Source organism: Pseudarthrobacter sp. AL07, from assembly GCF_029960665.1.
Lineage (GTDB): Bacteria > Actinomycetota > Actinomycetes > Actinomycetales > Micrococcaceae > Arthrobacter.
The window spans coordinates 287,712-332,232 of record NZ_JASBRB010000003.1 but is presented as its reverse complement, the minus strand read 5'-3'; the positions used below and the strand labels follow the sequence as shown (position 1 = coordinate 332,232).

General features: G+C 66.5%; 45 protein-coding genes and 1 pseudogene (1 of these 46 running past the window's edge). 29 read left to right on the top strand and 17 right to left on the bottom strand.

Annotated elements, in window-relative coordinates; translation table 11 throughout:
* Positions 1-449: 449 nt before the first annotated feature.
* Positions 450-803: a metalloregulator ArsR/SmtB family transcription factor gene (locus tag QK290_RS05235; RefSeq protein WP_282329622.1), complete on the bottom strand. Its 354-nt coding sequence runs from the start codon at positions 801-803 to the stop codon at positions 450-452.
* A 224-nt stretch (positions 804-1,027) separates the two neighbouring features.
* Here QK290_RS05235 and QK290_RS05230 point away from each other — a divergent pair, with 224 nt between their 5' ends.
* The 4 genes from QK290_RS05230 to QK290_RS05215 all read left to right on the top strand — a co-directional run bounded on the left by QK290_RS05230 (position 1,028) and on the right by QK290_RS05215 (position 4,202).
* Complete coding sequence (locus QK290_RS05230; protein ID WP_348994431.1) at positions 1,028-1,411, top strand: DUF1508 domain-containing protein; 384 nt, start codon at positions 1,028-1,030, stop codon at positions 1,409-1,411.
* A 226-nt stretch (positions 1,412-1,637) separates the two neighbouring features.
* The gene (locus tag QK290_RS05225) at positions 1,638-2,288 is read left to right on the top strand and encodes a CHRD domain-containing protein (protein ID WP_282329621.1); all 651 of its coding nucleotides are present in this window, start codon (positions 1,638-1,640) and stop codon (positions 2,286-2,288) included.
* A 157-nt stretch (positions 2,289-2,445) separates the two neighbouring features.
* Positions 2,446-2,583 (top strand): hypothetical protein, encoded by a 138-nt coding sequence (locus tag QK290_RS05220; RefSeq protein ID WP_282329620.1) that lies wholly within the window; start codon positions 2,446-2,448, stop codon positions 2,581-2,583.
* 338 nt (positions 2,584-2,921) lie between these two features.
* Complete coding sequence (locus tag QK290_RS05215; protein WP_282329619.1) at positions 2,922-4,202, top strand: MinD/ParA family protein; 1,281 nt, start codon at positions 2,922-2,924, stop codon at positions 4,200-4,202.
* Between the two features lie 30 nt (positions 4,203-4,232).
* Here QK290_RS05215 and QK290_RS05210 read toward each other — a convergent pair whose 3' ends face one another.
* Entirely contained in the window at positions 4,233-4,550 is a 318-nt protein-coding gene (locus QK290_RS05210) for a DUF202 domain-containing protein (protein WP_348994432.1), read from the bottom strand.
* Positions 4,551-4,553: 3 nt separating this feature from the next.
* Positions 4,554-4,958, bottom strand: coding sequence for a DUF202 domain-containing protein (locus tag QK290_RS05205; RefSeq protein WP_282329618.1), 405 nt, complete (start codon positions 4,956-4,958; stop codon positions 4,554-4,556).
* A gap of 413 nt (positions 4,959-5,371) precedes the next feature.
* Here QK290_RS05205 and QK290_RS05200 point away from each other — a divergent pair, with 413 nt between their 5' ends.
* The gene (locus QK290_RS05200; protein ID WP_282329617.1) at positions 5,372-5,701 is read left to right on the top strand and encodes a hypothetical protein; all 330 of its coding nucleotides are present in this window, start codon (positions 5,372-5,374) and stop codon (positions 5,699-5,701) included.
* Between the two features lie 109 nt (positions 5,702-5,810).
* Here the strand turns inward: QK290_RS05200 and QK290_RS05195 are convergent, their stop codons facing one another.
* On the bottom strand, positions 5,811-6,152 hold the full coding sequence (locus tag QK290_RS05195; RefSeq protein ID WP_282329616.1) for a hypothetical protein: 342 nt from the start codon (positions 6,150-6,152) through the stop codon (positions 5,811-5,813).
* Positions 6,153-6,273: 121 nt separating this feature from the next.
* On the opposite strand from QK290_RS05195, the gene QK290_RS05190 reads away from it, so the two are divergent.
* Entirely contained in the window at positions 6,274-7,491 is a 1,218-nt protein-coding gene (locus tag QK290_RS05190; protein ID WP_282329615.1) for an MFS transporter, read from the top strand.
* 13 nt (positions 7,492-7,504) lie between these two features.
* Here QK290_RS05190 and QK290_RS05185 read toward each other — a convergent pair whose 3' ends face one another.
* The 4 genes from QK290_RS05185 to QK290_RS05170 form a co-directional block, all read right to left on the bottom strand.
* A complete protein-coding gene (locus QK290_RS05185) occupies positions 7,505-7,945 on the bottom strand; it encodes a hypothetical protein (protein WP_282329614.1) in 441 nt (146 codons plus the stop codon).
* Complete coding sequence (locus QK290_RS05180; RefSeq protein WP_282329613.1) at positions 7,938-8,591, bottom strand: signal peptidase I; 654 nt, start codon at positions 8,589-8,591, stop codon at positions 7,938-7,940. Before QK290_RS05180 ends, QK290_RS05185 begins: the two co-directional genes overlap by 8 nt.
* A gap of 87 nt (positions 8,592-8,678) precedes the next feature.
* Positions 8,679-9,281 carry a TasA family protein gene (locus tag QK290_RS05175; protein ID WP_282329612.1) on the bottom strand — a complete coding sequence of 201 codons (603 nt, stop codon included), beginning with the start codon at positions 9,279-9,281 and terminating at the stop codon, positions 8,679-8,681.
* Positions 9,282-9,542: 261 nt separating this feature from the next.
* Positions 9,543-10,451 (bottom strand): phosphatase PAP2 family protein, encoded by a 909-nt coding sequence (locus QK290_RS05170; protein WP_282329611.1) that lies wholly within the window; start codon positions 10,449-10,451, stop codon positions 9,543-9,545.
* A gap of 191 nt (positions 10,452-10,642) precedes the next feature.
* Between QK290_RS05170 and QK290_RS05165 the strand changes: the two genes are divergently transcribed.
* Genes QK290_RS05165 through QK290_RS05150 form a run of 4 tightly spaced genes read left to right on the top strand, consistent with a single transcriptional unit; the run spans position 10,643 to position 15,424 of the window.
* Positions 10,643-12,064 carry an extracellular solute-binding protein gene (locus QK290_RS05165; protein WP_282329610.1) on the top strand — a complete coding sequence of 474 codons (1,422 nt, stop codon included), beginning with the start codon at positions 10,643-10,645 and terminating at the stop codon, positions 12,062-12,064.
* The gene (locus tag QK290_RS05160) at positions 12,061-13,035 is read left to right on the top strand and encodes a sugar ABC transporter permease (RefSeq protein ID WP_282329609.1); all 975 of its coding nucleotides are present in this window, start codon (positions 12,061-12,063) and stop codon (positions 13,033-13,035) included. Before QK290_RS05165 ends, QK290_RS05160 begins: the two co-directional genes overlap by 4 nt.
* A gap of 8 nt (positions 13,036-13,043) precedes the next feature.
* The gene (locus tag QK290_RS05155; protein WP_282329608.1) at positions 13,044-13,925 is read left to right on the top strand and encodes a carbohydrate ABC transporter permease; all 882 of its coding nucleotides are present in this window, start codon (positions 13,044-13,046) and stop codon (positions 13,923-13,925) included.
* A 26-nt stretch (positions 13,926-13,951) separates the two neighbouring features.
* A complete protein-coding gene (locus tag QK290_RS05150) occupies positions 13,952-15,424 on the top strand; it encodes a glycoside hydrolase family 32 protein (protein ID WP_282329607.1) in 1,473 nt (490 codons plus the stop codon).
* A 136-nt stretch (positions 15,425-15,560) separates the two neighbouring features.
* On the opposite strand, the gene QK290_RS05145 is transcribed toward QK290_RS05150, so the two are convergent.
* Positions 15,561-16,652, bottom strand: coding sequence for a LacI family DNA-binding transcriptional regulator (locus tag QK290_RS05145; RefSeq protein ID WP_282329606.1), 1,092 nt, complete (start codon positions 16,650-16,652; stop codon positions 15,561-15,563).
* A 40-nt stretch (positions 16,653-16,692) separates the two neighbouring features.
* On the bottom strand, positions 16,693-17,889 hold the full coding sequence (locus tag QK290_RS05140; protein ID WP_282329605.1) for an MFS transporter: 1,197 nt from the start codon (positions 17,887-17,889) through the stop codon (positions 16,693-16,695).
* 219 nt (positions 17,890-18,108) lie between these two features.
* Here QK290_RS05140 and QK290_RS05135 point away from each other — a divergent pair, with 219 nt between their 5' ends.
* The 4 genes from QK290_RS05135 (at position 18,109) to menD (ending at position 23,648) form a co-directional block, all read left to right on the top strand.
* Positions 18,109-18,510 carry an Hpt domain-containing protein gene (locus QK290_RS05135; RefSeq protein WP_282329604.1) on the top strand — a complete coding sequence of 134 codons (402 nt, stop codon included), beginning with the start codon at positions 18,109-18,111 and terminating at the stop codon, positions 18,508-18,510.
* Between the two features lie 64 nt (positions 18,511-18,574).
* Positions 18,575-19,588, top strand: a complete 1,014-nt coding sequence (locus tag QK290_RS05130; RefSeq protein ID WP_282329603.1) for an o-succinylbenzoate synthase — start codon at positions 18,575-18,577, stop codon at positions 19,586-19,588.
* Between the two features lie 152 nt (positions 19,589-19,740).
* Positions 19,741-21,816, top strand: a complete 2,076-nt coding sequence (locus QK290_RS05125) for a PhoX family phosphatase (RefSeq protein ID WP_282329602.1) — start codon at positions 19,741-19,743, stop codon at positions 21,814-21,816.
* A gap of 134 nt (positions 21,817-21,950) precedes the next feature.
* On the top strand, positions 21,951-23,648 hold the full coding sequence (gene menD, locus QK290_RS05120) for a 2-succinyl-5-enolpyruvyl-6-hydroxy-3-cyclohexene-1-carboxylic-acid synthase (protein WP_282329601.1): 1,698 nt from the start codon (positions 21,951-21,953) through the stop codon (positions 23,646-23,648).
* Between the two features lie 130 nt (positions 23,649-23,778).
* Here the strand turns inward: menD and QK290_RS05115 are convergent, their stop codons facing one another.
* The 4 genes from QK290_RS05115 to QK290_RS05100 form a co-directional block, all read right to left on the bottom strand.
* Positions 23,779-24,582, bottom strand: a complete 804-nt coding sequence (locus QK290_RS05115; RefSeq protein ID WP_282329600.1) for an amino acid ABC transporter ATP-binding protein — start codon at positions 24,580-24,582, stop codon at positions 23,779-23,781.
* Between the two features lie 11 nt (positions 24,583-24,593).
* On the bottom strand, positions 24,594-25,385 hold the full coding sequence (locus QK290_RS05110) for an amino acid ABC transporter permease (RefSeq protein ID WP_282329599.1): 792 nt from the start codon (positions 25,383-25,385) through the stop codon (positions 24,594-24,596).
* A 123-nt stretch (positions 25,386-25,508) separates the two neighbouring features.
* Complete coding sequence (locus QK290_RS05105; RefSeq protein WP_282329598.1) at positions 25,509-26,309, bottom strand: ABC transporter substrate-binding protein; 801 nt, start codon at positions 26,307-26,309, stop codon at positions 25,509-25,511.
* A gap of 224 nt (positions 26,310-26,533) precedes the next feature.
* Complete coding sequence (locus QK290_RS05100) at positions 26,534-27,943, bottom strand: isochorismate synthase (protein WP_282329597.1); 1,410 nt, start codon at positions 27,941-27,943, stop codon at positions 26,534-26,536.
* Positions 27,944-28,065: 122 nt separating this feature from the next.
* Between QK290_RS05100 and QK290_RS05095 the strand changes: the two genes are divergently transcribed.
* The 4 genes from QK290_RS05095 (at position 28,066) to QK290_RS05080 (ending at position 32,526) form a co-directional block, all read left to right on the top strand.
* Entirely contained in the window at positions 28,066-28,842 is a 777-nt protein-coding gene (locus QK290_RS05095; RefSeq protein WP_282329596.1) for a demethylmenaquinone methyltransferase, read from the top strand.
* 5 nt (positions 28,843-28,847) lie between these two features.
* Positions 28,848-30,179, top strand: coding sequence for a geranylgeranyl reductase family protein (locus QK290_RS05090; RefSeq protein ID WP_282329595.1), 1,332 nt, complete (start codon positions 28,848-28,850; stop codon positions 30,177-30,179).
* Positions 30,176-31,276 (top strand): polyprenyl synthetase family protein, encoded by a 1,101-nt coding sequence (locus tag QK290_RS05085; RefSeq protein WP_282329594.1) that lies wholly within the window; start codon positions 30,176-30,178, stop codon positions 31,274-31,276. Before QK290_RS05090 ends, QK290_RS05085 begins: the two co-directional genes overlap by 4 nt.
* 428 nt (positions 31,277-31,704) lie before the next feature.
* On the top strand, positions 31,705-32,526 hold the full coding sequence (locus QK290_RS05080; protein WP_282329593.1) for a DUF559 domain-containing protein: 822 nt from the start codon (positions 31,705-31,707) through the stop codon (positions 32,524-32,526).
* 130 nt (positions 32,527-32,656) lie between these two features.
* Here the strand turns inward: QK290_RS05080 and QK290_RS05075 are convergent, their stop codons facing one another.
* Together QK290_RS05075 and QK290_RS05070 are read right to left on the bottom strand one after the other, a co-directional pair.
* Positions 32,657-33,085 (bottom strand): hypothetical protein, encoded by a 429-nt coding sequence (locus QK290_RS05075; protein WP_282329592.1) that lies wholly within the window; start codon positions 33,083-33,085, stop codon positions 32,657-32,659.
* A gap of 13 nt (positions 33,086-33,098) precedes the next feature.
* Positions 33,099-33,806: a TRIC cation channel family protein gene (locus QK290_RS05070; protein WP_282329591.1), complete on the bottom strand. Its 708-nt coding sequence runs from the start codon at positions 33,804-33,806 to the stop codon at positions 33,099-33,101.
* Between the two features lie 62 nt (positions 33,807-33,868).
* On the opposite strand from QK290_RS05070, the gene QK290_RS05065 reads away from it, so the two are divergent.
* The 9 genes and pseudogenes from QK290_RS05065 to QK290_RS05025 all read left to right on the top strand — a co-directional run.
* Positions 33,869-34,624 (top strand): CbiX/SirB N-terminal domain-containing protein, encoded by a 756-nt coding sequence (locus tag QK290_RS05065; RefSeq protein WP_282329590.1) that lies wholly within the window; start codon positions 33,869-33,871, stop codon positions 34,622-34,624.
* Positions 34,625-34,745: 121 nt separating this feature from the next.
* On the top strand, positions 34,746-36,491 hold the full coding sequence (locus QK290_RS05060) for a nitrite/sulfite reductase (RefSeq protein ID WP_282329589.1): 1,746 nt from the start codon (positions 34,746-34,748) through the stop codon (positions 36,489-36,491).
* The gene (locus QK290_RS05055) at positions 36,488-37,234 is read left to right on the top strand and encodes a phosphoadenylyl-sulfate reductase (protein WP_282329588.1); all 747 of its coding nucleotides are present in this window, start codon (positions 36,488-36,490) and stop codon (positions 37,232-37,234) included. The genes QK290_RS05060 and QK290_RS05055 overlap by 4 nt, the downstream gene beginning before the upstream one ends.
* Positions 37,231-38,211 (top strand): sulfate adenylyltransferase subunit CysD, encoded by a 981-nt coding sequence (gene cysD / locus QK290_RS05050; RefSeq protein WP_282329587.1) that lies wholly within the window; start codon positions 37,231-37,233, stop codon positions 38,209-38,211. The genes QK290_RS05055 and cysD overlap by 4 nt, the downstream gene beginning before the upstream one ends.
* Positions 38,212-39,633: a GTP-binding protein gene (locus QK290_RS05045; protein WP_282329586.1), complete on the top strand. Its 1,422-nt coding sequence runs from the start codon at positions 38,212-38,214 to the stop codon at positions 39,631-39,633.
* Between the two features lie 232 nt (positions 39,634-39,865).
* Positions 39,866-41,002 (top strand): ABC transporter substrate-binding protein, encoded by a 1,137-nt coding sequence (locus QK290_RS05040; protein WP_282329585.1) that lies wholly within the window; start codon positions 39,866-39,868, stop codon positions 41,000-41,002.
* Between the two features lie 38 nt (positions 41,003-41,040).
* Entirely contained in the window at positions 41,041-41,766 is a 726-nt protein-coding gene (locus QK290_RS05035; RefSeq protein WP_282329584.1) for an ABC transporter ATP-binding protein, read from the top strand.
* Positions 41,756-42,712 (top strand): ABC transporter permease, encoded by a 957-nt coding sequence (locus tag QK290_RS05030; protein ID WP_282329583.1) that lies wholly within the window; start codon positions 41,756-41,758, stop codon positions 42,710-42,712. Before QK290_RS05035 ends, QK290_RS05030 begins: the two co-directional genes overlap by 11 nt.
* Before the next feature lie 164 nt (positions 42,713-42,876).
* Positions 42,877-43,029: pseudogene (locus QK290_RS05025) on the top strand (cyclase); the annotation flags it as partial.
* Between the two features lie 10 nt (positions 43,030-43,039).
* On the opposite strand, the gene QK290_RS05020 reads toward QK290_RS05025, so the two are convergent.
* Complete coding sequence (locus QK290_RS05020; protein WP_282329582.1) at positions 43,040-43,534, bottom strand: cupin domain-containing protein; 495 nt, start codon at positions 43,532-43,534, stop codon at positions 43,040-43,042.
* 75 nt (positions 43,535-43,609) lie between these two features.
* Here QK290_RS05020 and QK290_RS05015 point away from each other — a divergent pair, with 75 nt between their 5' ends.
* Positions 43,610-44,224: a TetR/AcrR family transcriptional regulator gene (locus tag QK290_RS05015; protein WP_282329581.1), complete on the top strand. Its 615-nt coding sequence runs from the start codon at positions 43,610-43,612 to the stop codon at positions 44,222-44,224.
* Positions 44,225-44,334: 110 nt separating this feature from the next.
* Positions 44,335-44,521 carry the start of a cysteine synthase family protein gene (locus QK290_RS05010; RefSeq protein WP_282329580.1) on the top strand. 758 nt of this gene lie beyond the right edge of the window, so the window shows 187 of its 945 coding nt (coding positions 1-187); the start codon lies at positions 44,335-44,337; its stop codon lies off the right edge, out of view.

Genomic DNA, 44,521 nt, shown 5'->3' with positions numbered 1-44,521 from the left:
CGGCCTCGGAAGTCACGCGCGCCAACCCCGGCTACACCCTGCATTCGGAAGAGCCCCAAAATGCCTGCATTAGCCTCCCCCAAGAGGCAATACATGGAGGAATATATCACAACAATTACATCTCTAGAGTGAACAGGAAAATTGCGCGAAAAGGAGTTGATCTCGAGCCTTCGATGGACTATCACCGCAGGTCAAGCCGTAGGGCCGGTCGTAACCCTCTGGATTCTGCAGGCCGGGAATAAGACTTCAATCCTTCTCGTGGCCCCTCGCGCGGAAAAACTAATGCTGTTGTTCATTCCGCAAAGCGAGGTGAACTCACTAAGGCTGTTGTTCTGAAAGCCGAAGGCTTCCCCCGCGCTAAGTCTTGGGAGGATCCGGAATGGTAATCGCCCTGGCGATGAGGCCCGGCGTGGGGATGCGCAATCAGACGGGCCCGTGGCGGGCCGTCCCTACAGTTCTTGGTGAGGCGCCTCTGCGTCGGCCAGCTCAAGCCTGGTCGACTGGTGTGCGCTTCGCAGCAGCGCGCCGGCCATGGCAAGCAACGGCAACACCTCGCGGCTGCTGAGCCGGTAGTGGATCTGGCCGTCCGCGCGGCCGGAAATAATCAGCCGCTGCTTCCGCAGAACGCCGAGGTGCTGGGACAGGTTGGACGCTTCCAGATCGGTGGCTTGACGTAGCTCGCTCACTCTCACCGGACCGCCTGCCAGCAACTCCAACACCCGGATGCGGACAGGGTGGCCCAGGGATCGGAACAAGTCCGATTTCGCCTCAGCTAACGCTGGCCCGTCGGATATCTTGCTCACAGGGGCACCCTTCCGTTCCTCTTGGCCTAGTTGCTGTGGCCGGGCCTGTCGGACCGTGCGCAGCGCAGTGGGACAGACCTGTCTGTCCCACTGACAAAAAGCATACGCCTAGCTCGGAGGGTTCCCTTTTTCGGGGACCTGCGTCAGACTCTTTAGCATTTGATGAATTGATAAATTGCGATGCGCGCGACGCGCGCGATCAAATCAGCGGGGAGGGACGCAGGTTGCGTCTGTTGATGCTCAGCGGCAACGAGGCCGCCGAGGACCCGCCGACCGGGAGGATAGATATGGCCGGAATGTTTGTACTTTTTGTTGATGCCGAGTCGTATTTCAGGTTTCGGCTCACAGCGCCGGATGGAACCGTGATGGCAGTGTCCAAGGCCTTCGACGGCAAGGCTGCAGCTGTGGCCGGCATCGCCGCAGTGCGAGAGTACGCCGGCATGGGGCTGATCACCGATACTTCAGTGACGGCCAGCCCGGCAGCCCCGCCAGGAGCACATGAGGCTTCTCCTGCCCAGTTCCATGAACTCCGGCGCATTCCGGCGGCCGACCTGCACGCCCGTGCCCGCAGGCTCCGTGGGCGGCAAACGGTGCCCGGTGGAGCCTAAACCCGCCGGGCACCCCGGATGTCCTCATGCCGCGTGGTCAGCAGGCTAGCGTCTTTGCCATTGCCGGGCCGGGGCTATCGCCTTCGTCCCCCGCTGTATGGTATTTTCAGGCTACATGCCGGGGGGCGGTCGTCACCCCGCATGGGCCGGCGCCGTTCCTTGAGTGTAAGCCGGACCCGCCACTGGATGAGGCTATGGCGAGACGGTGATCCTTTGAGGAGACATCATGCGCAGATCAGCAGTATTGTGCGGGACAGTGACGGTGGGGCTTGTCCTTCTTACCGCGGCAGGGGCACCTGCGGCTTCCGGGCCAGGCACCAAGTCGGTGCCGAACAAGGAATTCGTAGCTCAATTGTCGCCGTTGAACGCGGGCGCGCACACTGTCGCCGGCACAACCTACACGATTCCGTCAGCGAGCGGGACCGCTGTCATCACAGTCAACGGTGACGATATAACCGTCACTGTGGACGTCCAAGGGGTCACCGCCGGAACGCTCCACCCGCAGCACATCCACGCCGGGACCACCTGCCCCAATGCCGGCGATGACGTGAATCACGACAGCTTCGTGGACGTTATCGAAGGTTTGCCCAAATATGGGCCGGTTCTGATCTCCCTGGACAGCGACCTGAACAGCTTCGCGCCCTCACTCGATTTCCCGGTGGCGGACGCGTCCGGCAGCTATCACTACAGTGAAGAGGCCTCCAAGTCCCACCTGCAATCAGAACTCAAGCAGGCACTGAAGCTGGGGGACCGGCACGTGGTCATCCACGGCATCAATCCGACCGATCCGCTGCCAACCACGGTTGCGTCCCTGCCCGGACTTCCTGCCTGGGCGACACTGCCGGTAGCCTGCGGCCAGCTGAGCCAAAGCCGGTAATCCACGCAATCTGTAACACATCCATCGACCACAGGCTGCGCGGCTGCCCCGGAGGAGCCGCGCAGCCTGGGGACGATGTGATTTGTCATCAACGTGACCAACGGATAACGTGACCTCTGATCGCATGGGGGATCACTGCTAACCGACGGAGACCGTTGTGGCTCTCATTGACTATGTCCTGGCGCTGTGTGCACTGTTGGGCACGCTGCTGATTCCTTTCTATGCGATGTACGAGGTGCTGCGCCGGAAGCGTCGCGCAGTGCGGGTGACCGCCACGAGGAGTAACCGCAGCTAGCCATGCCCTATATCGATATCAACCCGCACAAGGGCCGCCCCAAATGGCAGGCCTACGCCATACTTGCCGTCCTTCTGGCCCTCACCGCCAGCGTGGTAATGGCCGCGCTCACCCGCGGCTGACCTCACAATCCCGGCCCAGCGCCTAGACTTACAGACTGAATCAGTCCGTAACGTGCGGCAGAACCTTGTGCCGAAAGTCCTGGGGGGACAGACATGCCCGATCCGGCGGATCAGAACGCACGCCCCATCGCAGATGCAGGGCTACCGCAACCGCCCCGACGACGCCGTGACCTCCGTCGCGCCGACGGCGCCCTTTCGGATGCCCAGACAGGAACCATGCCAGCCGTAACGCCAGATCTTTCCAACACCCCCGACGCCGGCACCCCCGTACCGCGCCGCAGTTCCTGGGCCGAGGCGGCAGCCGCCGCCGACCAAGCCAGTCCCGCGCCTTCTGCCCCCATCACCTCTGTTCCCGCGCCCACCCGCCGGCCCGCGCGGCCGCCCGTGACCGCGCAGCCACAGGTACCGCAGGCCGGGCAGCCTGCCGGGCCGGACTCAGGCACCTCCGCAGTGGCGTACGACGGCGACGAAGCCGCGCCGCCGTCGTCGTACGTTCCTGAGGAAGCACCGACGCCGGCGTTCCGGCGCGTCCGCCCCACCGCGGCGGACGTCATCGCCGACAGCCCCATGCCTGACTTCATCAGCTCCCCGGGCCTGTTTGTGCGCGAACAGAAACCGCGGCCGGTGGGCGGTGTCCGCGGCGCCCTCTACGCGCTCACGGGCGGGGCCTGGAACCTGGGGCCCGGCGCCAAGCAGCGCGAGGAAGACGAACTGGGCCGCCGCATCTCCCGTCAGCTGCAGGGCAGTTTCAACACCGCGGTGCTGAGCCTCAAGGGCGGCATCGGCAAGACCTCCACCACGGTGGGCGTGGGCCTGACGCTGGCCGAATTCCGTGGCGACCCGCCCTGCGCCATCGACGCCAACCCGGACTCCGGCGACCTTGTGGAGCGCGCGCTCGGCGAAGGCATCTATCAGCAGGCCAGCCCGCGCACCATCACGGACCTGCTGGCGAATATCGAAGGTGTTGACTCCCTCACCGCACTGGCCCGGTACATGCACCACGCCGGCCGGCTGCACCTGATCGCGGGAGAGCAGGACCCGGAGGTCTCGGACTCACTCACGGCCGCCGAGTACCTGCGGATACGCAAGCTCATCTCCAACTACTACTCCGTGGCCCTGACCGACTGCGGCACCGGCGTGACCCACAATGCCATGAGCGGGATCCTGCAGTCGGCGGACAACATCATCATCGCCGCCGGGTATGCGGTGAGCGGGGCCAAACGTGCCCGCAGCACCCTGCACTGGCTGGCGAGCCACGGCTACGAGGACCTGGCCCGGAACGCGATTGTGGTCATCACGGACAAGGACGAGGTCTCCTCCCGCGTGGACAAGGACGCCATCGAGGAACACCTCGCCGGTATCTGCCGCCAGCTCATCGCCGTCCCGCACGATCGCGGAGTGGCCGACGGCGACCTGGTCACCCTGGACGTACTGAAGCCGGAGACGCGGCGGGCGTACAAGGAAATCGCGGCGTCGATCGTGGACGGGTACCGGTAGGTTCGTTCCCGCCTCCTTTTGGTGGGCGGGCTAGAACGTCAGCGCAACGATGATGCTGACGGCACCGAGCAGGACAACTCCTGCGGACAAGGCGAAGACGCCGCCCGCATCGGCGTGGAGATTTTCGGCGTTAATGCCCCGGGAGCTTCGCCGGTACCGGATCCGTTGGGTGGCGAAGATGCCACCGGCCGTGACCACTGCCGCGGCTACGAGGGCTAGAACCAGTGGCCCGTGAGTGGGCAACCAGCGCAGGAAAATGGCGCTGACGGTGAGCAAGGCCAGCAGTGTGCGGCCCCAGGCCATGACGGTTCGTTCGGGCTGGAGCCCCGGGTCCATATGCACGGACACTGGTCAGCCTGCCAGGATCAGGAAAATGATGAGGCCAGCGGCTACCGCTCCGCCCAGGGCCAGCAGCGGAACCAGCAGCGGCAACGGCAGCGGCGTTCCGGCCCGCATGCTTCGCTCCACCGAGAGCCACCGGGCGGCGGCGCCCGCGCTGATCAGCATGCCCAGGACAAGCAACAGGACGGACAGCCCCTCCCGGACGGGTCCGCTGAACAGCCCGCCGGTAAACGCCTCGATCGCGATACCACCGGCCAGGAACGCCAGTGACGTCCTGATCCAGGCCAGGAACGTGCGTTCGTTGGCCAGGGTGAAGCGGGGGTCCGGTTCGGTACCACCCGGCAAGAGCTTCCGGGCCAGCCAGCCGCGCGGTATCGGAGTGGCATCGGATGAGGGCTCGGGGAGTGGGGGCACGTTCCTATTCTAGGGATAGTGCGGGACGGTTTCGGTCAGAACCGGCCGGTGGCTCAGGGCGGAACCTTGCAGGGATACACCCTGCCATCTTTGGCTGACCCTGAGCATCAATAACTAGCGTCAACGCATCAGCCATATGAAAGGTGCGTCAACGATGACCATTCTTGAATACCTCACAGGCCTGCAGCCATTCGTGGAACGCTGGCGTCCGACGGCGGCGTCCGCCGCCGCCGGGACCAGGTCACCACGGCGCATGACCAGACACGGGTGCCTCCGACACAATGAAACCAGGTGTTGCGCAGATCACATTCGTTGCCTACGCTGAGTGAGGCTGCAGAGGCGCGGCCATTGGCCGCAGCGTCGCGGCCTCCCCGGCTGCAGCGTCGCAGCCACGCAAGGAAGGCTTGATTATCTTGTCCGAAAAGCTCAGTATTCTTGTCCGTGTAGATCTCGACCACGCGAAGGCCCAAGTTCTCGCCAAGGGCCATGTCACCATTCACAGCATCCAGGCCCTCTACGTTGTGGTGAAGCGCGCCAACGCCTTAAAGCACAACCTCGATCTGGAATTGGACGTGCGGGAGGCCCGCGTCGACCCCGAAGCCCTGCGGCAGCTGCAGGCCTGCTCCGAGACCCATCACCTGCCCGCCAGGATTGACCCGCAGCAGACCCACTGCACGCTCAGCATCCTGGCACCCCGGCGCGTCACCGCGAAGGCAACCGAGTTCAGCCACGCCGCAGCCTGACCCGCTCACCCTTTAGGCGCTAACACCTTTTAGCGCGAACGGACACTTGACGCCCCGTTTTGGAGGGGCTTAACTGTCCGTTCGCGCTTTGGTGGAGGGCCGCCGGGGGTTATCCGACGGCGGGGAGGCCGCCGGCCAGTTCCGCCGCCGCGGCGAGGGCCCAGCGGTCGCTCTCCGGAGCGAAGAAGACCACCGTGGATGCCTCGGCTTCGCGGGCCTCGTCGAGGGCGAACAGCAGCGCATCCTCCAGATGCTGGGCATGCTCCAGTCGTTCGGGGAGCGTGCCCGGAAGATCGCCGTCGTCAATGACCACGTGGGCCTTGCCGTCCACAATGACCTTCAGCGCAAAACCCTGGTCCTCATGAAGGGACCCCCGGGTGGACGCGATTTCCGTGACTTTGTCGGCCCGGACCAATCCGTTGTTGATGGTGCGGATCCACACTTCACTCATGAGACCTCCTTGGCTGTGAGGGGCAGGCGGGAGCGCCCCACAAGGCAAACGTTAGTCCTCGCGGGGCCGCTTGTGCACCCCTGAAAGCTGAGGAATTTCCGGTGGACATAGGATAAATCTGATGACTTTGTCAGGGACCCCGCAGCCGTTCAACTTCCGAAGCATCGCGCTACCCGCCTTCGGGCCGGCGCTGCTGTTCTGCATCGGCGAAGGCGCGGTCCTCCCGGTTGTGGTCCTCTCCGCCCGCGACCTCGGTGCCTCAGTGGCAGTCTCCGCGCTGATCGTCACGCTGATCGGGTTCGGTTCGTGGTTCTTCAACCTGCCGGCATCGCTTATCACGCTCAAGTTCGGCGAACGCTGGTCCATCGTCGGCGCCGCCGCAGTGGGCGCACTGGCGCTTGCGGCCGCTGCGATGTCCTCCCTGATCCCCAGCGGACTGTGGCTGCTCGCAGTGGCGATGATCGTCGTCGGAATGGCTGCGTCCGTCTTCAGCCTGGCGCGGCAGAAGTACCTCACCGAGGCCGTGCCCATCCAGTTCCGGGCACGGGCGCTCTCCACGCTGGGCGGGGTGACCAGGATCGGCGTCTTTGCGGGGCCCTTCCTTGGCGCGGGCGTGATGCAGTTCGCCGGGATAGCCGGTGCGTACTGGGTGGGGGTGGTGGGCATGGCCGCGGCAGCCGTTATGGCGGTTACCATCCCGGACCTGGTGGTCCCGCCAGCGCCCGACGGCGGACACAAGGGTCCGGAGCCGACGCTGCGGAATGTGGCGGTTTCGCATGCCGGGGTCTTCCTGACGCTGGGGATGGGGATACTGCTGCTGAGTGCGCTGCGCGCGTCCCGCCAGGTGGTCATCCCGCTGTGGGCCGACCACCTGGGGATGGATGCGGCCCAGGCTTCGGTGATCTACGGGCTGTCCGGGGCGATCGACATGCTGGTGTTCTACCCGGCCGGCAAGGTGATGGACCGCCGCGGCAGGCTGTTTGTGGCCATCCCGTCCACGGCCATCATGGGAATCGCGATGCTGCTGATTCCCCTCACTGCCTCGTTCACCGCGCTGATGCTGGCCTCGCTGCTGATCGGGTTCGGCAATGGCATCAGCTCCGGCCTGATCATGACGCTCGGCGCCGACTTCTCGCCCGACCGCGGCCGCGGCCAGTTCCTGGGTTTGTGGCGGTTCATCGCCGATGCGGGATCCACGGGCGGGCCCGTCCTCCTCTCCGGAGTGACGGCGCTTTTTACGCTGGGTGCGGGGGTCTCAGCCACCGGCATTCTGGGATTCGCCGCGGCAACCGTGTTCGCCGTCGTACTCCCGCGCTTGAAGCACCGCCGGAACTACTGACCCCGCTTCATCCCTAATTGCAGATGAAGGTGCCTTGCACGCGCGGACCGTTCCAGACGGTGGCTGAGCCCGGCGCCCGATACTGCGCTTGGACTTCGTAGGTCCAGGCGCCTTTCCCATCGTTGATTTTGGGCGTCGCGGTGTACGTCCCCCCGGGGAGGCTGCTGAGGTCACCCCAGAACACCACAGCCCCGCTCGGATTGGTGACCTTGAGGTCAACATAGTTGGCGTATGCCACTGCCTCGGGTCCAAGGCTGATCGCCACGGAGTAGTAACTGGGGTTCCTGGTGCAGCCTGCGGACGTACTGGGGATACCCAAAGTGGCTGTTGAGATGCTCGCGGCCGCCGACGTGCTGCCGGAAAAAGCTGCGTTGGCGGCCGGGGCCAGGATGAGGCCAACGAGCAGGCAGAAGAGAACGCCGAGGATGCCCGGGCGGGTTGCGTGCTTATTCACTGGCGTGGGGGTCAGGGTCCTTGCGCCAGATCGACGCCAGCAATCCGACCACCAGGACAGCGGGTGCCCCGTACATGAGCGTGTTGAGGATGACCGGCTGACGCAGGGCGCGGATGGCCTGGCCCGCGAACGGAACGGTGAGGACGTGACGGTCAACGGTGGCTCCCTGGAGTGTGGCCGTCCAGGGGTCCACGCCGTTGTTGGCGTCACCCTTGGTGCGCACCGCCGTCGTGCCGTCCGCATTGGTGAGGACCTCGGTGACGCGGTGGGTTTCCACCCGGTGGTCTTCCACGGGAATGAGATACGTAATGACGTCGCCCACCTTGATATCACTGGCAGGCACTGGCGCGGTGACCACCACGTCGCCAGGGTTGATCAGCGGGGCCATGGACCCGGTGAGCATGGTGGATGTGTGGTAGCCGAAAACGCGAGGGCCAACAGCGAGGAAGAGGAACGCTGCCAGCGCGATGACGAGCATTGCGGTGGTCAGGGCACTTCCCGTTTTGCGGGCGGCGGCTTTGAATCGGCTGGCTTTTGGGGCTCCGGTGGAAGCCCCGGCGCCCCAGCCGGGGGGCATGCGGCGACGGGACGCGGGAGAGGTGTGTGCTACGCCGGGCCCTCCGAGAAGGTCAGTTGCGGTGCTCATTGCTGGACCCTTCCTGGTGGCGGGGTGGTGACGGGACTACTTAGCTTGTCGGCGCCGGCTTCATGACGCCGTCAGGAGCTTGTGCGGCTACTTGACCTCGCCGGTGCGCTGCGTTCCGGTGAAGTCGAACGCGATGGTGCTGGCGGCGCCCTGGAAAGTGTTGCCTGCAGTGGTGGGCAGCGTGGTGGTGACCTTCAGGTAGTCGGCGGAGCCGGAAGCCAGGGCAGCGAGGCCTGCCAGGGGCCTGTTAGCTCCGACGACGGGGCTTGTGGCCAGAACCGTGGTTGTGGTGCCTGAGCAGGTGTCCACACCGGCGGCAACGGTCCAGGCGACGCTGCATGACTCGACGGTCAGCTGCAGACCGTCCGTCGTGTTGGTTGTCAGCAGCGACGGTGTGGTGGTGCTGGTCGTGAGCGTGATGTTGTTCAGAGCCGAGTTGCCGGTGTTGGACAGCGTGGCGATTTTCTCCACTGAGTCGCCGGGCAGGAGGCCGGTCACCGGGACGCTCAGCGTGTTGGACGCGCCGTTGTTGAGAGCAATGACCACGGTGCCTGACGTGACCGAGTGGCTGGCGTTGGTGGTACTGGTGAACGCACCGTAAGTACCCATGCCTGCAACAGCGGCGGCAGTGCCCACCAGCGCGACGGAAGCAAGAATCTTGCCGGACGTGGTTTTCATGCTGAGACCCATGAGATTTTCCTTTGGCGTCAAGAAGCCCGCCCCCCCCGGTGGGCCGGCTGGCCCCCAGTGGGCCAGCCGTTGTGCCTGCCCCCAGGGCTGGCAAGAACCACTCTTCACGGACTCACTCAACAAAACGGCAGGTATTGGCTCAAGCTTCGCTCAAGATTCATGGACGTTTTCGCAGGTCAGACGCCCATACTGCCCTATTCGGTGGATTAACCCGGGTGCGGCGGCACTTGGTGCCCGACGGCGGTGCCGCGTGTGGTGCCGTCACCGCCCTGGCGGATCCCGCCGTCGTGCGGAGTAGGCGAACAGCGACGTGGTGGCCACGGTGGCCAGGTATCCGGCAATCACAATGAGTGAGATGCCGGCCCAGAAGTAGTTGGTGGTGCTGTCCTCCTGGAGCGGACCCGGGGCGATCCTGGCCAACGAATACACGGCCACCCCTGCCGACACGAGCCCGATCACCACCGGCAGTGTGAGCCAGATCTTGGCCGACCCCACGTGCGTGCCAAGGCCGTCCCACACGTTCCACGCCGAGCCATTCCGGATGATCAGCCAGCCTGCGGGGATCATAAAGGCGCCCACCAGGAGGAACGCTGCGACGACGTCGGCCGGGCGGTGCCACTGGTTGATCAGCGTGGAGACACCGGAGGCGATGGCGAACGTGCCGCCCACAAAACCGGCCATTGGGCGCCACCGCGGCGAGGCCATCAGGAACACCGCCGCCGCAGCCGACGCCGCCAGCGTGGTGTGCCCGGACGGCAGGGAGTTCAGCTCCAGCGTCACCACGCCCTTGTCCGGACGCGCGGGCAGTACTTCCTTCAGGACCTGCGTGGCAATATTCGCCCCGATGCACGCGGTGACTGCAATCCCGGCAGCCGACCACCGCCGTCGGATCACCGTGACAAACAGGACCACGACGGCGGCCACCACCAGTGAGATGGTGGGCAGCCAGTCCAGGAACCCGGTGGCCGCCTTGCCCGCGGGTCCGTGGATGTCCACGGCCTCAACCAGTGCGGATTCATCGATGAACTGGCCCGTGCTGGTCTGGACGAAGTAGTAGTACGTGGCGATCAGGCCCACAATGCAGGCGAGCCAGGCGAACGCGAACATAAAGCCGGAGCCCGGGGTGGGGCGGGCAGGGGTCCGCGGTGGTGCCTGGCGTGGAATGGTCATCAGTTAAGGGTGTCACAGAAAACTGGGAGGACCCGCACCGTTGTTTCGGGCCCCAGGCTGGCCGAATTGCGTAACTTTTTGGGTGTGCGCCGCAGGCCGGACCGCGAGCGCGCCAGCAACCAGATGTGACACTTGACACGTGTTAGGTCAGCGTCGTAAGCTACCTGACACGTGTTAGGAAGGAAGTTGACATGACCGGTGCCACAACTGGCCGCCTGCGCGAACTCTCGCGCCGGACCGCCCTGGGTGCCTTGGGAGCAGGAATTGTGGGAGCAACCGTGGCATCGTGGCCCCGGCTCTCCGGATCTGACATTCCCGGGCGGGGGGACAACAGCCTCAGCATTGCCATCATGGGGACCTCCGCCGATGCCGCCGCGCGCCAGCGCGCCATCGACGCGTTCACCCGCCTCCACCCGGACATCCGGGTCAAGGTCCAGGCCATCCAGGCCGTGGACTGGAAAGACTTCTTCACCAAGATCCTCACCATGGTGGCCGCCGGCACCCCGCCCGACGTCGTCTACGTTGCCACCGAAGGCGCGCAGCTCTTCGCGGACAAATTGGCGCACCCGCTGGACGAATACCTGCGCCGGGACGCCGCGGACATGGCCGAGTTCTTCGACGACGTCCACCCCAGCCTGGTGGAGGCCTTCATGTACAAGGGCAGCCTCTTCCAGCTCCCCATGGACTGGAACGCCGCCAACATGTACTACAACACCACCGCCTTCGGGCAGGCAGGGCTGGAGCGCCCGGCGGACGACTGGACCAACGTGGACTTCCGCAACAACCTCGCCGCGATGCGCAAGGCCCGCCCCTCCGACTTCACCCCGTACTACTGGACCAACCGGCTCTTCGGCGGCGTGGTGCCCTGGCTCTACGCCAACGACACCAGCTTCCTGAAGGAGACCCGGTCCGCCGGCGGGGATTGGCTCTGGGACTCCTTCTACGCCAACGATCCCTCCCGCAACCTGCGCTCCGGCGGCTACCAGTGGCTCGAACCCAACGCCGACGACCCCCGTGTGTTCGAGACCTTCGACTACCTCCGCGGCCTGGTCAAGGACGGCCTCGGCGTCCGGCCCGAAGAAGGCGGCGGCAGTTCCCTGGTGGGGCTCTTCGCCTCCAACCGGATCGGCACCACCCCGGCCGGCGGCTACTGGGTCCAGGGTCTGCACGAGGCCGGCATGAAGGAGAACGACTACGACGTCGCGTTCTTCCCCAAGTGGCGGAGCCAGCGGCACCAGTTCGGCACGGCCGGCTACGCCATCATGAAGACCGCCAAGGACAAGGACGCCGCCTGGGAATGGATCAAGTTCAGTGCCAGCCGCGAGGCCATGGAACTGATCTTTCCCAACCCGGTCACCACCCCGGCCCGCCGCTCCATGGTCAACGAAGCCCTGTACGCGGGCAAAGGCCCGGCGCACTGGAAGGTCTTCTACGACACGCTGGACAAGTACCCCACCACCGGCCCCATCCCGGCGCCGCCCCAGCAGGCCGCCGTCGAAACGGCCCTGATGAAGAACGTCTCGCTGGCCGTCAGCGGCGATGAGCGTCAGCTCAAGCAGGCCCTCGAGTCCATGCAGCGCGATCTTGAACTGGCCCTGAGGAGGCAGTCATGAGCACCACCATCCCTCGCCGGGACCGGCCGAAGCAGGCCGCCAAGGCCGTCAAGGCCGTCAAGCCCGGAACGCCCGCTACTTCGCAGACCGCGTCCGGCCGGCACAGCCAGCGCTGGCTCGCCTGGATCTTCCTGGCCCCCACCATCCTGGGCATGGGCCTGTTCACCCTGGTGCCCATTGCGGCGTCGGTGGTCCTGGCGTTCTTCCGCTGGGACATCATCTCCGCCCCGACGTTTGTGGGCTTCGACAACTTCGCCGAAGTGGTCCAGGACCCGACGGTCCGGGTGTCCTTCCTGAACACCATTGCGTTTGTGATTGTGGCGGTGGCCCTCCAGCTTGGCCTGGCCCTGGCGCTCGCCGTGATGGTGCAGGAGAAGATGCCGGCCTGGCTGCGGACCTTCTTCCGCTCGGCCTTCTTCTTCCCGCTGATCCTCTCCGCTGCCTCGGTGTCCATTTTCATGCGGTACCTCTTCAACGAGCAGTTCGGCGTGGTCAACTGGTTCCTCTCCCTCGCCGGCATTCCCGCGGTGCCGTGGCTGACCACCCCGGGCGGGTCGGCCGCCGTCGTCATCCTTGTCTACGTGTGGCAGAACTTCGGGTTCTCCTTCCTGCTGTTCATCGGCGGTCTGGCATCGATCCCCATGGAAACCTATGAGGCCGCCTCGCTGGACGGCGCCACCGGCTGGCGCAAACACGTCTACGTCACCCTGCCGCTGCTCAGCCCCACCACCCTGCTGGCGTCCGTGATGGCCATCATCAGCGCGCTCCAGGTGTTCGACCAGCCATACGTCCTGACCCGCGGCGGGCCCGGAGACTCCACCCGCACCGCCGTGATGGTGATCTTCGAATCCGCGTTCCAGCGCCTCGAATTCGGTGAGGCCTCCGCCATTGGCGTGATCCTGACCCTGATCATCATGGCCATCACCGCCGCGCAGTTCCGGCTCAGCAAACGATTCGTCTTCTACCAGTAAGGCCGGCCATGACTACCACTACAGAGCGTGTCTCCACCCGCACCCCTGCGGTGCCTGCCCGGTCCCGGCGGAGGCCGAACTGGAACCTGGTCCTCCGAATTGTCCTGCTGATGATCGCGGCCGTCCTGACCCTGGGCCCGGTGATGTGGACCCTGTCCACCTCGCTGCGGTCGCCGTCGGAATCGTTCAAGCTGCCGCCGTCGTTCTTCCCCTGGAATCCGGACTTCACGTCCTACGCGCAGGTCTTCCGGCAGCTGGACATCGTCCTCCTGGTGCTGAACAGCGCGCTGGTCACCGGGCTCATCGCCGTGGGCCAGATGGTCACCGCCGCGATGGCCGGCTACGCCTTCGCCAACCTGAAGTTCCGCGGCCGCGGGGCCCTGTTCTCCATCGTCCTGGCCACCATGATGGTGCCGGTGCAGGTGACAATCGTTCCCGTGTTTATGCTGATCCGAGGCATGGGGCTTTCGGACACCCTCCTGGCACTGATCCTGCCCGCCATCCCGACGGCGTTCGGCACCTTCCTGATGCGGCAGTACTTCCTGGGACTGCCCACCGACCTCGCGGAAGCGGCGTCGATCGACGGCGCCTCACCCTGGCGGACCTTCCGCTCGGTCTACGCCCCGCTGGCGGTCCCGGGGATGGCGATCGTGGGCATCCTCGCCTTCAATTTCCACTGGAACGAGTTTTTCCGGCCGCTCATCATGACCATCTCGGAACAGAACTTCACCCTGCCGCTGGGCCTCGTCTCGCTGCAGGGCAACCTGGGCACGGGCAGCATCTCCGTGGTACTGGCCGGCGTGGTCCTGTCCATGATCCCCGCCCTGGTGGGCTTCATCTTCGGCCAGCGCGCGCTGCAGGACGGCCTCACCGCCGGCAGCGGCAAATAACCCCTGCTTCTGAGAGGCTTACTTCCATGTCATCCCCGGACCTCGCCGCCGCCGACTTCGCCCGTGTGGCCGCCGCCCATCCCGACGCCGCGTTCCCGCACTTCCACCCCCGCCCCGCGCAAGGCTGGATCAACGATCCCAACGGCATCAGCCACCTCAACGGCCGCTACCACGTCTTCTTCCAGTACAACCCCGGGTCCGCCCGGCACCACAGGATCGCCTGGGGCCACATCAGCTCCGCGGACCTGGTCCGCTGGGAAGAACACCCCGTGGCGTTGAGGCCGCAGGACGGCGGGCCGGACGCGTACGGCTGCTGGACCGGTGTGGTGACGGACGACGGCGGCGTCCCCACCGCCGTGTATTCGGGCGTCCGCGGCGACGGCGGCCACTCCCAGGTGGTCATCTCGCGCGGTTCCGCGGACCTCGTGTCGTGGACACAGGACGGGCACGTTGCGGCGTCCATGCCGGCCGACCCCATGGTCACGGCAGTCCGCGATCCGTTCATCTTCCGCTTCAACGGAAAGCGCTATGCCATGCAGGGCGCCGGGCTGGCCTCGGGCCACGCCGCGCTCCTGCTGTACACGGTGGAGGACCTCTCCGACTGGAAGTACCAGGGCATCTGGCTTACCACCGAGAACCCGGTCGCTTCCACCCACACGCCGGCCGAGATCTGGGAATGCCCGCAGCTGGTGCGGGTGCCGTCCGGGGACGACGGCGACGCGTGGGTCATGATGTTCTCCCTCTGGCTCTCCGGCGACGATCACGAGCACGCCAACGGCGTGGGCCACCTCATCGGCAACCTCGCGGAGAACCCCGCCACCGGGCTGCCGGTGTTCTCCCCGGAGACCGGCGGAAAGTCGGATCTGGGCCGGGACTTCTACGCGCCCCAGATCGTGCAGCTGCAGGACGGGGCCGGTGCCGGTACTCCTGGTGTTCCTGCTTCTTCGTCAGCTTTTGCCGCCCTCGCGGAGCCGAAAGCACTGCTGTGGGGCTGGGCCAATGAAGGACCTGGGCGGGACGGCCGCCGGGGCCGCAGCCAGGAACAGATCGACGCCGCGGGCTGGGCCGGCGTTCTCACCCACCCGCGACTTCTGTCCGTGGTGGACGGTTCCCTGGCCGTGGCACCCGCTCCGGAGGTGGATGCCTACCGGGGCACGCAACTGGCGTCGCAGGGTGCCGGGAGCGTTGAGCTGCCGGCGTATGCCGAGGCCGTTGTGACCGCCCGCTCCGGTGGGCCGGCGACGCTGGCCGCGGACGCCGTCGTCGAACTTTCCCTGGTGGGTGAAGCCTCAGTGGACGCGGGGCAAGTGGTGTTCAGCGGGCCTCTGGCGGCGGGGGAGGAGCTGCGGGTGTTTGTGGACGCGTCGCTGGTGGAGGTGTACCGGAGCGGTTCCGTGGCCACCACGCTGCGCGCCTATTCGGCGCCCGGCGAGCGGTGGGTTCTGCGGCTTCCCGAGGGTGCCGCCGCTGACGTCTGGCAGCTGGAACAGCCCCAGTAGCCTGAATAGTGCCGGGCTCGCAAGGACTCCGGCCAAGCGCGAACGGACACTTGAGGCCCCACTGGCCGGGCCTCAAGTGTCCGTTCGCGCTGTTTGTCCGTTCGCGCTGTTCGCCGGGCCGGGGTCAGATCCGGGTTCAGGCCCGGCCCGCGGGGACCGCTCCGGTTGACTCGCGCACTACGAGCCGGCACGGAACCATTGTCTGGCCGGGGCTGCTGTGTCCGGCGGGTGCGCCGCCGTCGTCGTGATCTTCCGGCTCTTCCGGCTCCTCCGACAGTTCCCGGAGGAGCCCGGTCATGGCTGCGGCACCCATCTCCCGCAACGGGAGAGCCATCGTGGTAAGCGCGGGGACCATGGTGGCGGCGATGCGGAATTCGTCGTCGTATCCCATGATGGAGAGGTCCTGCGGGATGGCCAGGCCCAGGCGATTGGCCGCGAGCACCACGCCGATGGCCAGGCGGTCGTTCGCGCACATGATTGCGGTGGGGCGGTCCGGCGCCGCAACGCCGTCCAGGAGTTTCATGGCACCGTGGAACCCGGCATCGATGTCCCAGCCGGCCTCCAGGATACGGCCCGGCCGCACCGGCAAACCGGCCGCCTCGAAGGCGTCCCGGTGGCCCTGGATGCGGCGCGGCGCGGCGGGTCTGATGCTGTCACCGGCGAGGAATGCGATGTCCCGGTGGCCCAGCCCCAGAAGGTGCGTTGCCGCCTCGCGGCCGCCGCGGACCTCATCCGGAATGACGGCAGGAACGCCTGCCCCGGGACGGTCATCGAAGCAGTTGGCGAGCACCGACGGCACGCGCAGCATGTTGAGCGGAACGTGCAGGGGACGCAGGCCCACGGTGACGTACATCAGCCCGTCCACCTGGCGGTCCAGCAGCGTGGCCACCGCGCTTTCGTCACGGGCCTCGTCCAGCTCCGTATCCATCACCACGGTGACAAAGCCCTGGGACCTGGCCACGGCGTCCGCGCCGGCGATGATGTTGCCGTCGAACGGGCTGGTGACCACCTGGTCCGAGACGATCCCGATGATCCGCGACCGGCGGTTGCGCAGGCTCACGGCGATGGCGTTGGGCGTGTAGTTCAGCGTGGCCGCCGCTTCACGGATCCGGACCTGGCTTTCCTTGGCCACGTTCCCGTCGCCGTGCCCGTTCAGGACCAGCGATACCGCGCTGCGGGACACCCCGGCGAGCTTGGCGACGTCGAGTGCTGTGGCTTTGCGGTTCATGCTGGGTTTCCTCCCGCGGGCGGTATTTCCAGCAGTCTACCTAACGCGTGTGAGGTGCGCTCGGACCCGGGGTAGCGGCGTTCGGGAGACGCGGGATGCTGGCCGCCGCGACCAGCAGTGCCAGGGCCCCGAGACCGAACGGCAGGGCGGTGAGGGTGGCGATGCCGCCCACCAGCAGCGGCCCGCCGGCGTCGCCGAGTTCACGGCCGAGCTCCGCCGAACCCATGGTCCGGCCCATGCGCTCCGGCGGCGTGGTGTCGGCCAGATGCGCGAACCCGAGCGGCGTGGCCAGGCCGACGCCCGCGCCAATGGCCGCCGCGGCAATGAACAGCGTGACCGGACCCGGGGTGAGGGCGATGAGGGTGACGCCCGCGGCGGTAAGGAGGAGCCCCGCCGTCGTCCCTTTGTTGTCGCTGATGCGGTGCGCGTCGCGCAGCCTGCCGATCCAGGGCTGGGTGAGCACAGAGGCGATGGCCAGGACGGTGACCGCGGCGGTGCCGGCAACCGGGCCAAGGCCGTGCCGGGTGGCGAGGGCGGGGATGAACCCGATCGCCGCACCAAGCGCTCCCGTCGAGGCCGCCAGCACCAGCGTCGGCACGAGGAAGCGCCGCTCCGTGACCTGGCGGGCAAGGTCCAGAACGGTGTAGCGCTGCCGGGGGAGCGGCGGCAGGTGGGGAACGGACACCAGCACCCACACGGCGGTGCCCGCCGCCAGCACCGAGAGGGCCCCGAACAGCAGGGCAAACCCGCCCGCGAGGATCAGTCCGGCACCCAGCAGGGGGCCGATGACGTAGCCCAGGCTCTTCCAGGAACCGTACCGGCCGAAGTAGGTCCCGGCTTTCTTACCCGCCGCCAGCCGCGCAACCATCGCGGACGATGCCGGCGAGAAGGCCGAAGCCGCAGCGCCCTGCCCTAGCCGCGCCAGTCCAAGCATCAGGGGATCCGCCGCCCAGAGGCCGATCAGCGACAGCACCGCGAAGGCCAGGAGGCCGCCGACTATGACGGGTTTGGTTCCGATCCGGTCGCTCAGGGCGCCGAAGACCGGCTTGAGGAAGACCTCGGAAACGTCGTACAGGGCCAGCAGGATACCCAGGTTGAGCAGCGTCAGGCCGATGTTCTCGCTTTGCGCGCCCATGCCGGCGGCGATGCTGTGGGCGCCGAACGCTGTGACGAACCCGGCCGCGTACAGGGGGAGGGTTGACGCCCGGGCGTTGACCACCGGTGCCGGGGCGCTCACGCGTGCACTTCGAGACAGGGCGCCTGTTTTAGGTGAATCACACCGCAAAGCGTAACAACCGCCGATAAGGGTCGGATAGCTCGTCTGCACCCAGTGCCACTCAGATGAAAGTCGAGTACCGACTACTGATGCTTTCGGCCTCCACGTGCGAATAGCTTCGAGTGGGGGACTCACGGGACGTCCATCGGTATACCGCTTCTTGGGGCAGGAAGGACAGTCATGGCGCCGGACGACGGCAACGCCCTGCCCCTCCTGGATCCGGCAGTGCTGGACAGGCTGCGCACCGAGCTCGATGACGATGACGGCGTGTGGAAGGTGTTCGTGCAGAATTTCATCGAGCACCTGCCCCACCGGACCGAAAAGCTGCGGCTGACCCTTACCACCGGTGACCTGGCCGGCGCGATGGACGCGGTCCTGAGCCTCAAGACTTCCAGCCAGATGGTGGGCGCGGAACGCCTGGCCGGACTCGCCATGGACCTTGAACGGTCCCTTCGCGAAGAGAGCGTCGATGCTGAGCCTGCCAGGGTCCTGCCCCGGCTGGCAGCGGACCGCCTTCGGCAGATCATTCGCTGCGCCCGGCAGACCACCCATGTCGTGCAGAGATGCCTGCACGCCGCGTGAAGCCGGGTGCAGCCAACGCAGCAGAGACCAACGCGGACCTTTCCGCGCTTGTACAGTGAAGGGCATGCCCGCCGATGCCGCCCTGCTGCCTGCCGCCTTCCCCGCCCTGGACGAGCTGCTCGCCACTGCCCGCGTGGTGAGCCTGCCCATGCGGGTGAAGTTCCGCGGCATCATGGAGCGCGAAACGCTGCTGCTGCGCGGCCCGCACGGCTGGGGCGAGTTTTGCCCGTTCCCCGAATACGCCGACGCCGAGGCTTCCCGCTGGCTCGCCGCCAGCATCGAGGCCGGCTGGGCCGGCTTCCCGTCACCCGTCCGTTCGGTGATCCCCGTCAACGCCACCGTGCCCGCCGTTTCCGCGGACCGCGTGCCCGAGGTCTTGGCCCGCTTCGGCCGGGTGGATGCCGTCAAGATCAAGGTGGCCGAACGCGGGCAGACACTCGATGACGACGCCGCCCGGGTCGCCGCCGTCCGGGCCGCCCTGCCCGACGCCGCCATCCGCGTCGACGCCAACGGTGGCTGGGACGTGCCTACCGCCGTGGCGGCACTCACCCTGCTCGCCGCCGTCGGGCTTGAATACGCCGAGCAGCCGGTGCCCACCATCGAGGGGCTCGCCGAGGTGCGCCGCCGGCTGCGCGCCGCCGGAACGCCGGTGCTGATCGCGGCCGACGAAAGCGTGCGCAAGGAATCCGATCCGCTTAAGGTGGCGCGGGCTGGCGCGGCGGATCTGCTGGTTGTTAAGGTCGCGCCGCTCGGGGGAGTGCGGCGCGCGCTGGACATCGTGGCGCAGGCCGGGCTCCCCGCCGTCGTCAGTTCTGCGCTGGACACCTCCGTGGGGATCCGCGCCGGGCTGGCGTTGGCGGCTGCCCTGCCCGAGCTGCCGTACGCGTGCGGGCTGGGGACGGTGTCGCTGTTCGCCTCGGATATCACGCTGGATCCGTTAGTGGCCGACGACGGCGCCATCCGCCTCCGCGACGTGACCGCCGACGCCGGGCTGCTGGAGCGGTTTGCGGCTTCCGCCGAGCGTCGCGACTGGTGGCTGGCCCGACTCGGCCGCGTCCACGCCCTCCTGGCCCCCTGACGCTCTCTCACTTAACGTGGGCTTTTTACGAACGCTCTCGCACATCCCTGCAGGTCATCGCCGGTTCACCGGAACTTCACCCGGCGGACGGCTGGGCGTCGGAACCGGCTGACAGGGTGGCCGGGACCCGATCGTAAATTTGGAGGCACCCCTTGTCTGAAACGACAGCCCGCAAGTTCACCCTGCTGCCCATGCTCGGCCACACCAAGGGCAAGCGTAGCGCCGTCACCTGCGCCTTGAAGTGCGACAACGCCTGTTCCGGCGATGTCTGCAACACCAGCGCCAACAGCTATTTCCGCGACATCGCGTCCGCCAGCATGTCCCGCCGCGCCGCCCTGGGCTTCGGCGCCGCCGGTGCGCTCGCCGTCGTACTCGGCAGTGCCATTACCTCCGCGGAACCGGCCGTTGCCGGCGGTCCCGGACTGGCGCCCGCCGCCAAGGAGGGCTTCGCGAAGTCGAAGCTGAAGTTCACGCCGATCGCTCCGGTGGACGCCGCCGTCGACGCTTTCACGGTGCCGGAAGGCTTCACCTGGCAGCCCGTGATCCGCTGGGGTGACCCGATCTTCAACGGCACGCCGGACTTCGATCTGAACAACCAGACGGCCGCCGCGCAGGAGAAGCAGTTCGGCTACAACAACGACTACACGGACATCCTGGAGATCCCGAACAGCAAGGGCCGCCGTGCCGTGCTGTTCGCCAACCACGAATACACGAACGAGAACATCATGTTCCCGGCCACCATGCCTGCCGCCGACGTCCGCGCGGTGGGGGCCGCAGCGCACGGGCTGAGCGTCGTCGAGCTGGAGCGCAAGAACACCACCAAGCCGTGGACCTACGTCAAGGGCGCGCCGCTGAACCGCCGGTACCTGAACAATACGGTCTACGAACTGACCGGTCCGGCCGCGGGTTCCCCGCTGGTCCAGACCGCCGCGGACCCGAGCGGCCGCTTCATCAAGGGCACCCTGGGCAATTGCGCCGGCGGCACCACGCCGTGGGGCACCATCCTCTCCGGCGAGGAGAACTTCCAGGGCTACTTTGTCTCCCCGGGCACGTCCGTTTCTGACAAGCGGTACGGCCTCACTTCCAAATCCACGGCCCGTAAGTGGGAACTGGACGACCCTCGCTTCGACACCCGTAACGCCGGCTACGAGAACGAGGCAAACCGCTTCGGCTGGATCGTGGAAGTTGACCCGTTCGATCCCACGTCCACCCCGAAGAAGCACTCCTCGCTGGGCCGTTTTAAGCACGAAGGCGCCAACGTCATCATCGCCGAGTCGGGGCATGTTGTGGCGTACTCCGGCGACGACGAGCGCTTCGACTACCTGTACAAGTTCGTCTCCGCCGGGAAGTACCGAGAGGGCGACCGGGCGCACAACATGACGCTGCTCTCGGCGGGCAACCTCTACGTCGCCAAGTTCACGGGCAACTCACCGTTGGAGGAGATTACCGGAGCCGGCAACGTGCCCGCCGACGGTTCCTTCGACGGCACCGGCGAATGGCTGCCCCTGGTGGTGGACGGCGCCTCCGCCGTGCCGGGCATGACCGTGGAAGAGGTCCTGGTCTACACCCGTCTGGCTGCCGACAAGGTTGGTCCCACCAAGATGGACCGCGCCGAGGACGTCCAGCCCAGCCTGCACACCGGCAAGGTCTACGTGGCCTGCACCAACAACTCGGACCGCGGCAAAACCGGCAAGGAAGGCGCCACCGAGGTCAACCCGCGCAACCTGAACCGTGACGGCCACATCGTGGAAATCACTGAGACCGGCGACCAGACCTCCACAGGGTTCACCTGGAACCTGCTGATGGTCTGCGGCGATCCCGCCACCGGTGACGTGACCTACTTCTCCGGCTTCCCGGTGGACCAGGTCTCGCCGATCTCCTGCCCGGACAACCTCGCGTTCGACTCCGTTGGCAACCTGTGGATCTCCACGGACGGCGCCCCCTCCGGCATCGGCAAGGCCGACGGGCTGTTCAAGGTCACGCTCGACGGCGCCGAACGCGGCAAGGTGGAGCAGTTCCTGGCCGTGCCGCGTGACGCCGAAACCTGCGGCCCCATCATCCACGACGACGAGCGCACCGTCTTCGTCTCCGTGCAGCACCCCGGCGAGGACGGCACGTTCGAGGAGCAGTTCTCCTTCTTCCCGGACTACGTTGCAGAAGGCACGACGCCGGCCCGCGGCCAGGTGCGTGCCCCGCGTCCGTCAGTGGTCCAGGTGTTCCGCGGCTGAGCCCGATCCCCTCCCGTTGCTCTATCACTTTTGGTCCCTTTGCCGGCCTTGTAGGGACTGTAAGTGATAGAGCAACGGGTGGGAGACGGGAGTCCCGGGTCATGCAGGCTTCCGCAGGATGGCAAACTGGTTCGGTGACTTCCCTGAACTCCCTCGCCGCCGCGCGGATCGCCGTCGACGCTCTGATCGACGGCGGTGTCCAGTTCGTGGTGGTCTCGCCCGGATCGCGCTCCGCCCCCATGGCCTACGCCCTGGCGGAGGCAGAAACGGCCGGCCGCGTGGACCTCCTGGTCCGGATCGACGAACGTTCCGCCGGCTTTACGGCCCTGGGCCTGGCCCTGTCCACCGGCTCCCCGGCGGCCGTCCTCACCACCTCAGGCACCGCCGTCGGGAATCTTATGCCCGCCGTGATGGAGGCCAACCACGCGGCCGTCCCGCTGGTAGTGGTGTCCGCGGACCGGCCCGAGGAACTGCAGGGGACCGGCGCCAACCAGACCACCATCCAGCTGGATCTGTTCGGCGAGCACGTGCGCTTCGCCGCCGACGTCCCGGCCGGCAGCAGCCCGCAGCGCGCCGTGGAAACGGCACTCGCCGCGGCGACGGGTGCGTTTTCCGAGTTCGCGCCAGGGCCCGTCCAGCTGAACCTGGCGTTCCGCGACCCGCTGGTCCCAGCACCGGAAGAGGAACTTGCGACGGCGGCCGGGCACTCCAGGTTCCGGATCGGCACCGACCCGCTCACCATGAACCTCCCGCCCGCGCCGGCCTCGCTGGAGGAACGGCGCACCGTGGTGCTGGCAGGGCACGACGCCGGGCCCGTCGCCGAGGCGTTCGCCCGCGCCCACGGCCTGCCGCTGCTCGCGGAGCCGTCCTCCAACGCCCGGTTCGGCCCCAACGCCGTGGGCCCGTACCGGCTGCTGCTGGAACACTTCGGACCGTCCGCGGCACAGCCCATCGAACGGGTGGTGATGTTCGGCCGGCCCACCTTATCTCGCCCGGTAGCTGCGTTGCTGGAGCGGGCCGACGTGCCGTCCGCGCTGTACCAGCCTGTCCCTGTGGCTTGGTACCAGCCGGGCCGACGCACGGAACTTCCGCTGGAGAACCTGGCCGACCTCGCGGATTTCGCCGGCCGCGGCCCGTCCGACTGGCTCGATACCTGGCTGCTGGCCGGGGCCGGAGCGCAGCACGCGCTCGACGGCGTCTTGGCCGCCGAGCCCGCCGCCACCGGACCGTCGGTGGGCGCCCAGGTCTGGCGGCACGCCCGCGGCCAGTTGATGCTGGGCTCCTCCAACGGCATCCGCGACGTTGACCTTGCCGGCCTGCCCGCCGCAGAGCCTGCCGCGACCGTCTACGCCAACCGCGGCCTCGCCGGGATCGACGGCACCATCTCCACCGCCACCGGTGTTGCCCTCGGCGGCCGCCAGGACACCACGCTGCTGTTGGGTGACGTCACCTTCCTGCACGACGCCGGCGGCCTGCTCCTCGGTTCGGGCGAATCCGAACCCGGGCTGCGGATCGTCGTGCTGAACGACGCCGGCGGTGCCATCTTTGATCTGCTGGAGCACGGGGCCGTGCGTGAATCCGGACGCTACTCCGACGCCGTCGAACGGCTCTTCGGCACCCCCCACACCGTGGACATCGCGGCGCTCGCCGCAGCGTACGGCGTCGGGCATTGCGCGGTAAGTACGACGGCGGGACTCGCCGAGGCGCTCGCGGCACCGCTGAAGGGCCGCAGCATCATCGAGGTCCGCACAGACCGGGTTGGCCTCCGCGCCCTGCACGCCCGCATCAAGGCCGCCGTGGCCGCCGCTGTTGAGGGAGTCCTCGCGCGGTAGTTCCGGACGCGCAAGATAGGCCGTGACGCGCAGATGCCCTGTCGCTACCCGTATTTGGGTAGCGACAGGGCATCTGCGGGTCAGCACGTAATCCGCGCGTCGAAAAGGCTGCTCGTCGGGAAGGGAGGTCCTACTCTTCGATCTCGATGTGCGTCGGGTCCAGGACGCGGCGCAGGAACTCCTTGGTGCGGGCCTGGGTGGGTGCGGAAATGACCTGCTCGGCCACGCCCTCCTCCACCACCACGCCGCCGTCCATGAATACCACGCGGTCTGCCACCTCGCGGGCAAAGCCCATTTCGTGGGTTACCACCAGCATGGTCATGCCCTCCTTGGCCAGGTTCCTCATGACGGAGAGGACATCGCCTACGGTCTCGGGGTCCAGCGCGGATGTTGGCTCGTCAAAGAGCATCAGTTCGGGGTCCATGCTCAGCGCCCGGGCAATGGCCACGCGCTGCTGCTGGCCGCCGGAAAGCTGGTCCGGGAAACGGTCGGACAGGTGCCCCAAACCGACGCGCTCAAGGTTGTGCTGGGCCACCTTGTCGGCTTCTTCCTGGGAACGCTTCAGGACCTTCGTCTGGGCGATGGTGCAGTTCCGCTTGGCGTCAAGGTGCGGGAACAGGTTGAACTGCTGGAACACCATGCCCACTGTGCGGCGCATCTTATCGATGTCCACGTCAGGGTGGGTCGCTTCGAAGCCGCCCACGTGGATGGCACCCTCGTTGGGCTGCTCGAGGAGGTTGACGCAGCGCAGGAGGGTGGACTTGCCGGAGCCGGACGGACCGATCAGGCACACCACTTCGCCGGGCGCCACGTCCAGGCTGATGCCCTTGAGGACCTCGTTGCTGCCGTAGGACTTGCGGAGGTCCTTGATGGAAACCCCGGCCGCATTGATGGTGCCGGTGTTGCCGGCGGAGGAATTTACGACGTCGTTCATGGCTTCCCTGCCTATCGCTTGGTCCGCGCGGAGCGGCTTTCGAACTTCCGGGCCAGGAGGCTCAGCGGGATGGTGATGACCAGGTAAAAGGCGCCGGCCACAAGGAGCGGCGTCAGGCCTGCGCCGAGGCTGGAAATGCCGTCGCGGCCGAACTTGGTGAGATCGTACTGCGAGGCAGTGAGGCCCAGGACGTAGATCAGCGAGGAGTCCTTGGTGAGCAGGATGACCTCGTTGGTCAGTGGGGGGAGCACAATTTTGAACGCCTGCGGAATCACGATGGACACCATGGCCCGCCACTGCGGCATGCCCAGCGAACGTGCGGCTTCAAGCTGTCCCTTAGGCACAGCCTGCAGGCCGGCGCGGAGGGTTTCGGCGATATATGCCGAGGCCACCATGCCCAGCGAAATCATGACGATCAGGGTGACGTTCCACTGAACCCCAAAAGCAAGCGGGACACCGTAGCCGAAGGCGATGAACACCAGCAGCGCCGGCACACCGCGGAAGAATTCGATGTAGCCCGTGGCGATCCAGCGGTACAGCGGAAAGCTGGAGAGCTTCATCAGGGCCAGTAGGAGGCCGCCGGACAGGCCCACCACGAAGCCGAGGAACGTGTAGATCAGGGTGTTCTTGAGGCCCACCAGGAAGATGTCCGGGAACATCGGGCCGATCTTGCCGAAGTTGAAGACGCTGTTGCCGACGGTCTTCCAATCGGTGGCCAGGACCAGCGCGGCCACGGCCACAACGAAGATGCCGATCTGGACGTACAGGCTCACTCTGGCCCGTTGACGTGCTGTCATTGCCATGGGGTGCTCACATTCATTTGCGTGGCTGGGGCCCCGGACGGACTGCGGTGCAGTTAGTCAGGGGCCCCAGCGGCGTAGTTCTCAGGGCTGCGTCAGGCTCCCTAGCTGGAGCCGAAGCGCTGGCTACTTGGCGACCTCGCCGAACCATGTGGTTTGGAACTTCTTCAGGGTGCCGTCGTCGGTCAGACGCTTCAGGGTTCCGTTGACCTTTTCGGCCATGGCGGTGTTGCCCTTCTTGATGGAGATGCCAAGCTTCTCGCCGGTGGCGTAGTCATCCACGCGCTCGTACCTGGGGTCATCCTTGATGGCGTAGGCCAGGATTGACTGGTTGCCGAGGGCGGCGTCGATGGTGCCGGCCTGGAGGGCCTGGACCAGGAGGCCGCTGTCCTCGAACTGCTGGGCGTCGATGCCTTTTTCCGCCGCGTACTTTGCGCCCGTTGTGGCCTGCTGGACGCCGACCTTTTTGCCCTTGGCGCTGTTGATGTCCTTGATCCCGGATGCGGTGGTGGCCACGAGGGTGAGGTCGTCATCCATGTACGGGGTGGAGAAGTCCATTACGGACTTGCGGACGTCAGTGATGGAAACCGAGGAGATGGAGAGGTCGCAGCCGGTGAGGGCGGTTCCGGTTTCGATGGCCTCGAAGGAGCTGTCCACGATGCTGAGTTCCGCGCCGAGGTCCTTGGCTACTTCATTGGCGATGTCGATGTCGAAGCCAACGATCTTGCCGTCCTTCTGGAATTCGAACGGCTCGTAGGGGACGTCGGAGCAAACGGTGAGCTTCCCGGCGTTAATCAGCTGGATGCCACCCTCGGACGCGGCCGGGGTGGTGCTGCCGCCGCACGCAGTGAGGGTGAGAGCGCCGACGGCCAGGATTACTGCTGCCTTGGCGGCGATCTTGGCCTGGGCCAGGGACTTGAGCTGCATATTTTTTACCTTTTGTTGCAGGGGTATGCGGTACTAAATCGGTTCATAGTGTAGCGCCGAATGAGAGATGTGCATCACATGAAACTTAGTTTTACTATTTGATAACTAAATCACAACCAAAATCAAGACCCGGGAGGCGACCCATGTCTGGAATTCCGGACACGGTGCGCAGCTAGGCAGCAGCAGATGTCGTTCTGGGTGATGAAAACGACATCTGCTGCTACCTAGTTGGTAATCCCCAGCGACTCCAGCATCGGACGGAACTTTGCCCACGTCTCCGCCAACTCGGCCTCTGGCTGAGAGCCATCCACAATGCCGCAGCCGGCATATAACCGCACGGTATGGGGATCCTCAATCACGGCGCCACGCAGCGCGATGCCCCATTCGCCATTGCCGGCAGCGTCGAGCCAGCCCACCGGACCCGCATACGGGCCGCGGTCCAGGTGTTCCAGCTTCCGGACCAGGGCGCCGGCCACCAGCGTGGGCGTGCCGCAAACCGCAGCGGTGGGGTGCAGCGCGTTGATCAGCGCCAGGCACGTGGGCACGTGGCCCTCCACCTCGGCGAGCTCCGCCTTTACATCAGATGCCAGGTGCCACACGTTCGGCAGCTCCAAAATGAAAGGTTCGTCGTGAGCGTTCATGGCCTCGGAAAACGGCGCAAGCTGCGACGTCAACGACTGGATTGCGATCTCGTGCTCATGCCGCTGCTTCTCGGACCCGGCCAGCACGCGCTCGGCATACTCCATCGGAATACCGGCTTCGCCGTGCGCATCGCGACGGTCCAGCGTCCCGGCCAGCACGCGCGCCTGGGCAGTGCGGCCCTCCACCTGGATCAGCATCTCCGGGGTGGCGCCCACCAGCCCGTCCACGCCATAGGTCCAGCATTCGCGGTATCGCACGGCCAGTTCGCGCAGCACCTGAGCGGCATTCACGCCCGAGGGCACCGTGGCCACGATGTCCCGTGCCAGCACCAGTTTCTCCAGCGCGCCGGTCCGGATCTCCGCCACACCCGCGGCGACGGCGGCCATCCAGTCTTCCTCGCTGAGCGAGCCGGTGTGCAGGGTGGCCCCGTGGGCGGAAGGCAAAGGACGCCCGACGGAGCCGTCCTCCTTCGAAGTTAGGTCGCCGGATGTGCCGTCTCCGGCAGCGCCTGACTCACCAACGGCGCCGGCCTCACCAACGGCGCCGGTCTCACCAACGCTGCCACCACTCAGCCAGCCGTCCAGCGCGGCGAGGGCTCCCGCTTCGGTGAGTTCGCCGTCGTCGAATGTTAACTGGGTGAGCCAGTACTGGCCGTCCCGGACGCCCACTACGATCTCGGGCACGATCAGCCGCGATACATGGGTGGACTTCTTGGAGAATGCGAAGGAGCCGAACGCCACCGGGCCGGTGCCGGGCAGCTCCACGGAGTCTGTGATGTCCGCTTCGAGGACTTGGTGGCGCCACCAGATGTCGGCCTCGAGGAAACGCTCAGGGCCGGTGGCTGTGAAGCGGGCGATCTCGCCGAAGCCCACCAGTCCGGCTTCGCGGCGGGTCCAGCAGAGGACGTCGTCCCGGACCAGGAACTGCGGCAGTCCGCCGTCAGATGCGTTGCCATCCAGGGGGACTGTGAGGGTGCGGAACGTGCTCGTCATGATGAGACAACATTACTCCCGCGTATGCGTGCGGCCGTGTTGGGCCGTGCCGGTGCCTTGCTTCGGACCGCCGTACGGGCTCGCCGAAAGACCTTCTCAAGTTTGTCTGAGACAATTGCATGGTGAACCGAGCATCCTTGGAAAAGCGTCCGGACGAAGTAGCCACGATGTTTGACGACGTCGCACCTAAGTACGACGTCGTCAACGATGTCCTCTCCATGGGGCAGACCCGCCGTTGGCGCAGGATCGTGGTGGACGCCATGGACATGAAGATCGGCCAGCTGGTCCTGGACCTGGCCGCTGGAACCGGCACCTCCAGCGAGCCATATGCCGATGCAGGCATAGACGTCATCGCCTGCGATTTCTCCCTCGGCATGCTCAAAGTCGGCAAGCGCCGCCGCCCGGACATCGACTTCATTGCCGGTGACGCCACCAACCTGCCCTTCGCGGACAACAGCTTCGACGCCTGCACCATCTCGTTCGGGCTGCGCAACGTCAACGAGCCCAAGAAGGCGCTGGCCGAGATGCTCCGCGTCACCAAGCCCGGCGGCAAGCTGGTCATTGCCGAATTCTCGGCGCCGGTGGTTCCGCTGTGGCGCACCATGTATACCGAATACCTCATGCGTGCCCTGCCGGCCATCGCCGTCAAGGTGGCCTCCAACCCGGACGCCTACGTATACCTCGCCGAATCCATCCGCGCCTGGCCGGACCAGGACCACCTGGCCGCCTGGCTGCAGGAATCCGGCTGGGAAAAGGTCACGTATCGCAACCTGACTGGCGGGATCGTGGCCGTACACCGTGCCACCAAACCGCTGGAATCCACGCCGGAGGGTGCCGCGGAAGCCATCGCCGCGCACAAGGGCCCTGTGGCCAGGCTTCGCCGCAACATCGTCCGCTGAACGGCATGAATGTTCTCATTGTCGGCGCGGGGCCAGCCGGTTCAACCGCCGCGTACTACCTTGCCAAGGCCGGCATCAACGTGACCGTCCTGGAAAAAACCAGCTTCCCGCGCGAGAAGGTCTGCGGCGACGGCCTCACCCCGCGGGCGGTCCGCGAAATCCAGAAGCTGGGCTTGCCGCACCCCGAAGCGGACGGCTGGCGCCGGAACAAGGGCCTCCGCCTCATTGCCGGCGGCCGCACCATCGAACTGCCCTGGCCCGAGGTGTCCGACTTCCCGCAGTACGGCCTGATCCGCACGCGCCTGGGCTTCGACGAGGAACTGGCCCGCCACGCCCAGGCTGCCGGCGCCCGAATCCTCGAGCGGCACAGCGTCACCGAAGCACTGCGGTCTGAAGACGGCCGCGTGACCGGTGTCCGCGCAGCGCGCCTGGACGAGTCCGGGCGCAAGACGGGTCAGACGCGCGACTTCAGCGCCGACGTCGTACTCGCCGCAGACGGCAACTCCACCCGAACCGCCGTGTCACTAGGCATTCACAAGCGCGACGACCGCCCCCTCGGCGTCGCCGTCCGCACGTACTTCACGTCACCCCGGCACGATGACGACTGGATGGAAGGCTGGCTGGAACTCCCCGGCCGCGGCGGAAAACTGCTCCCCGGTTACGGCTGGGTGTTCGGCGTGGGCGACGGAACCTCCAACGTGGGCCTCGGCATCCTGAATTCGTCCCGAGAATTCGGCAAGCTCGACTACAAGCAGGTCCTGCGTGAATGGACTGGCGCCATGCCCGCAGAGTGGGGCTTCACCCCGGACAACCAGGTGGGCGAAATCCGCGGCGCCGCGCTGCCCATGGGCTTCAACCGCACCCCGCACTACTCGCCCGGCCTCCTGCTGCTGGGCGACGCCGGGGGCATGGTCTCGCCATTCAACGGCGAGGGCATCTCCTACGCGATGGAATCGGCACGGTTTGCGGCGGAGTTCATCATTGACGCGTCCGCTCGCTCCTCTGCTGCAGGGGCAACCTACGACGCCGACGCGCACCTGGCGGGGTACGCGGACTATGTGCGGGGCCAGTGGGGATCGCACTTCACGCTGGGCCGGGCATTTGCCGCGCTAATCGGAAAACCCGCCGTCATGAAGCTCGCGCTGCGGACGGGGATGCCCATTCCCGTGCTGATGCGCTTTGTGGTGCGGCTGCTCGCAAACCTGACCGACCCGGCCGCGAAAGGCTTCGAGGACAGGGCCATCCGCGTCCTGGAGTCACTGGTTCCGGCCACATCCAATACAGCGTCGGCCTCGAATCAGCGGTATCCGCAACAAAAAGTTAGGGTTAACCAGTGACTAACTCCGCAGACCACAGCTGGACGCACGCCGGGCACGGCCTGCCGGACTCCGAACCCAGCCTCAATACCACCGCCATTGCCACGGGATTGCAGCTGCCCGCCGGCTTTGCGGCCATCGCGGAGGACGCCGAACTGGGCCCCGCCATCACCAATAACCTGGCCCGCGTGGAGAAGAAGCTCCGCGAGGCCATTGCCAACTCAGACCCGCTGGCTGATGCAACGTCGCGTCACCTCGTGGAGGCCGGCGGCAAGCGCATTAGGCCGCTGCTGACGCTGCTGTGCGCCCACCTTGGCGACGCCTCACTGCCTGCCGTAGTGCAGGCGGCCGTGGTGGTGGAGCTGACCCACCTGGCAACGCTGTACCACGACGACGTCATGGACTCGGCCCCGTTCCGCCGCGGCGCCCCCACGGCCCACGAGGTCTGGGGAAACTCCGTGGCAGTCCTCACCGGCGACCTCATCTTTGCCCGCGCCTCCATCCTGGTGTCCGAGCTGGGCTCACGCGCTCTGGGAATCCAGGCCCGGACGTTCGAACGCCTGTGCCTGGGCCAGCTGCACGAAACGGTAGGCCCGCGCCCGGACGAGGATCCCGTGGAGCATTACCTGTCCGTCATCGCAGACAAGACCGGTTCCCTCGTTGCCGCCTCCGGCCAGCTCGGTGCCATCTTCGCCGGTGCCGACGAGGCCTACGAGGAGCTCCTGGTGGAATACGGTGAAAAGGTGGGTGTGGCCTTCCAGTTGGCGGACGACGTTATTGACGTCACCGGCGTCAAGGTGAAGTCCGGCAAGTCACCGGGCACGGACCTTCGCGAAGGTGTGCCCACCCTGCCTGTCCTGTTCCTGCGGCGCGATGCCGCGGCCGGTGACCAGTCCGCCGTCGACCTTTTGAAGCTCATTGATGGGGACCTGACCTCCGATGCTGCCCTGGCTGCCGCCGTTGCCGGGCTGCGCGAGCACCCCGTGACAGCCGAGTCCTGGGTGATCGCCCGCCGCTGGGCCGACGAAGCCATTGCCGCGCTGGCGCCGCTTCCCGAAGGTGTTGTGAAGTCTTCGCTGGCCAACTTCGCCCTGGCTGTGGTGGACCGCGCGAGCTGATTCCCTTGTTGTACAGCGGGGCCTCGGCGGGGTTGAACCTGGCCGGGGCCCTCGCTGTTTGCTTGGCAAACTTCGTTAAATGCAATAGCCCCGGTTCTCAGCAACGAAACGAATCACACGTTGCGCCGAACCGGGGCTATATCTCCGTTCGCATCAGACCCGCCGGAGGCGTTTAGCGGATCCGTGAACAGTGTATGACAGATTTGTCACAGGACGCAATCCTGCTGTTACTGCGCGCGTCACAGGCTTTTCTGCTTGCGGCCCTGCTGGATTTCCCCACGTTTGCCTGGAGATGCCGCTGGCAGCCCGGTGAGTCCTGCCGCCACGCCGGCACGGGCGCCCAAACCAGGGGAGACTCAGCGGCCTGGTTTTGCACATGGCTGATTTGGATACTGCCGGCGGGGGCAATGGTCGGCTCTGCTGGGAGCATGGACGTCACTTCTTACCTCAAGTACGCCGGCTCCGTCGCCAGGACAGCGACATTGCGCAAGGCCGGATTCTCGGATCGGAACATCCGCGTGGCCATTGGCGCAGGCCAGATGCGGCGGCTCCGGCACGGAGTGGTGGCACTGCCGGGTGCCGCTCCCGATCTCGTGGGTGCGGTCCTGGCCAACGGTCTGCTCAGTTGCGGCTCGGCCAGCACACACCACCGGCTGTGGCGGCTGCACCAACCCACGGCCCTTCACCTGCTCTGCCGGCACGGGGCCGCCAAGGATGTTGTGGTTCATCGTGAGACTGTGGTGCCCCAGGATGTGCCCTGGCCCGTGGCCGGCCTGACTGATGTGCTGCTTCATGGCCTGCGGTGTTTACCAGAGGTGGAGGCTGCCATCATGGTGGAGAGCGCGCTGCTGCAAGGCAGGACCACCCTGGATTATCTGCGCGGACACCTGCCGGGTAACCGAAACGGAGCCGCCCGCAGGGTCCTGGACCTGGTGGATGGCACGGCCGGTTCGCCCATCGAAGTGGTGGCCCGGCTCCTTTTCCGCAGTGAGGGCATGTTCGTCCAGACCCAGGTGGACCTGCCCGGGATCGGAATCGTGGACTTCCTATTGGAGGGCTTCCTCATTGTGGAGCTCGACGGCGAAACGCATCTCCAGCCCAGACAGGTCAAGAAGGACCGGCTACGCAACAATGCGAGCACCCTGGATGGCTACGCTGTGCTCAGATACGGCTACGCGCAGGTGGTCTACAACCCGCAGAAGGTCGTGGACGAGGTGTGGCAGGTCCTACGCGGCCGCGTAGTGCGCTGAGATTCCCCTGCTTCGCTTCGAGAACCCGCCGACACTCCGGCAGATCGAGGAGGCTCGCCGGGCGGACCAGCCAAACCTGGGGAATTCCAGCGGCGGACAGGCGCCGAAAGAGGGCCGCGCGGGGAGGAGCCTAGTTTTCTTCCTCGTCGTTGAAGGCCCACTCGAACATGTCGAAGACGAATTCGGAGAACGTGCCTTCTTCGCTCTTCCACTGGCCGCGGGCGTTGTTGCGGCGGTACACGATGGGGTCCGGGATGCCGAGGTCGCCAACGCGGAAGCCCCAGGTGAACTGTTCTTCCTCATCCTCGAGGAACATCAGGAAGCCTTCGTCATCCACTTCCAGCTCTTCGGGATCCCAGAAGTAGTGGTACGCCTCCATAATGTCCTCGCAGCCGCCCACCGCCAGGTAGAACTCGCGGAGGACCAGGGGAACCTGGAACTGGTGTTCGGCGAGGGCCGCGTCCAGTTCGTCCGCAGGCAGGCCGTCTTCTTCCTGCCATTCGTCCTCGAGATGGGTCGGAACAAGCGCGCGGAACTTCTCGAGGAACATGTCAGTCATGCTCATATCCTAGCTAACTGCGGCCCGCTCCCGAGCCGCTGCCAGCCCCATCAGCCCCGCCTCCGCCGGAGCCCCGCCGGTGTAAGCCACGTACAGCGAGCGGGACATACCAGGACCGGCGCCAGGCAACCACGCGGAAAGCGAACACCACGGCCGCCACCGCGCACGCCGTCAATGCGTTGAAGGCCCCTGTTACCCAGAGCAGCGCGGTCAAAGCCGCCCCACTGAAGGCCGGCAGCGCGTAAAGGTCCCGGGGGTTGAACAGCTGCGGCACCTCGTTGGCGGTGATGTCCCGCAGCAGGCCGCCGCCCACCGCCGTGGTCACGCCGAGCAGCACGGCAGCCACCGGATTCATCCCCAGCACCAGGGCCTTCAGCGTTCCGCTGATGCAGAACAGGGCCAGCCCGCCGGCGTCGAACAGCACCAGCAGCGAGGTGTACCGCTGCACGCTGGAGTACAGGAAATACACCAGGACAGTGGCCAGGACCGGGGGAACCAGATACGCGGGGTTGGTGAAGGCTGCCGGCGTGGTGTTGAGGATGATGTCGCGGATGACGCCGCCGCCGAGGGAAACCAGAGACGCCAGCAGCAGCGACCCCACCAGGTCGAACTGCTTCCGCGCCGCCAAGAGGGACCCGGAAACGGCGAAGAAGAAGACGCCGGCCAGGTCAAGCCATACAAGGTCGATGCCGAACGGCAATGTGTCGAACGGCAATATCATGAGGGCGTCCCGGCGGTTTCATGGTGGGCGGACAGGGCGGCTCCAACGTTACGCTAGCCCCTATGAACAACCCGATCATGATCGCCTGCGCCCATGGGACATCCAGCACGCAGGGTGCCGCGGAGGTTAACGCGCTGCGCGCTGACATCGCCGCCTTACGCCCTGGCCTGGACGTGCGGGAAGCCTACGTGGACGTCCAGCAGCCGGACCTCGTGGACGTGGTGGCGGGCCTCCCCGAAGAACAACAGGCCGTCGTTGTGCCGCTGCTACTGAGCGTGGGCTACCACGTCAAGGTGGACATCGCCCGGGCCGTGAAAAGCCGTCCGGGCAGCCTGGCTGCAGCCCCGCTCGGCCCGGACCCGCGGCTCGCGGCCCTGCTGGACCAGCGCCTCCGCGAGGCCGGCGTCACGGACCGCGACGCGATCGTCCTCGCCGCCGCCGGGTCCTCCAATCCCAACGCCGCTGTCAGCGTGGAAGAGCTCGCCGACCAGCTCAGGGCGCTGCGGCGCAACCGGATTCTGCCCGCGTATGGTGCCTCTGCCCAGCCGTCGGTGCTCGACGCCGTCGCCATCCTGCGCCAGGAACTGGCCGGAGGTGCCGGGGCGGGGGAGTCCGCTGGGGCCGTGGACGACGGCGGCCGCGTGGTGATTGCCTCCTACCTCCTCGCGCCGGGGTTCTTCCACGACCAGCTGGCCAAAGCCGGTGCCGACCTCGTGACGGAACCACTGCTGCCCTCGCCGGTGCTAGCCGAGATCGCGCTGGAACGGTTCGACGCCGCCGTCGTACACGGTCAACAGGCGCCCGCACGGGAACCGTAACGAAGCACAGCGGGCGGGCTTCTTCAAGGCTCTCCGGCGGTTCGTGACGAATTGTTTCCCTAGGTGACCTCGCGTTTCCGGGCCTTTGTGACGCACTTAGGCGGGCCCCTACAGTCGATGCATGACTGATACAGCTCTAGCCGGAGCGTCCGTGGACCCCGCCGCCGCCAAGCGCCCCGCGCGCGCCTCCCGCCCCGCTGCAAAGCCGCACGGGCAGTGGAAAGTGGACGGCAAAACCCCGCTGAACGCCAACGAAACCTGGAAACAGGAAGACGACGGCCTCAACGTGCGCGAGCGTATCGAGACCATCTACTCCAAGGACGGCTTCGACGCCATCCCCAGCCAGGACCTCCACGGCCGCTTCCGCTGGTGGGGCCTGTACACCCAGCGCAAGCCCGGGATCGACGGCGGCAAGACCGCCACGCTCGAGCCGCACGAGCTGGAAGACAAGTACTTCATGCTCCGGGTCAGGATCGACGGCGGTGCGCTCACCACCGAGCAACTGCGCGTCATCGGCCAGATTTCGGTTGATTTCGGCCGGGACTCCGCCGACCTCACGGACCGCCAGAACATCCAGCTGCACTGGATCCGCGTGGAGGACATCCCCGAGATCTGGAAACGGCTTGAGGGTGTTGGCCTGTCCACCACCGAGGCCTGCGGCGACGTGCCCCGTGTCATCCTGGGCTCGCCTGTGGCCGGCATCGCCAAGGACGAGATCATCGACCCCACGCCGCTCATCGCGGAACTGGGCGAGCGCTTCATCGGCAACCCGCTGCTGTCCAACCTGCCGCGTAAGTACAAAACCGCCATCACCGGCCACCCCAGCCAGGACGTGGTCCACGAGATCAACGACTTCGCACTTGTGGGCGTCCGACACCCGGAACTGGGCGTTGGTTACGATCTCTGGGCCGGCGGCGCGCTGTCCACCAACCCGATGCTCGGCAAGCGCCTGGGCGCCTTCGTGAAGCCCGAGGAAGCCGCCGAAGTCTGGCTCGGCGTCACCAGCATCTTCCGCGACTACGGCTACCGCCGCATGCGCACCAAGGCCCGCCTGAAGTTCCTGATGGCCGACTGGGGACCGGCGAAATTCCGCCAGATCCTCGAGGACGAATACCTCGGCTACAAGCTGGCCGACGGTCCCGCCGCGCCCAAGCCAACCACCCCGGGCGACCACATCGGTGTGCACGAGCAGAAGGACGGCAAGTTCTTCATTGGCGCCACCCCGCTGGCCGGCCGCCTGTCCGGTGCGCAGCTGGTCAAGCTCGCGGACACCCTCGAGGCCCGCGGCTCCTACCGCCTGCGCACCACCCCGCACCAGAAGCTTGTGGTCCTCGACGTTGCCCAGGACCACGTGGAACCGCTGGTTGCCGAGCTGGACGCCCTAGGCCTCTCCGCCCGCCCGTCCGTGTTCCGCCGCGGCACCATCGCCTGCACCGGCATCGAGTACTGCAAGCTGGCCATCGTGGAAACCAAGGTCACGGCCGCCACCGCGGTCGCTGACCTGGAACGCCGCCTGGCGGACCTCGCGGAGTCCGGCGAACTGCCGCACGCACTGTCCCTGCACATCAACGGCTGCCCCAACTCCTGCGCCCGCATCCAGACCGCGGACATCGGCCTGAAGGGCATGATGCTTCCCACGCCCGACGGCGACCCCTCCCCGGGTTTCCAGGTCCACCTGGGCGGCGGGCTGGCTTCCAACAGCCGCGAAGAGGCAGGTTTGGGACGCACCGTCCGCGGCCTGAAGGTGTACGTCGAGGACCTGCCGGACTACGTGGAACGCGTGGTGCGCACCTTCGTGGCCAAGCGTTCCGAAGGCCAGACGTTCGCCGAATGGGCCCACGCAGCTGACGAGGAGGCCCTCCAGTGACCAGGCACGCACTGGGAGTTGACGGGGCGGCATCGCCTGCCACGCTCCGCACCCATGACGAGCTCAAGGTCATCGCTGAGTCCGGCGCTGCCGAGCTCGGCTGGGACGCCCCCGCCCGCGACGTGATCGCCTGGGTGGAGCGCAACTTCGACCTGTCCTCCGTTGCAGTCGCGTGCTCCATGGCCGACGCCGTCCTGCCAGCCCTGGTAGCAGACCAGCTGCCCGGCGTCGACGTCCTGTTCCTGGAAACCGGCTACCACTTCCCGGAAACCTACGCCACACGTGATGAGGTGGCCGCGAACCTCCGCGTCAACGTGGTGGACGTGTTGCCTGAGAACACTGTGGAACAGCAGGACCGGCTCCTGGGCAAGGATCTCTTTGCCCGCGACGCCGCCCAGTGCTGCGCCCTCCGCAAGGTGGCCCCGCTGCGCCGCACCCTGGCCGGCTACGAACTCTGGTTCACCGGCGTCCGCCGCGACGAAGCCCCCACCCGGACCAACACCCCGCTGGTGACCTGGGATGAGGTCAACGGCCTGGTCAAGGTCAACCCGGTGGCCGCGTGGACGTTCGACCAGCTGGTCCAGTACTCCGATGACAACCTCCTGCCCGTCAACCCGCTGCTTTCCCAGGGTTACCCCTCCATTGGCTGCCAGCCCTGCACCCGCAAGGTGGCGCCCGGAGACGACCCCCGCGCCGGCCGCTGGGCAGGCACCGACAAGACAGAATGCGGACTACACGTATGAGCACCCTTAACGACACTTTGGTTTCGACAAGCCCGGTTTCGACAGGCTCAACCACCGAGCCGGTGACTGACGCTGCCGTATCCACGCGCCTCTCCAGCCTGGACGCCCTCGAGTCTGAAGCGATCCACATCATCCGCGAAGTAGTGGCCGAGTTCGAGAAGCCCGCGCTGCTCTTCTCCGGCGGCAAGGACTCCGTGGTGATGCTGCACCTGGCCACCAAGGCATTCTGGCCGGGCAAGGTCCCCTTCCCTGTGCTGCACGTGGACACCGGGCACAACTTCCCCGAGGTCATCGACTTCCGCGACCGGACGGTAGAGCGGCTGGGACTTAAGCTCGTCGTCGGGAGCGTCCAGGAGTTCATCGACCGCGGCGAACTGGCCGAGCGTGCCGACGGCACCCGCAACCCGCTGCAGACCGTCCCGCTGCTGGACGCCATCCAGCAGAACAAGTTCGACGCCGTCTTCGGCGGCGGCCGCCGTGACGAGGACAAGGCCCGCGCCAAGGAGCGCATTCTGAGCCTCCGTGACGAGTTCGGCCAGTGGGACCCGCGCAACCAGCGCCCCGAGCTGTGGAACCTCTACAACGGCCGCCACACCGTGGGCCAGCACGTCCGTGCGTTCCCCATCAGCAACTGGACCGAGCTGGACATCTGGCGCTACATCGAACGCGAGAACATCGAGCTTCCGGGCCTGTACTACGCCCATGACCGCGAAGTGTTTGCCCGCGACGGCATGTGGCGTGCGGTGGGCGAGGTTTCCCAGCCGCTGCCGCATGAGGAAGTCATCGTCAAAACCGTCCGCTACCGCACCGTGGGCGACATGTCCTGCACCGGTGCCGTTGAGTCGGACGCGGCCACCGTGAGCGACGTCGTGATCGAAGTTGCCGCCTCCACCATCACCGAACGTGGCGCCACCCGTGCAGATGACCGCATCTCCGAGGCCGCCATGGAAGACCGCAAGAAGGATGGTTACTTCTAAATGAGCACGATTTCGACAGGCTCAATCACCGAGGCAGCCCTGCCCACCACGCTGTTCCGGTTCGCCACCGCCGGATCGGTCGACGACGGGAAGTCCACTCTTGTGGGCCGCCTCCTGCACGACTCCAAGGCAATTCTTGCTGACACGCTCGACGCCGTCGCCCGGACCTCCTCCGACCGCGGCTTTGGTGGCGAGAAGGGCGGGATCGACCTGGCCCTCCTGACGGACGGCCTGCGCGCCGAGCGGGAGCAGGGCATCACCATCGACGTGGCCTACCGCTACTTCGCCACGGACCAGCGCAGCTTCATCCTGGCCGACTGCCCCGGGCACGTCCAGTACACCAAAAACACGGTGACCGGCGCGTCCACGGCGGATGCCGTCGTCGTACTCATTGACGCCCGCAAGGGTGTCCTGGAGCAGACGCGCCGGCACCTTTCCGTGCTGCAGCTGCTGCGCGTGGCGCACGTGATTGTGGCCGTGAACAAGATCGACCTGGTGGACTTCAGCGAGTCCGTGTTCCGCGAAATCCAGGCCGACGTGCAGCAGGTGGCCCGCGAACTGGGCATCGGCTCCGCCGAGCTGGGCAGCGCGGACCACATCGATGACCTGCTGGTGATTCCGGTGTCCGCCCTCGACGGCGACAACGTGGTGGACCGTTCCGAACGCACCCCCTGGTACGACGGCCCGGCCCTCCTCGAGGTCCTCGAAACGTTGCCGGCCGCGGACGAGATCGACACGCAGCTGGAGAGCTTCCGCTTCCCCGTGCAGCTGGTCATCCGGCCGCAGGGTGCGCTGGCTCCCGATGCCGTTGCCGGTGGCCTGGACGTTGAAGCCTTCCGTGACTATCGCGCATACGCCGGCCAGATCACCGAGGGTTCCGTGAAGGTGGGGGATTCGGTGTCAGTGCTCACGCCCGGCCAGGCTCCCCGCACCACCACCGTGACCGGCATCGATTTCGCCGGCGAGTCCCTGCAGGAAGCGTTCGCCCCGCAGTCTGTGGCGATCCGCCTGGCGGAGGAATTCGACGTCGCCCGCGGTGACACTATTGCCGCCGCCGGGACCTTCCCGGAGGCCACCGCCGACCTGTACGCCGCGCTGTGCTGGCTCTCGCCGAAGCCGCTGCGGGAAGGTGCCAAGGTGCTGGTGAAGCACGGCACGCGCACCGTCCAGGCGCTGGTCCGCAGCGTCAGTGGCAAGCTCGACCTGGCCACCTTCAAGCTCGAGGGCGCGTCCAGCCTGGAGCTGAACGACATCGGCCACGCGCAGCTGAGGCTCTCGGCGCCGCTGCCGCTGGAGAACTACCTGCACCACCGCCGGACCGGCGCGTTCCTGGTGATCGACCCGCTGGACGGCAACACGCTGGCCGCGGGCCTGGTCAAGGACCACCCCGGGGACCATGAGGACGAGCGCTACTCGATCTGATCCGCTCAGCTTGAGCTGCCCTGCCCCGCATAGACGTTGCTGCCCAGCACCGGTTATGCGGGGCAGAGCCGTTTAGGGCCGCCCAGGATCTGTCCGCGGCGGTGTCTGGGCTGGGACAGAATCAGGCCCGGAATGTGACGCTGCATGAACCCGCGTGACCCCCCGTTTCTGCTTCATTGAATGGGTGTAGGTCTCTCCCTATGGTGAAACTATGACCAGTTCAAGGCCGGGGATGACCCGCATCGTGGCAGGCGAAAACGCAGTACCCCAGCGAAAGCGCGCCCTCGAGGCGGCGCTGGCGATCGGACTCGTCCTCCTGATCGCTGCCGGTGCCGTGGTGGCGTCCACCATTTCCCGCAATACGGCGGCTGAGGCAGCCATCCCGTCGCCCAGTCCGGCCGCGGAACTGAAGCTGGGCTACTTTGGAAACCTGACTCATGCTCCCGCGTTGGTGGGCGTGAAGCAGGGGATCCTTGCCCGGAACCTGGGTGACACCAAGCTCAGCACCGAGACTTTCAATGCGGGACCGGCCGCGATCGAGGCGCTGAACGCCGGCGCCATCGACGCCACCTACATCGGCCCGAACCCCGCCATCAACTCGTTCGTCAAGAGCGAAGGGGAGTCCGTGAGTATCCTTGCCGGTGCCGCTGCCGGTGGTGCGCAGCTCGTTGTGCGTCCCGGGATCACGTCCGCGGCCGAGCTCAAGGGCAAGACCCTCGCCTCGCCGCAGCTGGGCGGGACGCAGGATGTGGCTCTCCGCGCGTGGCTCGGCTCGCAGGGCTACAAAACAAATGTGGACGGCAGCGGCGATGTTGCGATCAACCCCACTGAGAACGCCCAGACGCTGAAACTGTTCCAGGATGGAAAGCTCGACGGCGCATGGTTGCCCGAGCCCTGGGCCTCCCGCCTGGTGCTGACCGCCGGGGCCAAGGTTCTGGTGGACGAAAAGGACCTCTGGGACGGCTCACTTTCCGGCAAGGCCGGCGAGTTCCCCACCACGATCCTGATTGTGAACAAGAAGTTTGCCGCCGCGCATCCGGACACGGTGAAGGCGCTGCTGCAGGGCCATGCCGAGTCGGTGGCGTGGCTGAATGACACGCCCGCCGCGGAGAAGACGGGCGTCATCAACAGCGCCCTGCAGGAATCGGCTGGCGCGGCCCTCCCGGCCGATGTCCTTGAGCGCGCCCTTCAGAACGTGGTTTTCACGGTGGATCCGCTCGCGGGAACCTACCCCAAGCTCCTCGAGGACGGGGTGAAAGCCGGCACCACGAAGCAGGCGGACATCACCGGACTGTTCGACCTCCGTGCCCTGAACGAAGTCATGGGGACCTCCCACCGCGTCTCCGCCGCCGGCCTCGGCGAGGACTGACCTCACAAACTCGCCACCAATTACTTAAGGACGGGACCATGCCAGTCGTACTGGAAAACCTGGGCAAGCGCTTCGGCGACGGCGCCCCGGTGCTGGACGACGTCAACGCAACCATCGGCGCGGGCGAATTCGTTGCCCTCCTCGGTGCGTCCGGCTGCGGCAAATCCACCCTGCTCAACATCATGGCGGGACTGGACGTCCCGACGTCGGGCGCCCTTGAAGTACCCAGCGACGGAGCAGCCTTTATGTTCCAGGACGCAGCCCTCTTCCCCTGGCTGACGGCGCGGGAGAACATCGAGCTGGCCCTGAAGCTGCGCGGTGTGGGGAAAGCTGCACGCCGGATCAAGGCCAACGAGCTGCTGGAGCTGGTGCACCTCGGCGAGGCGGGGGACAAACGTCCGCACGAGCTCTCCGGCGGTATGCGCCAGCGTGTGGCACTGGCCCGGGCCCTGTCGCAGGACCGGCAGCTGCTGCTGATGGATGAGCCGTTTGCCGCCCTGGACGCCATCACACGCGACCTCCTGCACGACGAACTGGAACGCATCTGGAAGGAAACCGGGCGGACCATCGTTTTCGTGACCCACAACGTCCGCGAGGCCGTGCGGCTGGGCCAGCGTGTGCTGCTGCTGTCGTCCCGCCCCGGCCGCGTGGTCCAGGAATGGGCCGTCACTGAAGAACACCGAACCGACGCCGGCCTGGCCGGACAGCTGACCGGGGTCATCACCGCCCGGCTGCGTGAGGAGATTCGCCGCCATGCCAAATAACCCCACGCCCGTCGCCGAGGCCGACCCGGTGGTCGAGGCCAAGCCGGAAACCCGCAAAGTCCACGCCGCCCTGACCCGCTCTTCCACCGGGCACGAGGACCTGCGCGAGCTCGAGGCCGGGCTTGATTCGCTCCAGTCCGACGCCGCGCGCAAGCACCGGATCGACTGGAGCCGTGTGCTCCTGCCCGTCGCGGCCCTGGTGGTCCTGGTCCTGATCTGGCAGTTCTACGTCTCTCTGGGCCTCAAGCGCCGCGACCTGGTACCCGGTCCGCTGGACGTCCTGGGCCAGATCGGCGTCCTCTGGGGCGAGGGCAAACTGCAGGAAGCGGTGTGGACGTCGCTGCAGCGTGGGCTGGTCGGGTTCCTGATCAGCGTTGCCATCGCCACTCCGGTGGGGTTGCTGCTTGCCCAGGTTGCGCCACTGCGCCGTGCCTTCGGGCCGCTGATTTCCGGCCTGCAGGTGCTGCCGTCCGTTGCCTGGGTGCCCGCGGCCATCATCTGGTTCGGCCTCACCGACGCCACCGTCTACTTCGTCGTGTTTATGGGCGCCATCCCCTCGATCATCAACGGGCTGATCTCCGGAGTGGACCAGATCCCGCCGCAGTACCGCCGCGTGGGTACGGTCCTGGGCGCGAACCGGCTACAGATGGCCCTCCAGATTATCCTGCCCGCGGCGCTGCCCGGCTACCTCGGCGGCCTCAAACAGGGCTGGGCCTTCTCGTGGCGGTCCCTCATGGCTGCGGAAATCATCGCTGTGGGCGGCACCATCGGCTTTGGCCTGGGCTCGCTTCTCGACCAGGGCCGCATCCTGTCCGACATGACCGTGGTGATGTCGGCAATCCTGCTGATCCTGGGTGTCGGCATCCTGATCGAGCTGCTGGTCTTTGCCCCGATCGAGAAGCGCCTCCTCCGTAGCCGCGGCCTGCTCGCCGGCAGCACGCGCTAACGCGGCGGCACCTGCAAAAGTGGCAGAAACGTGCCAGCAGAGCCCGATGGCGAGTCCCGCCGTCGGGCTCTGCTCTGTTCCAAGACCAAAACGCGTAACTATTAGCCACTCAGCAGACCCGTCGCCGCACCCACCGGAAACTCGGCCACGACGTCTGGCAGACTGGCGCCATGACGGACCGGGTGGAGTTTACGGCGCCGTTCGGGTTTCTGGGCCGGCTGGTGGAGGAACTGGTCCTGCGCCGCTACCTGCAGCGGCTCATCACCAGCCGCGGCCGGTTCGTGGCCGGCCTTGAGGACCAGGGTTCCCACGGCTAAGCCTCCGGGACTACGCCTCAGGGAACGGCGGCGGCCCCAGGATCTCGATGCCGCCGTTGAGTTGCCCTGATTCACGGATGCGGTCAAAGTCCACAAGTCCTGTTCCTTCGCCGTCAATGAGAGGTTCGCTCGCTCCGAAGTAGAAGGCCTGGGCGCCGCCGGGGGTGTGCAGGCACAGCACGCGGGTCCCCTCCTGGAGGACTTTGAAAGCGTGCGGGACACGCCTGGGTGCAATGGTCACGCCACCCGCTGCGACGCGATGCTCCGTGCCGTCCATGTTCATCAGGATCTCGCCGGCCAGGATGTACAGCGTTTCGTCAGAGTCCGGATGGGTGTGCATCGGCGTCACCTTGTTCAAGGCCATCTCGACTTCGAAGAGCAGGAAAGCCCCCGCGGTGTCTTCCTCCGTGGCCTTCCAGGTCTGCACTCCGCCGCCGAAGAACCAGCGCCTGGCCCCTTCGCCGGGCTGGAGGACAACTGCGGATGCTGAGCTCTTCGTCTTCATGGTGGTCGCCTCAATAGTGGTCGGAAGACTTATGGGACCATGGTCCCATAACAAGACTGTGGTACCATGAAGAGCATGTCAAGACCCTATGCAGACGTCGGCCGCACCGGCCAGAAACGCCGCACCCTCGATGCGCTGGTTGCTGCGGCGCGCCAGCTTGTCGCGGATGGCGCCGCGCCAACAGTGGACGATGCCGCGCTGGTCGCCGGGGTCGCGCGCAGCACCGCGTACCGGTACTTCCCGGGGCAGCGGGAGCTGCTGGCTGCCGCCCATCCGGAAACCGCCGCCACATCGTTGCTGCCCGAACATCCGCCGGCCGACGTCGTTGATCGGCTGGACGCGGTGGTTGCCCAGTTCACCAGGATGATTCTCGAGACTGAAGCACAGCAGCGGACCATGTTGAGGCTCTCACTGGAGCAGACCGCCGACGAGCGCCGAAGCCTGCCCCTGCGCCAAGGCAGGGCGATCACGTGGATTGCCGAGGCGCTCTCCCCGCTCCAGGAAAAGATGGCGGAGCCGGACATCCATCGGCTGGTCCTGGCCATCCGCAGCGCCACCGGCATTGAGTCGCTGGTCTGGCTGACGGACATCGGCGGCCTGAGCAGGGAAGAGGCGGTCGCTTCTATGCGGTGGACTGCCGGTGCACTCCTGAAGCAGGCGCTGCTGGACGGACCTCCCGATGGCGGCTGACACGTCCGCCCCGTTGCACCGGAATATCTCGTAACTCTCGGTCCTGAGGGGTATACCTTGGGACTTATCCGGAGTCATCAGGGCAGGCGTTGCGCGATGTGGAGAAGAACATGGAACGTGCGGTGGGACCAGGCGAGGGCGTACTGGCGGGGATCGGTTCCACCCCCCTGATCGAACTGCGGAAAGTAGTGCCGCCCGGGTCAGCCAGGGTGCTCGCCAAGCTGGAGTTCGCGAACCCCACCGGGAGCATGAAGGACCGGATGGCCGTGGCGGCGATCAGAGGAGCCGAAGCCCGCG

Coding starts and splice junctions, on each gene's coding strand:
- QK290_RS05190 (WP_282329615.1), top strand. CDS start 6,274: ATGACTTTGTCAGGGACCCCGCAGCCGTTCAACTTCCGAAGCATCGCG.
- QK290_RS05160 (WP_282329609.1), top strand. CDS start 12,061: ATGAGCACCACCATCCCTCGCCGGGACCGGCCGAAGCAGGCCGCCAAG.
- QK290_RS05165 (WP_282329610.1), top strand. CDS start 10,643: ATGACCGGTGCCACAACTGGCCGCCTGCGCGAACTCTCGCGCCGGACC.
- QK290_RS05080 (WP_282329593.1), top strand. CDS start 31,705: ATGGACGTCACTTCTTACCTCAAGTACGCCGGCTCCGTCGCCAGGACA.
- QK290_RS05090 (WP_282329595.1), top strand. CDS start 28,848: ATGAATGTTCTCATTGTCGGCGCGGGGCCAGCCGGTTCAACCGCCGCG.
- QK290_RS05145 (WP_282329606.1), bottom strand. CDS start 16,652: ATGAACCGCAAAGCCACAGCACTCGACGTCGCCAAGCTCGCCGGGGTG.
- QK290_RS05130 (WP_282329603.1), top strand. CDS start 18,575: ATGCCCGCCGATGCCGCCCTGCTGCCTGCCGCCTTCCCCGCCCTGGAC.
- QK290_RS05150 (WP_282329607.1), top strand. CDS start 13,952: ATGTCATCCCCGGACCTCGCCGCCGCCGACTTCGCCCGTGTGGCCGCC.
- QK290_RS05100 (WP_282329597.1), bottom strand. CDS start 27,943: ATGACGAGCACGTTCCGCACCCTCACAGTCCCCCTGGATGGCAACGCA.
- QK290_RS05060 (WP_282329589.1), top strand. CDS start 34,746: ATGACTGATACAGCTCTAGCCGGAGCGTCCGTGGACCCCGCCGCCGCC.
- QK290_RS05015 (WP_282329581.1), top strand. CDS start 43,610: ATGTCAAGACCCTATGCAGACGTCGGCCGCACCGGCCAGAAACGCCGC.
- QK290_RS05215 (WP_282329619.1), top strand. CDS start 2,922: ATGCCAGCCGTAACGCCAGATCTTTCCAACACCCCCGACGCCGGCACC.
- QK290_RS05030 (WP_282329583.1), top strand. CDS start 41,756: ATGCCAAATAACCCCACGCCCGTCGCCGAGGCCGACCCGGTGGTCGAG.
- QK290_RS05020 (WP_282329582.1), bottom strand. CDS start 43,534: ATGAAGACGAAGAGCTCAGCATCCGCAGTTGTCCTCCAGCCCGGCGAA.
- cysD (WP_282329587.1), top strand. CDS start 37,231: ATGAGCACCCTTAACGACACTTTGGTTTCGACAAGCCCGGTTTCGACA.
- QK290_RS05175 (WP_282329612.1), bottom strand. CDS start 9,281: ATGGGTCTCAGCATGAAAACCACGTCCGGCAAGATTCTTGCTTCCGTC.
- QK290_RS05170 (WP_282329611.1), bottom strand. CDS start 10,451: ATGACCATTCCACGCCAGGCACCACCGCGGACCCCTGCCCGCCCCACC.
- QK290_RS05225 (WP_282329621.1), top strand. CDS start 1,638: ATGCGCAGATCAGCAGTATTGTGCGGGACAGTGACGGTGGGGCTTGTC.
- QK290_RS05045 (WP_282329586.1), top strand. CDS start 38,212: ATGAGCACGATTTCGACAGGCTCAATCACCGAGGCAGCCCTGCCCACC.
- QK290_RS05070 (WP_282329591.1), bottom strand. CDS start 33,806: ATGATATTGCCGTTCGACACATTGCCGTTCGGCATCGACCTTGTATGG.
- QK290_RS05075 (WP_282329592.1), bottom strand. CDS start 33,085: ATGACTGACATGTTCCTCGAGAAGTTCCGCGCGCTTGTTCCGACCCAT.
- QK290_RS05065 (WP_282329590.1), top strand. CDS start 33,869: ATGAACAACCCGATCATGATCGCCTGCGCCCATGGGACATCCAGCACG.
- QK290_RS05195 (WP_282329616.1), bottom strand. CDS start 6,152: ATGAGTGAAGTGTGGATCCGCACCATCAACAACGGATTGGTCCGGGCC.
- QK290_RS05115 (WP_282329600.1), bottom strand. CDS start 24,582: ATGAACGACGTCGTAAATTCCTCCGCCGGCAACACCGGCACCATCAAT.
- QK290_RS05155 (WP_282329608.1), top strand. CDS start 13,044: ATGACTACCACTACAGAGCGTGTCTCCACCCGCACCCCTGCGGTGCCT.
- QK290_RS05110 (WP_282329599.1), bottom strand. CDS start 25,385: ATGGCAATGACAGCACGTCAACGGGCCAGAGTGAGCCTGTACGTCCAG.
- QK290_RS05135 (WP_282329604.1), top strand. CDS start 18,109: ATGGCGCCGGACGACGGCAACGCCCTGCCCCTCCTGGATCCGGCAGTG.
- QK290_RS05040 (WP_282329585.1), top strand. CDS start 39,866: ATGACCCGCATCGTGGCAGGCGAAAACGCAGTACCCCAGCGAAAGCGC.
- QK290_RS05035 (WP_282329584.1), top strand. CDS start 41,041: ATGCCAGTCGTACTGGAAAACCTGGGCAAGCGCTTCGGCGACGGCGCC.
- QK290_RS05180 (WP_282329613.1), bottom strand. CDS start 8,591: ATGAGCACCGCAACTGACCTTCTCGGAGGGCCCGGCGTAGCACACACC.
- QK290_RS05105 (WP_282329598.1), bottom strand. CDS start 26,309: ATGCAGCTCAAGTCCCTGGCCCAGGCCAAGATCGCCGCCAAGGCAGCA.